At 55.5% G+C, this 57671-nt stretch carries 48 protein-coding genes; 28 read left to right on the top strand and 20 right to left on the bottom strand.

From position 1 onward, the window contains the following. Positions 1–206: 206 nt before the first annotated feature. Entirely contained in the window at positions 207–1211 is a 1005-nt protein-coding gene (locus tag DW180_RS05255) for a GGGtGRT protein (RefSeq protein WP_022094815.1), read from the bottom strand. Positions 1212–1229: 18 nt separating this feature from the next. Next, the gene (locus tag DW180_RS05250) at positions 1230–1964 is read right to left on the bottom strand and encodes an iron-sulfur cluster assembly scaffold protein (RefSeq protein ID WP_006235554.1); all 735 of its coding nucleotides are present in this window, start codon (positions 1962–1964) and stop codon (positions 1230–1232) included. Between the two features lie 403 nt (positions 1965–2367). Here DW180_RS05250 and DW180_RS05245 point away from each other — a divergent pair, with 403 nt between their 5' ends. Further along, a complete protein-coding gene (locus tag DW180_RS05245) occupies positions 2368–3180 on the top strand; it encodes a transposase (protein ID WP_117770217.1) in 813 nt (270 codons plus the stop codon). A 660-nt stretch (positions 3181–3840) separates the two neighbouring features. Here DW180_RS05245 and sufU read toward each other — a convergent pair. Genes sufU through sufC form a run of 5 tightly spaced genes read right to left on the bottom strand, consistent with a single transcriptional unit; the run spans position 3841 to position 9086 of the window. After that, positions 3841–4275 carry a Fe-S cluster assembly sulfur transfer protein SufU gene (sufU, locus tag DW180_RS05240; RefSeq protein ID WP_117770218.1) on the bottom strand — a complete coding sequence of 145 codons (435 nt, stop codon included), beginning with the start codon at positions 4273–4275 and terminating at the stop codon, positions 3841–3843. Beyond that, positions 4268–5593 (bottom strand): aminotransferase class V-fold PLP-dependent enzyme, encoded by a 1326-nt coding sequence (locus DW180_RS05235; protein WP_199569884.1) that lies wholly within the window; start codon positions 5591–5593, stop codon positions 4268–4270. Before DW180_RS05235 ends, sufU begins: the two co-directional genes overlap by 8 nt. Continuing rightward, a complete protein-coding gene (locus DW180_RS05230; protein ID WP_117877090.1) occupies positions 5590–6861 on the bottom strand; it encodes a SufD family Fe-S cluster assembly protein in 1272 nt (423 codons plus the stop codon). Before DW180_RS05230 ends, DW180_RS05235 begins: the two co-directional genes overlap by 4 nt. Further along, positions 6861–8273 carry a Fe-S cluster assembly protein SufB gene (gene sufB / locus DW180_RS05225; protein ID WP_117770220.1) on the bottom strand — a complete coding sequence of 471 codons (1413 nt, stop codon included), beginning with the start codon at positions 8271–8273 and terminating at the stop codon, positions 6861–6863. The genes DW180_RS05230 and sufB overlap by 1 nt, the downstream gene beginning before the upstream one ends. A gap of 12 nt (positions 8274–8285) precedes the next feature. Continuing rightward, a complete protein-coding gene (gene sufC / locus DW180_RS05220; RefSeq protein ID WP_006235561.1) occupies positions 8286–9086 on the bottom strand; it encodes a Fe-S cluster assembly ATPase SufC in 801 nt (266 codons plus the stop codon). 218 nt (positions 9087–9304) lie between these two features. Here sufC and DW180_RS05215 point away from each other — a divergent pair, with 218 nt between their 5' ends. The 3 genes from DW180_RS05215 (at position 9305) to DW180_RS05205 (ending at position 13689) form a co-directional block, all read left to right on the top strand. Further along, positions 9305–9736: an Rrf2 family transcriptional regulator gene (locus DW180_RS05215; protein ID WP_117770222.1), complete on the top strand. Its 432-nt coding sequence runs from the start codon at positions 9305–9307 to the stop codon at positions 9734–9736. Positions 9737–9875: 139 nt separating this feature from the next. Then, entirely contained in the window at positions 9876–11687 is a 1812-nt protein-coding gene (locus DW180_RS05210) for a hypothetical protein (RefSeq protein WP_117770223.1), read from the top strand. Positions 11688–11892: 205 nt separating this feature from the next. Beyond that, positions 11893–13689: an AAA family ATPase gene (locus tag DW180_RS05205; RefSeq protein WP_147332631.1), complete on the top strand. Its 1797-nt coding sequence runs from the start codon at positions 11893–11895 to the stop codon at positions 13687–13689. Between the two features lie 24 nt (positions 13690–13713). On the opposite strand, the gene DW180_RS05200 is transcribed toward DW180_RS05205, so the two are convergent. Further along, a complete protein-coding gene (locus DW180_RS05200) occupies positions 13714–14733 on the bottom strand; it encodes a glycosyltransferase (protein ID WP_117770225.1) in 1020 nt (339 codons plus the stop codon). Between the two features lie 256 nt (positions 14734–14989). Between DW180_RS05200 and DW180_RS05195 the strand changes: the two genes are divergently transcribed. From DW180_RS05195 to DW180_RS05170, 6 genes are all read left to right on the top strand, one after another. After that, a complete protein-coding gene (locus DW180_RS05195; RefSeq protein ID WP_118237775.1) occupies positions 14990–16093 on the top strand; it encodes a glycosyltransferase in 1104 nt (367 codons plus the stop codon). Between the two features lie 6 nt (positions 16094–16099). Next, positions 16100–17140, top strand: coding sequence for a glycosyltransferase (locus tag DW180_RS05190; RefSeq protein WP_117770227.1), 1041 nt, complete (start codon positions 16100–16102; stop codon positions 17138–17140). Positions 17141–17214: 74 nt separating this feature from the next. After that, positions 17215–18333 (top strand): glycosyltransferase, encoded by a 1119-nt coding sequence (locus DW180_RS05185; RefSeq protein WP_158554610.1) that lies wholly within the window; start codon positions 17215–17217, stop codon positions 18331–18333. Between the two features lie 12 nt (positions 18334–18345). Next, positions 18346–19413, top strand: a complete 1068-nt coding sequence (locus DW180_RS05180) for a glycosyltransferase (RefSeq protein ID WP_117746658.1) — start codon at positions 18346–18348, stop codon at positions 19411–19413. Beyond that, on the top strand, positions 19414–21900 hold the full coding sequence (locus DW180_RS05175; RefSeq protein ID WP_118237774.1) for a glycosyltransferase family 2 protein: 2487 nt from the start codon (positions 19414–19416) through the stop codon (positions 21898–21900). A gap of 284 nt (positions 21901–22184) precedes the next feature. Continuing rightward, on the top strand, positions 22185–22658 hold the full coding sequence (locus DW180_RS05170) for a hypothetical protein (protein WP_233545187.1): 474 nt from the start codon (positions 22185–22187) through the stop codon (positions 22656–22658). A 23-nt stretch (positions 22659–22681) separates the two neighbouring features. Here DW180_RS05170 and DW180_RS05165 read toward each other — a convergent pair whose 3' ends face one another. The 3 genes from DW180_RS05165 to rhuM form a co-directional block, all read right to left on the bottom strand. After that, complete coding sequence (locus DW180_RS05165; RefSeq protein ID WP_158570938.1) at positions 22682–23338, bottom strand: nucleotidyl transferase AbiEii/AbiGii toxin family protein; 657 nt, start codon at positions 23336–23338, stop codon at positions 22682–22684. Then, entirely contained in the window at positions 23338–23880 is a 543-nt protein-coding gene (locus DW180_RS10230) for a hypothetical protein (protein ID WP_158570937.1), read from the bottom strand. Before DW180_RS10230 ends, DW180_RS05165 begins: the two co-directional genes overlap by 1 nt. A gap of 184 nt (positions 23881–24064) precedes the next feature. Beyond that, positions 24065–25009 carry a RhuM family protein gene (gene rhuM, locus DW180_RS05160; protein WP_118237770.1) on the bottom strand — a complete coding sequence of 315 codons (945 nt, stop codon included), beginning with the start codon at positions 25007–25009 and terminating at the stop codon, positions 24065–24067. Between the two features lie 433 nt (positions 25010–25442). Here rhuM and DW180_RS05155 point away from each other — a divergent pair, with 433 nt between their 5' ends. Continuing rightward, positions 25443–25739 carry a hypothetical protein gene (locus DW180_RS05155; protein ID WP_055252705.1) on the top strand — a complete coding sequence of 99 codons (297 nt, stop codon included), beginning with the start codon at positions 25443–25445 and terminating at the stop codon, positions 25737–25739. A 418-nt stretch (positions 25740–26157) separates the two neighbouring features. On the opposite strand, the gene DW180_RS05150 is transcribed toward DW180_RS05155, so the two are convergent. The 4 genes from DW180_RS05150 to DW180_RS10650 all read right to left on the bottom strand — a co-directional run bounded on the left by DW180_RS05150 (position 26158) and on the right by DW180_RS10650 (position 30131). Continuing rightward, positions 26158–27990 (bottom strand): ATP-binding protein, encoded by a 1833-nt coding sequence (locus tag DW180_RS05150; RefSeq protein ID WP_055252479.1) that lies wholly within the window; start codon positions 27988–27990, stop codon positions 26158–26160. Then, positions 27983–29257 (bottom strand): SIR2 family protein, encoded by a 1275-nt coding sequence (locus DW180_RS05145; protein WP_158570935.1) that lies wholly within the window; start codon positions 29255–29257, stop codon positions 27983–27985. The genes DW180_RS05150 and DW180_RS05145 overlap by 8 nt, the downstream gene beginning before the upstream one ends. After that, positions 29250–29741, bottom strand: a complete 492-nt coding sequence (locus DW180_RS10475) for a hypothetical protein (protein ID WP_226790515.1) — start codon at positions 29739–29741, stop codon at positions 29250–29252. The genes DW180_RS05145 and DW180_RS10475 overlap by 8 nt, the downstream gene beginning before the upstream one ends. Before the next feature lie 153 nt (positions 29742–29894). Next, entirely contained in the window at positions 29895–30131 is a 237-nt protein-coding gene (locus DW180_RS10650) for a phage holin (protein ID WP_118237764.1), read from the bottom strand. Here DW180_RS10650 and DW180_RS10575 point away from each other — a divergent pair. From DW180_RS10575 to DW180_RS05080, 11 genes are all read left to right on the top strand, one after another. Further along, the gene (locus DW180_RS10575) at positions 30079–30774 is read left to right on the top strand and encodes a DDE-type integrase/transposase/recombinase (RefSeq protein WP_118237762.1); all 696 of its coding nucleotides are present in this window, start codon (positions 30079–30081) and stop codon (positions 30772–30774) included. The two genes, DW180_RS10650 and DW180_RS10575, sit on opposite strands and share 53 nt — an antisense overlap. Positions 30775–30822: 48 nt before the next feature. Further along, positions 30823–30945 (top strand): hypothetical protein, encoded by a 123-nt coding sequence (locus DW180_RS10570; RefSeq protein ID WP_255413388.1) that lies wholly within the window; start codon positions 30823–30825, stop codon positions 30943–30945. A gap of 128 nt (positions 30946–31073) precedes the next feature. Continuing rightward, positions 31074–32189, top strand: a complete 1116-nt coding sequence (locus DW180_RS05125) for an acyltransferase family protein (protein ID WP_118237760.1) — start codon at positions 31074–31076, stop codon at positions 32187–32189. A 208-nt stretch (positions 32190–32397) separates the two neighbouring features. Further along, complete coding sequence (locus tag DW180_RS05120; RefSeq protein WP_118237758.1) at positions 32398–34917, top strand: N-acetylmuramoyl-L-alanine amidase; 2520 nt, start codon at positions 32398–32400, stop codon at positions 34915–34917. Positions 34918–35564: 647 nt separating this feature from the next. After that, the gene (locus tag DW180_RS05110; protein ID WP_070097158.1) at positions 35565–36704 is read left to right on the top strand and encodes a glycosyltransferase family 4 protein; all 1140 of its coding nucleotides are present in this window, start codon (positions 35565–35567) and stop codon (positions 36702–36704) included. Between the two features lie 105 nt (positions 36705–36809). Then, the gene (locus DW180_RS05105) at positions 36810–37997 is read left to right on the top strand and encodes a glycosyltransferase (RefSeq protein WP_118237756.1); all 1188 of its coding nucleotides are present in this window, start codon (positions 36810–36812) and stop codon (positions 37995–37997) included. Positions 37998–38013: 16 nt separating this feature from the next. Then, entirely contained in the window at positions 38014–38820 is an 807-nt protein-coding gene (locus DW180_RS05100) for a glycosyltransferase family 2 protein (protein ID WP_158570933.1), read from the top strand. Positions 38821–38845: 25 nt separating this feature from the next. Next, positions 38846–39985 carry a non-hydrolyzing UDP-N-acetylglucosamine 2-epimerase gene (gene wecB / locus DW180_RS05095; RefSeq protein WP_055252470.1) on the top strand — a complete coding sequence of 380 codons (1140 nt, stop codon included), beginning with the start codon at positions 38846–38848 and terminating at the stop codon, positions 39983–39985. After that, positions 39986–41218 (top strand): lipopolysaccharide biosynthesis protein, encoded by a 1233-nt coding sequence (locus DW180_RS05090; protein ID WP_055252469.1) that lies wholly within the window; start codon positions 39986–39988, stop codon positions 41216–41218. It begins immediately after the preceding gene. Between the two features lie 49 nt (positions 41219–41267). Next, positions 41268–41960, top strand: a complete 693-nt coding sequence (locus tag DW180_RS05085) for a glycosyltransferase family 2 protein (RefSeq protein WP_055252468.1) — start codon at positions 41268–41270, stop codon at positions 41958–41960. 4 nt (positions 41961–41964) lie between these two features. Next, a complete protein-coding gene (locus DW180_RS05080) occupies positions 41965–42285 on the top strand; it encodes a DUF2304 domain-containing protein (RefSeq protein WP_055252467.1) in 321 nt (106 codons plus the stop codon). A gap of 423 nt (positions 42286–42708) precedes the next feature. On the opposite strand, the gene DW180_RS05070 is transcribed toward DW180_RS05080, so the two are convergent. Both DW180_RS05070 and DW180_RS05065 read right to left on the bottom strand, forming a co-directional pair. Beyond that, positions 42709–44289: a hypothetical protein gene (locus DW180_RS05070; protein WP_118237750.1), complete on the bottom strand. Its 1581-nt coding sequence runs from the start codon at positions 44287–44289 to the stop codon at positions 42709–42711. Between the two features lies 1 nt (position 44290). Then, positions 44291–45292: a glycosyltransferase family 2 protein gene (locus DW180_RS05065; RefSeq protein WP_055252547.1), complete on the bottom strand. Its 1002-nt coding sequence runs from the start codon at positions 45290–45292 to the stop codon at positions 44291–44293. A gap of 873 nt (positions 45293–46165) precedes the next feature. On the opposite strand from DW180_RS05065, the gene DW180_RS05060 reads away from it, so the two are divergent. Then, positions 46166–48220 carry a DUF2142 domain-containing protein gene (locus tag DW180_RS05060; RefSeq protein ID WP_118237748.1) on the top strand — a complete coding sequence of 685 codons (2055 nt, stop codon included), beginning with the start codon at positions 46166–46168 and terminating at the stop codon, positions 48218–48220. Between the two features lie 31 nt (positions 48221–48251). On the opposite strand, the gene istA is transcribed toward DW180_RS05060, so the two are convergent. Continuing rightward, positions 48252–49058 carry an IS21 family transposase gene (istA, locus tag DW180_RS05055; protein ID WP_118237746.1) on the bottom strand — a complete coding sequence of 269 codons (807 nt, stop codon included), beginning with the start codon at positions 49056–49058 and terminating at the stop codon, positions 48252–48254. A 273-nt stretch (positions 49059–49331) separates the two neighbouring features. Between istA and DW180_RS05045 the strand changes: the two genes are divergently transcribed. Continuing rightward, complete coding sequence (locus tag DW180_RS05045) at positions 49332–49973, top strand: transposase (protein WP_147357375.1); 642 nt, start codon at positions 49332–49334, stop codon at positions 49971–49973. Positions 49974–50279: 306 nt separating this feature from the next. On the opposite strand, the gene DW180_RS05040 is transcribed toward DW180_RS05045, so the two are convergent. Both DW180_RS05040 and DW180_RS05035 read right to left on the bottom strand, forming a co-directional pair. Beyond that, positions 50280–51047, bottom strand: a complete 768-nt coding sequence (locus tag DW180_RS05040; RefSeq protein WP_055252552.1) for a phospholipase D-like domain-containing protein — start codon at positions 51045–51047, stop codon at positions 50280–50282. Positions 51048–52024: 977 nt separating this feature from the next. Continuing rightward, positions 52025–54496: a glycosyltransferase gene (locus tag DW180_RS05035; protein ID WP_118237742.1), complete on the bottom strand. Its 2472-nt coding sequence runs from the start codon at positions 54494–54496 to the stop codon at positions 52025–52027. A 156-nt stretch (positions 54497–54652) separates the two neighbouring features. Here DW180_RS05035 and rfbA point away from each other — a divergent pair, with 156 nt between their 5' ends. The 4 genes from rfbA to DW180_RS05015 form a co-directional block, all read left to right on the top strand. After that, positions 54653–55552, top strand: a complete 900-nt coding sequence (gene rfbA, locus DW180_RS05030) for a glucose-1-phosphate thymidylyltransferase RfbA (RefSeq protein WP_118237740.1) — start codon at positions 54653–54655, stop codon at positions 55550–55552. A gap of 95 nt (positions 55553–55647) precedes the next feature. Continuing rightward, on the top strand, positions 55648–56085 hold the full coding sequence (locus tag DW180_RS05025) for a DUF4869 domain-containing protein (RefSeq protein WP_055252684.1): 438 nt from the start codon (positions 55648–55650) through the stop codon (positions 56083–56085). A gap of 9 nt (positions 56086–56094) precedes the next feature. Continuing rightward, positions 56095–57069, top strand: coding sequence for a hypothetical protein (locus DW180_RS05020; protein ID WP_118237738.1), 975 nt, complete (start codon positions 56095–56097; stop codon positions 57067–57069). A gap of 75 nt (positions 57070–57144) precedes the next feature. After that, positions 57145–57671, top strand: a 527-nt coding sequence (locus DW180_RS05015; RefSeq protein WP_118237736.1) for a dTDP-glucose 4,6-dehydratase, incomplete at its 3' end; no start/stop codon positions are given.

Here is a 57671-nt window from a genome sequence, read left to right as displayed (position 1 = left end):
GCCGCAAAGACTCGTCAAATCGGTAAAGGGCAAATATGGCAGGTGGGCGTCATGGACGCTCTGACGCTCCATCTCTTCACATCTCGTATTTCGCCCCAGCTGATATATCGGCATTAGATACCCTGCGCCAGCGCAAACAAAAAGAGCCGCTACCCGGGTGGATAGCGGCTCCAAAGCTCAACTATATGAGCATCGCGCAAGCGCGATTAGGCCTTGAGGGCCTCCTCGACGGCGACAGCGCAGGCGACGGTGGCACCGACCATGGGGTTGTTACCCATGCCGATGAGACCCATCATGTCGACGTGCGCAGGCACGGAGGAAGAACCGGCGAACTGGGCGTCGGAGTGCATACGGCCCATGGTGTCGGTCATGCCGTAAGAGGCAGGGCCGGCGCCCATGTTGTCCGGGTGCAGGGTACGGCCAGTGCCGCCACCAGAAGCGACGGAGAAGTACTTCTTGCCAGCCTCGAGGCGCTCCTTCTTGTAGGTGCCAGCGACGGGGTGCTGGAAGCGCGTCGGGTTGGTGGAGTTGCCGGTGATCGAGATGTCGACGTTCTCGTGCCACATGATGGCAACGCCCTCGCGGACGTCGTCGGCGCCGTAGCAGTTGACGGCGGCGCGGGGACCATCGGAGTAGGGGATGGTCTCGACGACCTTGAGCTCGCCCGTGAAGTAGTCGAACTGGGTCTTCACGTAGGTGAAGCCGTTGATGCGGGCGATGATCTGAGCGGCGTCCTTGCCCAGACCGTTGAGGATAACGCGCAGCGGCTTCTTGCGAGCCTTGTTGGCGTTCAGAGCCAGGCCGATAGCGCCCTCAGCGGCAGCGAAGGACTCGTGGCCAGCCAGGAAGGCGAAGCACTCGGTGTCGTCGGAGAGCAGCATAGCGCCCAGGTTGCCGTGGCCCAGACCGACCTTGCGGTCCTCGGCGACGGAGCCGGGAACGGTGAAGGCCTGGATGCCCTCGCCGATGATGGCGGCAGCCTCAGAAGCGGTCTTGGCGCCACGCTTGACAGCGAGAGCGCAGCCGAGGGTGTAGGCCCACTCGGCGTTCTGGAAGGCGATGGACTGGGTGTTGTTGACGATCTCACGCGGGTTGAAGCCCTTGTCGGTGCAGATCTGCAGAGCTTCCTCGAGGGAGGCGATGCCGTTGTCGGCGAGGCACTTGTTGATCTTGTCAGCGCGGCGCTCGTAACCTTCGAACGTAACAGTCATAGTTATTTCCCTCCCTTTCTACTCGTGAACCGGGAACACGCTGGCGACGGAGTGAGTCTCCTCGTCGGTGCGCGGGTCGATGTACTTGGCAGCGTTCTCCCACTGACCATAGTGGCCCATAGCGCCAGCGATGGCCTCCTCGGGGGTCTTGCCGGCCTTGACGGCGTCGGTGAACTTGCCGAGGTTCAGGAACTCGAATGCGATGATCTCGTTCTTGTCGTTGAGAGCCATGCGGGTGACGTAGCCCTGAGCGAGCTCGAGGTAACGAGCGCCCTTGGCCTTGGTGCCGAACATGGTGCCGACCTGAGAGCGAAGGCCCTTGCCGAGGTCGTCGAGGGAGGCGCCCACGGGCAGGCCGCCCTCGGAGAACGCGGTCTGGCTGCGGCCGTAAACGATCTGCAGGAAAATCTCGCGCATAGCAACGTTGATGGCGTCGCAGACGAGGTCGGTGTTGAGGGCCTCGAGGATGGTCTTACCGGGAAGGATCTCGGAAGCCATGGCGGCAGAGTGGGTCATGCCCGAGCAGCCGATGGTCTCAACGAGGGCCTCCTCGATGATGCCGTCCTTGACGTTCAGCGTGAGCTTGCAGGCGCCCTGCTGAGGTGCGCACCAACCCACACCGTGCGTAAGACCGGAGATGTCGGAAATCTCCTTAGCCTGGACCCACTTGCCCTCCTCGGGGATGGGTGCGGGGCCGTGGTATGCACCCTTGGCAACGGGGCACATGTTCTCCACTTCCTGTGAGTACTGCATGCCTCTCCTCTCTATCGTGTTGGCGTCCCGTCTGGGGGTCGTGGCTGGCGATTGCCGGGCGACCCTTCGAAAGGGACATGACATGCAGCCCCTATAATACCGCGAAATGCACGGAATATTCGGCGAACGGCTCAGTTTTCGTAGCGAGAAGTCCTGAAGTTTTAATTGAAACGGTTTAACTCTATGTTCTGTGGTCGTGAACTTCCGTAGAGGGGGTCCGTCTTGGGCAAGCTTTTGGTCCGCTCTTGCAAGCGTTGCAGTGGTTGACCTGTTGCAACGGTGCCGTTCGCCGCCTGTTTGCTGCCTTTGGCTGCGCGAGCGTATTGTTTTGCGTGAATGTTTTGATGGCACGCTTCAATCGTGCTGTATTGGATGGTAAGCAGATCCCGGCGAAGGGAGCGCCATGCAGCGCGTTTGGAGAACGGTTACCGGCTTTTACCATGCCTGTGCTCGCGGTGTGGGCAAACAGCTCATCTTTGAGAGCGATGAAGACCGGTGGGAGTTTTTGGAGCTGATGCGCGAGTGCTGTCGGGAGGAGGGTGTGACGGTTATCGCCTGGTGCCTTATGGGCAATCACGTGCATTTGGTGCTTACAGATTACGAGGACAGGATGAGCGCGGCGATGCACCGGTTGCTTTTGACGTACGCGCGGCGGTTCAATAAACGCACGGGGCGCACAGGGCATCTGTTCCAGAACCGTTTTGACCGGCGCTCGCTCGATACCGATTGGCAGGTGATGGAGGCTATTCGCTCCGTACACGCCGATCCGCAGGAGGTGGGCGTTAGCCTAATCGAGCGTTATCCCTGGAGCAGCTTTGCGGAACATCTGCGCTCTTACGACTGTGATGCGGCCGATGCCGCGAGGGGATTTTCTGATCCTTCTTGCGTGCTTGAACTTTTTGGTTCTGCCGAGGGCTTTATTGCCTATTCGCTTTCGACGCCGGACGGTAGCGAGCCGGCGCTGTGCGATATGAAAGAGACAGAGTGGGAACGCCACGCCTTTGCCGACAAGTTGGCGAAGAGCCTCGGGGTTCCGCTCAATGTGGTTAAAACTGCACCGCCGGCGCAGCGCGATACCGTTATTGTTGGATTGAGCAATGCCGGCTTTACGGTGCGCCAGATTGAGCGGTATACCGGGATTGGCAAAAGTACCGTCTCTCGTATCGTGCGCGCCCGCGCGCGAACGGCGATGCGGGCTGGCGGAAACGTGATGTAAGGTCGCCTGTTCATCGCAGCTGGGGTCGTCCATACGCCGCAACCAGCGTTCAAAAGCTTGGTACGGTAACTGCACTTCTTAATATGCATAGAACAATCGTCATCTTGCATAAAATAACGGCTCGGTCCGGGTTTGCCCGTGCCTACCCCCGTCTGCGCCGTGCAAAAAACGGAGTTTTCAGCATCGTGTTGCTGTCGGCACCGCCGCAATCTTGCAACATACGGGTCCCGAAGCTATTGATTCCCGCCGTTGCGCCCCCGAAGCACGTGCCTGCGTCCCGTCAGACCGCGATGCTTGTTCTAAAACACAATATATATGCGCCTAAAGACGTTGATTAACGCTTTCGATGCGTATACACACAGCTTGGCGTGCTGAATACTCGCAAAAATGCACGCCGCTCCCTATGGGACCCGTCTGCGGCAGGCGCGAAGCGAGTCGGAGCTTCGCAGAACGGGGCTTGGCGCATTGCTTGGCGGGCCCGGGGCCCTGCCGCAGGCCTTTGGTGCTGTGGAAAACGCCCGTGCTCGCGTCTGGCTGTGTGGCAAATGTCAGACGGGGCGCCGGACGCGCGGACTTTGTGCGTTCGCGCTCATTAGGTAAAAACAGAGCCGCCCGTATCGGGCGGCTCGGCAATCAAAAACCTTGGATTCGGGGCATAAACTACTGGTTTGTTTGCCCCTCGAGCATGCCGTCGAGGGTGCGCCAGGCGAGCTCGGCGCACTTGACGCGGGCGGGCATGTGCGAGATGTCCTGGAGCTGGGCGGCTTCGTCCAGGTCTTCCAGGTCCTCCTCGGAGAGCTGCTCGCCGCGGATCATGGCGAGGAAGAGCTCTGCCAGGCGGTGAGCTTCCTCGACGGTCTCGCCGGTGATGAGGTCGGCCATGATGTCGGCACTGGCCTGACTGATGGCGCAGCCGTGGCCGGTAAAGGAGGCCTCCTCGATCACGCCGTTCTCGACGCGCAGCTGCAGGGTGAGCTCGTCGCCGCAGCTGGGGTTGATGCCGTCGTGCTCGTGCGTGGGAGCATCCATCTCGTACTTATAGTCGGGGTGCGAGTTGTGCTCCATAAATGTGGTGGAGGTGTACAGATTACCCATTGAACGTGCTCCAAACGTGATGCAGGCCGGCGATGAACTTGTCGATGTCGGCCTTGTCGTTGTAGAAGGCCACGCTGGCGCGGCAACAAGCAAGGTTTTCGACACCCAGCCAGGTAAGCAGCGGCTGCGCGCAGTGGTGACCGGCGCGGATGCAGACGCCGTCCATGTCCATGATGCTCGCGACGTCGTGCGGGTGGATGCCCTTGACGTTAAAGCTCACAACGCCGTGGTGGTTGTCCCAATAGATGGAGCCGATGATTTGGACAAAGTCGAGCTGCATGAGTTCGCCAATCAGATAGTGGACGAGTGCCTGCTCGCGGGCCTGGATGTTCTCGTAACCCACCGTGTTGACCAGGTAGTCGAGTGCCGCGCCCGTGGCGAAGATGCCGGCGGCGTCCTGTGTGCCGGCCTCGAATTTCTCGGGAACGGGCGCCCAGACGGCGTCCTGCTCGGTAACAGATTCGATCATCTCGCCGCCGGTGAGCATGGGCGGCATGGCGTTGAACAGGTCCATCTTGCCCCACAGCACGCCGATGCCCATGGGGCCCATGGCCTTGTGCGCGCTAAAGGCAAAGAAGTCGGCGCCCAGGTCGGCCACATCGACCGGCATGTGCGGCAGCGACTGCGCGCCGTCGACGACCAGATAGCCGCCGTACTTGTGCACGAGCTTGCCGAGGTTCTTGACCGGGTTCTCGACGCCCAGCACGTTGGAGACCTGACCCACGGCCAGAATCTTGGTCTTGGGACCCACCTTGGCCAGGACCTCCTCGGTGGTGAGCTGGCCGGTCTTGGTGGGATAGAGGTAGACGAGCTTGGCACCGGTCTCGCGGCAGACCTGCTGCCACGGAATCAGGTTGGAGTGGTGCTCCATGATGGTGATGACGACCTCGTCGCCGGGCTCCAGCACCGTGGGCGCAAAGCTCTTAGCGACCAGGTTGAGCGACTCGCTGGTGTTGCGGGTGAAGACGACTTCGTTGGCCTGGGCGGCGCCGATGAGGTCGGCGATCTGCTGGCGGACCTTGGCGATGGCATCGGTGGCCTCGACGGACAGCGAATACAGGCCGCGCAGGGGGTTGGCGTTCATGCGCTGGTAGAAATCGCGCTCGGCGTCGAGCACGCAGGCGGGGCGCTGCGCGGTGGCGGCGCTATCGAGGAAGGCGATCTCGGGGTGTTGCTGGAACAGCGGGAACTGTGCCTTGTATGGATTAGTCTCGATGTCGACGGTGGGCCAGCCGCGCGAGGCCTCGTCGCTGGCGTCGAGCTCCATGGGCTCGGGGGCGGTGCAGGTATCGCATTTAACGTGCTCGGTATCGATCATGCGAGCTCCTCTTCAAAGTTATCGATCAGGTTGTTGCCCAGGCGGACGACGGCAGCGCGGGTGCGCTCATCGGTGGCGGAAAGCGCGGCGTCCTCCAGCTTGGCGCGGATGAACAGATCCTCGGCGGCGTTTTGGTCAAGGCCGCGGCAGGCGAGGTAGAACAGCTGCTCGTCGCGGACGTGGCCGATGGTGGCGCCGTGGTTGCCGGCGACGTCGTCCTCGTCGCACAGGATGACGGGGACGGTCTTGTTGTCGACGCCCTTGTTGGCGAGCAGCACGGTCTCGCGCTCGGTGCCGGTTGCGCCCTTGCAACCGTGCACGAGGTCGATGGTGCCGCGGTAGACCTTCTTGGACGTGCCGGTCAGCACGCCGTTGGCGTCGATCTCGCACTCGGTCTTGCGGCCGCGGTGGCGCAACTCGTAGTTAAAGTCGCGCACCTGCTCGCGGGCGCCCAGGTAATCGGTATCGATGGTCACCTTGGCGGTGTCGCCCAGCAGGTCGCCGGCAAGGCCGGTGGCGCTGGCGCCGGCACCCAGGACGGTGTGCTGCACGTTGACGCGCGCGCCCTCGTCCAGGAACAGGCCGGTGTCGTCGAGCGCGATCCAGCTGTCGTCGAGCGTCTGCGTGCAGGTCGCATTGACGGTGGCGTACTCGTGGGCGCACACGCGCAGCACGGAGCCCACGACGCCCTCGCCGGTAACGGGGGAGTCCAGGGCGATCTGCAAGTCGAGCGTTGCCTGCGGGCGGGCGACGACATCGATGGCGGCAATCGCAGCCGCTGCGTCGACGCCACTCACGCGCACGGTAGCCGTGACGTGCTTGTATGCGGGCACATCGATGACGATGCGCTTGGTAGCGTGGTCGGTCAAGTAGGTGTAGGCAGCCTCGCCCATGCCGGTCTCGAATGCCTCGGCGGGGGAAAGTTCCTCCTCGAGCTTGATGGCGCCGGCCTGGTAGACGGAGGTAGCGGGCACGTCGAGCTCGGTCTCGGGCGTGATGCGGGCGCGATCGGCGGCATCACCGGGGGCAGCGGCACGGCGCTCGGGGAAGCGCTCGGCCATGGCTTCCATGGCGGCGTCGAAGGCGTCGGCCGTGCCGGCAAACTGCTCGTCCAGGCCCTCGACCTCAACGGCCTCGGCGGGAGCGGTGACAAGCTCGTCCGAAAGCTCGAGCTTGGTCTGGTTCATCTTGAGCCAACCCCAAGTTGCTGCCGGCATAGCGTTGACCTGCTCGAGCGTGGTGGCAGCGGTGTTGGTTTCCTGTTTCATTATCCGATCGCTCCTTCCATCTCGAGCTTGATCAGGTTGTTCATCTCGACGGCGTACTCAAGCGGCAGCTCCTTGGAGACCGGGTTGGCAAAGCCGTTGACGATCATGGTGCGGGCCTCTTCCTCCGAGATACCGCGGCTCATCAGGTAGAACACCTTGTCGTCGCCGATGCGGCCGATGGTGGCCTCGTGGCCGATGTCGACGTTCTTGGCGCGGATGTCCATGGCGGGGATGGTATCGGAGCGGCTTTGGTCGTCGAGCATCAGCGACTGGCAGCTCACGGTTGCCTTGGAACCCTCGGCCTTGGGCGTGGCCACGATAGAGCTGCGGAAGGTCTGGATGCCGCCGCTCTTGGAGATGCCCTTGGTCTCGACGGTCGCCGAGGTCTCGGGCGCGTTGAGCACGACCTTGCAGCCGGTATCCAGGTTCTGGCCGGCGCCGGCAAAGGTGATGCCGGTAAAGCTCGACCGGGCGCGGCGGCCGTTGAGCACGCTCATGGGGTAGAGGTAGCCCACATGGCTGCCGAAGGAGCCGCTGATCCACTCGATGTCGCCGTCCTCGTCCACACGCGCACGCTTGGTGTTGAGGTTGTACATGTTCTTGGACCAGTTTTCGATGGTCGAGTAGCGCAGGTGCGCGCGCTTGCCCACAAAGAGCTCGACGGCACCGGCATGGAGGTTGGCCACGTTGTACTTGGGCGCGGAGCAGCCCTCGATAAAGTGCAGGTCGGCGTCATCCTCGACGATGATGAGCGTGTGCTCAAACTGGCCGGCGCCCTTGGCGTTGAGGCGGAAGTAGCTCTGCAGCGGGAAGTCGAGTTTGGTGCCCTTGGGCACGTAGACAAACGAGCCGCCCGACCACACGGCGCCGTGCAGGGCCGCAAACTTGTGGTCGGTGGGCGGGATGAGCGTCATAAACTTCTCGTGGATGAGCGGCTCCCACTGCGGGTCGTGCAGGGCCTCCTCGATGCCGGAGTAGACGATGCCCATCTTGGACGCGGTGTCCTGCATGTTGTGGTAGACCAGCTCGGAGTCGTACTGTGCGCCGACGCCCGCCAGGTAGCTGCGCTCGGCCTCGGGGATGCCCAGGCGCTCAAAGGTGTTCTTGATGTCGTCGGGCACCGACTCCCAGTCGTGCTTTTGGTCGGTGTTTGGCTTAACGTAGGTGACGATGTTGCCCATGTCCAGGCCCTCGATGGAGGGGCCCCACGTCGGGTCCGGGAAGCGGTTGAAGATCTCGAGGGACTTTAAGCGCAGGTCGAGCATCCACTGCGGCTCGTCCTTCTTTGCGCTGATCTCGCGCACGATGTCGGGCGTGATGCCGGCATCGAGGCGCTCGAATCCCTCCTCGCCATAGGTGAAGTCGTAGAGGCTGCGGTCGATGTCCGCGACCTCGGTGCGGTTCTTGGTCATTGCATCGCCCCTTTACGCCTGCTGCTCGGCAGCGGCGGCCTCGGCCTGGGCGCGCTGCTCGGCGGCCTCGCGCTCGAAGGTCTCAAAGCCGTTCTTGTCGATCCAGGGGATGAGCGAGGCGTCGTCCTCGCGCACGATGTGGCCCTTGACCATAACGTGGACGCGGTCGACATCCAGATGCTCCAGGATGCGCGTGTTGTGCGTGATGATGAGCATGGAGCCGTCGCAGCTCTTGCGGTAGGCGTCCATGCCGTGGCTGACGGTGGACAGGGCGTCGACGTCCAGGCCGGAGTCGGTTTCGTCCAGGATGGCGAGCTTGGGCTGCAGCAGCAGGAGCTGGAGCATCTCGACCTTCTTCTTCTCGCCGCCCGAGAAGCCCACGCCCAGCTCGCGGTTGAGGTAGGCGGTGTCCATGTTGAGCTCGGCCGCGAGCTCCTTGACGCGACGGCGGAACTCCTTGCCCTTCATCTCCAGGCCGGGGCGGCCGGCGATGCTGGCGCGCAAAAAGCTCGACAGCGGCACGCCCGGGATCTCGACCGGAGCCTGGAAGCTCAGGAACAGGCCGGCGCGCGAACGCTTGTCGGTGGTGAGCTCGGTGATGTCTTGGCCGTCAAAGACGATGCGGCCGTCGTTGACCGTGTAAACGGGGTCGCCCATGACCAGGTGGCCGAGGGTGGACTTGCCGGCGCCGTTGGGTCCCATCAGCACGTGGGTCTCGCCGGCGGCGACGTTAAGGTTGACGTTGTGGAGGATGGTCTTCTCGTCCACGGAGGCGGTCAGACCTTCGATGGAAAGCAGCGGATTTGCGCTCATGCTGTCCCTCTCTGTATATGGTGTACTCATAGGTGTACTAAACCCTAGGAATCTTCTCGGAATAAAGTTACTATGGGTTCGGCGTTAGTCAAGGGAAAACCCGACTAATCCACTCGACTTTTTAGATGAGGGACATAAAATCAGGTTTGTTTGCCCCGCGTGCATAGGATTTGGGCAAACAAGCCTGGTTTTGTCCCAGTAACGATGGGAGGGTAGGTATGCTCATTTCTTCTAAGGGCCGCTATGCCCTCCGACTGATGATCTATATCGCGGCGCTGGGCGACGCCGAGGGCAAGATTGCCCTGCGCGAGGTTGCCGACCGCGAGCATATCTCGCAAAAGTATCTGGAGCAGCTGGTTCGTCCGCTTATGAAGGCGGGCCTGCTTAAGAGCGTGCGCGGCAAGGGCGGCGGCTACATGATGGCCAAGGACCCGGCCGAGGTGCGTGCCGGCGACATCCTGCGCGCCGTCGAGGGCAGCACGGCTCCGGTGGCGTGCGACGGCATCGACAACAGTTGCGCCCGCAGCGATCTGTGCTCGACCGTCAAGTTCTGGCGCGGTCTGGACGACGTGATCGAAAAGTACGTCGACGGCGTGACGTTGGCCGACTTGGCCGCCGTCCCCGAGATCAACTTTGACATTAAGCTGTAGGTTGAGCGCAATTCCTTAAGATTTCGCGGAGGGTTGTTGCCGTTTACCGAGGGGTTGTTGTGCAACAACGGGCGAGCTGCAATACTTAGTTTTATCTTTGCAAACTGCACTTTAACTACACCAATGCAGGGAGGATCTTATGCAGCCCAAGCATTCTGCTATTGTCGCGGGCCTGACGCTGGCGCTTTCGTTTAGCGCCGTTACCGCGCCCGCGCCCGCCGCTGCCGAGGAACCCACGCCGGGCGTTGCCTCGGATGCCACCGATATCGACAAAGGCCTCTACACCCAGCAGTCCTTCTCGGGCGTGCTGAGGTCGGTCCAGGGCGTTTCGTTTGTAAACGTGACTCCCGAGATGAAGTACTTTACCAAGTACGAGAGCCATGGCAACTACAACCAGGGCTTTTCGTATGGCGACGGTTATAACGCGCTGGGCTATTACCAGTTCGACCGCCGTTGGTCGCTCATTCCGTTTATGAAGCAGGCCTACAACTACAACCCCGAAAAATACAGCATGCTCAAGGATGCGATTGATCGCGGCAGCGAGATTTCCAACGCGAGCAATGCCATGTACGAGAACGGCCAATTTACCGAGCTGGGCCATATCGCGCAGGATGCCTTCCAAGGTGCGTACAACACCGATCCTGTTGAGTTCTCAGCACTTCAAGATGCCTATGCGTACAACTCGTACTATGCGGTGACCGAGGCGTGGCTCAAGAGCGGCCTGGGCATTGATATTTCGGGCCGCGCCGATTGCGTTAAGGGCATGGTGTGGAGCATCACCAACATGTGCGGCACCGGTGGCTGCAGGGACTTTTTCCGCTGGGCGAATCTTTCCAACGATATGTCCGACCGCGAGTTTGTGACGGCGCTCTCCAATAGCGTGGTCAACAATGTCGCCACTAAGTTTTCGAGTCAGCCCCAGTATCATGAGGGCTGGAAGAATCGTTATAAAAATGAGCTGAAGGACTGCTTGGTTTTTATCGCCGAGGATGAGGCTGCCGCTGCGACGCCCGTGCAGCCCGAGCCCACACCGGCGCCCTCGCCGACACCTGATTCGAATGGCGACTCGAGTGACGATGTCAACGATGACAGGATGGATGCGCCCTCGACCGATGCTGACGGTAATGGCTCTGCTGGCGGCACTACCAACGACGGCTCTACCTCGAACGGCTCCGATTTGAACGGCTCTGCTGCGGGCGATTCGTCTTCAAGCTCTGCCGGCAATACGGACAGCGCCGCCTCTGGTTCGACCGACGCTGGTTCCTCTGATTCTTCCACTGGTTCGAGCGATTCGTCCGTTGGCACCGGCTCTAACAACGGCTTCGGCTCTGACGCAACCCCTGATTCCGATGCTTCCAAGGACGACTCGAATAAGGCGCCGGACGCTCCCGTTGCTTCGCCGGACAAGAAGCCTTCTTTCTCCGTGCAGCTTGGTTCTACGTTGGGCTCTTCGCTGATGGCTGGCGTCAATAATGGCTCGACTCAGAACAAGGACAACTCTGATCAGGTTTCCATGGAAAAGACCGAGGCCGCAAAGGGCGACTCAAAGGACAAGGCTTCCGAGAAGGCTGAATCCGATAAGGGTCCTAGCTCTGATGAGAAGGGCGACAAGTCCGCTCAGAAGAAGGACGAGGATAAGAAGTCTGAATCTGAGAAGAAGGACGAGAGCAAGACCGAGGGCGAAAAGAAACAGTCCGAAGACGACGACAAGAGCGGCGCTGATAACCAGGTTCAGGAGCAAAATGACTCCAAGACGGTGACCACTACAACCACGACGACTACAACGACCAAGTCATCTGGCGGCAATATGCCCAAGACGGGCGACTTGATCGTGATGGCGAGCCTTGCCAGTGCGAGCTTGGCTACGCTGGGCGCTACGTCCATCGTGAGCGGTAAGCATAAGCTCGATCAGCAGAAGAAAGCTTCTGGGGAGGACAGCTCGGAGGAGTAGCCTCTCGGTTGCCAGATAACTAAAGAGTCGGAACGGGGTCCGGTGCGAATGCATCGGGCCCCGTTTTTTGTTGTGCAACGATTAGTTGTGCCCCCTCACACCTCTTGTTGCTACCGTTGCCCGATATGTTCGCGCGGCGACATCGGTACGCGCGAGGCGGTCATTACAATTGGCATCGTGCTGCGATTTAGGGGGGAACGTTTTGGTGTCTGAACAGGCAAATAATGGTTGTGCTGCCGGCTTTGGCGTGCGTTTGATCGGCTGTGATGACGATGCGATTTTGCCCATTGGCATGCACGACTATGCGGAAGCTCTTGGTTGCTGCATGCTGGTCGACAAGACCATGTTTATTGCCGATGTGTTGGACTGCGACGCGTCCGTTGTGGTGTGCTGTCGACCCGAGGGTTTTGGCAAGAGCATGAACTTGTCGATGCTCAGGGCTTTTCTGGAGCGTCCAGCGGTCGGTCGCGCTGGTCAGCGTTTGTTTGCCGATGCTCAGATTTGGGATGCAGACGGCGGGCGCTATCGGGATGAGTACGCTTGCTATCCGGTGATATCGCTGGACTTTTCTAGCGCTGCGAGGCGTGGCCCCGCTGTTGCCGGCGCCGTGCGCGATGCCCTTTCGGGCGAGTGCGCTCGATTGTTGGCGCTCTTGGAGGCTCCGGATTTAGCTCGAGACAAGGTGCGTCACATCGAACGCGTTGCGCGTGGCGCGGCGAGCGAGGATGAGGTCGCCTCGGTGCTTGGCGTGCTCATTGGGCTGCTGGAGATGGCCTGCGATGAGCAGGTTGTATTGCTCGTTGATGGGTACGACGCGGCGTGGTTGGGCCGTGCGAGCGCGAGGGGCGCTTCCGGCGCCGATCCGGCAGGGCTATTCGATCGTGTGCTGTTCGACGCCATTGCCACTGCGCGCGATTCGTTGCGGCTGACGTGTCTGATGGGGGAGCGTCCCAGTCCTGCCGAAGCGGCGCTTTCGTCGCGCAGTTGCTCGTATTGTCTGTCGACGCCGCTTTCGACGTGGTGTGACCGTTGGTTCGGCTTTTCGGATGCCGAGGTCCAGGCTCTGTTGAATCGTGCTGGGCGCGAGGAAAACCTTGATGATGCGCGTGAATGGCTCGAGGGATATCGGTTTGGCAGGGTCTATTGCTCGAGTCCGGCGCGCGTGATCGGTTTTCTGGACCGAGGCTGCACGGCGCCTGTGCGCGCCGATCTGTATGGGTATGCGGATTGCCTGAGTAGGGTAGTTGCCGGGTGGAATCTCGACCGCCTTTCGGTCTTGTTTGATTTGCTCGAGGCCCATGGGTGCGCTGAGGTCCCGCTTTGTTTGGGCACTGCAGAGCCAGATGTCTCGCCTGACGATGGCATGTGGACAGCGCTGTATCTGTCCGGTTTTCTCACGACGGATATGACTGAGGAGCCAGAACATGGCGATCGCCTCCGTGCTTTGCGATTGCCCAATAACGAGCTTCGCCAGGCCTTGCGTCTAGTGATTATTGAGTGGTTTGAGTGTGCTGCCGAAGACATTCGAGACGTCGATGCGTTTCGCGACGGGTTGTGCCGTGGGGACGAGGATACGGTGAGGCGGGCGCTAAGCCGCATCCTGGGAGATGCGGGAATCGGTGCGACCGACCCAGATGCGCCGCTGCCATATCATCTGCTCTTGCAGGGGCTCTGCTTTGGCTTGCCGGGCTATGCCAATCCTGCCTCGAGGCGAAAGTGTGGCGCGGGTCGCTGGGACATCCAGGTTTTCCCTACGGGTGCTGTGTTCGACGTAGCAGATACGATTGGCATGCTGGACGAGCGCCCGCTGATAACGATTAACTTGATGTATGACCCCGATGTGGATGCGCTGGGCCTGGAATTGCTGGCCGTGCAGTCGCTACTCGACATAGAGCGCGACGGCATCGACGAAATCCGTGTGCCGCGCCCCGGCGTGGGTCGCATGCGCTGGGGGTTCGGTTTTGATGGGCAGCATGTGGCTACGGTGTGCCAGCGGCTTTAAGCGCTGAGGTGTTTCCGGCTTCCGTTACTCTGCGTCCTTCATGGGCGGCATGGGCTCCCAGTCGGGGTCCTTGATAATCTTGCGGGCGTCTTTCATGCCACGGCGCAGCGCCGGGATGCCGGTCTTAAAGCACTTGTCAACGGCAGCCAGGCGAATGAATTCCTTGCAGAAGGTCGCGGCGTTGCCCAGACGGAACAGCACGGGGTGATAGTCGCCGTAGATCTGCATGTAGCGGGCGAGGAAGCCTCGGTTGCGCATAATGTAGTAGCGGTTGGTGTCGCTCGTGGAGTTGAGCTGGCGCTTGCCGGCGATATCCCAGTTAGAGACGGCGCGGGCGCGCTTGAGAACCACGTCGGCAACAACGGCGGCGGAGAAGTGCTGGCTGGCCACGTAGCCATAGCAGGCATCGTCGCCGTAGATAAAGAAGCGCGCGTCGGGCAGGCCGATCTTGTCGACCACGCGGCGCGAGAACATGCCGCCCTCAAAGCACAGCTGGTTCATGGTGCGGTAGCCCTCGGGACCCAGATCCCACTTGGCGACTGGGTTGGGAATGCCGAGCGAAAGGATGAGTTGGTATTGCCAAAAGAAGGCGCCGCCGTCAAAGTCTAGGCGCGAACCCTGGATGACATCGTAGCGGTCGGTCCACTTGGCAAGACGCTCGATGCCTTCGGGGATGACGAGCACGTCGTCGTCCATCACCCAGAACCACTGGGCGCCCAGGTCGTAGGCGCATTTAGTGCCGGCGGAGAAGCCGCCCGCACCGCCGCCGTTTTCGAGCTGCGGGGCGTAGATGACGCGGTCGGTGCCGCCCTGCGCGTCGGGCTGCTCGGTGTCGATGCCCCACAGGTTGGCCAGGCGCTCGTTAAATGCGGCGCACATGGCCTCGGTCTCGCGCGAATTTTCGTTATCGACAATCACGATGCGCCAGGGCGCGGCAGTGAGCTTGGTCATAGAGTCGAACAGGTTGGCCAGGAGTTCCTGGCGCTTATAGGTGACGACAACGATGGCGAGCTTGTCGATGGGGGCGGGAAGGGTTGAAGGCATGGGGCAATATATCCTTTCACGCGCGGCGGGCGAGCGCTGCACGGAAGCTATCGAATACGTCCTTGGGACTGTCCTATTGTAAAGGCTCGGCGCACCTTGGCGGCAAGCTTTGAATAAAACGCAGGAACCTGCCATGGGCCCGCCGCATGATGTGGGGCTGCTTTGCCCGCAAGAGGCTCCATAGATTATATAAACGCCCGCTGGCGCGCTGACCCTTTGATACCATGAAACGACAGGTATTTCCTAAGGAGCACATTTGTCTACTAACGCCTCTGGCAGCCCTGTTCTGTCGCTACTTATTCCCATTTACAATGTTCAGCGCTACCTGCGCGAGTGTCTCGATTCCGCCATGGCGCAGACGCTCAAGGATATTGAGATCATCTGCATTAACGACGGGTCGACCGACAACTCGCCGGCGATTATCCGCGAGTATATGGAGCGCGATGGGCGCGTCAAGATGATCGACAAGGTCAACAGCGGCTACGGCGACTCAATGAACCACGGTCTGGAGATGGCGCGTGGCAAGTACGTTGGCATCTTGGAGTCCGATGACTTTATGGCGCCCGACGCACTCGAAAAGCTTGTCTCGGCCGCCGATAGCAATAATGCCGACTTTGCGAAGGCTAACTTTGATTTCTACTGGTCTAAGCCCGAGGAGCGCCGTTCGCTGCACGAGATGTTTAAGGCCAAGGACTGCGGCAAGCCGGTGCACCCGAGCGATACGACTCAGTTCTTTAAGCAAAAGCCGTCGATTTGGTCGGCCGTGTACCGTCGCGATTTTCTTGAGCGCAACGGCATTAAGTTCCTGCCGACTCCGGGGGCATCCTTTCAGGACACGTCATTCGCCTTTAAGGTGATCGCGTGCGCCGATAAGGCTGTTTACCTGCATGATGCCGTGTTGTCTTATCGCCAGGACAACGAGAATTCCTCGGTCAATTCTTCGGCTAAGGTCTTTTGCGTCAATTCCGAGTATGCCGAGATTGAGCGTTGGATTCGAGAGGATTATGCCCGCGACCACGCAAGCGGCGATGTCGCGCGCATGCTCAAGTTCAATCAACTCATTAAGTACGATTCGTACATGTGGAACTACGTGCGCCTGGCGCACAAGTTCTATAAGGAGTTCCTGGTTCAGATGGCCAAGGAATTTCAGGCGGCCTTGGACGCCGGGGACTTTTCGCTTGACGACCTCAAGCCGTGGAAGCGCGCAAATCTCGCTGCCATCCTCAAAGATCCTGAGGGCTGGGTTGACGAGCATCCGAGTTTTGCGACGGATGGTGCCTTGGGGCGTGCTAAGTATTACGCCTCGGTTGGAGGCCCAGGCGTGGTCGCCGCCTTCCTCATCGAATCGCTGAGGGGGTAGGTCGGCATGGGAGAGGCCTCGTGTCCTAAAGCTACCATTGTCGTCCCCGTTTACAACTCTGCGCGCTCCATTCAGCGATGCCTCGATTCGCTGTTGGCCCAGTCTGAGCGTTCGATTCAGGTTGTCTGCGTCAACGACGGTTCGACTGATGATTCGTTGAACGTGTTGCGTCGGATCGCGCAGGCCGACGATCGCGTACTGGTGATTGACCAGGAAAACGCGGGCGTCTCGTGTGCTCGAAATGCCGGCATCGATGCCGCCGTGGGCGGGACCGTCTTTTTTGTGGACGCCGACGATTACATCGATGCCCAGACGGTCGAGCGCGTGCTGCATGCCATGGAGTCTGCGGATGCCGAGGCCGCCGTTTTTGGCGGCGTCTGTGAACCTGCCGATGCTGCCCCCAAACGCGTCCAGCAACTCATGAGCCCCAAAGCTGGTACCTTCGGCGCCCGCGATCCTCAACTGCTGTTCCATTCGAATGCGCAGCCCTATGCCTGCCGTGCGGCTTTTTCGCGCGAGCTGCTCAATCGCGAAGGCATTCGCTTCGCCCCCGGTTTGGCTTTGGGCGAGGACGTCGTCTTCCAATTTGCGGCTTATGCGCTTGCCCGCAGGACCGTCGTCATGCCTGACAAGTTCTACCACTACGTGATGGAGAGCGAATCGGCGACGCACGAGTTCAACAGTGCCGAGGCGCGCGCCAAAAAGCTTGACGCCCACATGAAGATGCTCGAGGAGGTCTTGGAAGACTGGGCGGCCTATGGTCTTTTGGACCTGTGTCCCGGCGAGCTGATAACTTGGTTTTTGGACCTAATTGTGTTCGATCTGGCGCGCTTGGATGCCGATGACTTCCATCGCGTGGCGGCTCGCGTCAACATGGACCTCACGACGTTTTTGGGAACGGAGTGGGCGGATATGCCTGCTAAGGGTGCCGTTCGCCGTGTTGCCCACAAGCTCGTTGCGGCGACCTCGGGCGTTTCGATGGCAGACGCCACGCTGTTCTATCTTTCGACTCGCGGTCTCAAAGCCTGCCTGGAGCGCTTTCTATAATTCCAAGCGCTGCCGCCCGCCGCAACTCGGCTGCTAAAATAACCCTGTTACACGCTATTCAACGGGAGGTTCTCTTGCAGAACTCTGATACCCCTAAAGTTTCGCTGCTTGTCCCCATTTGCAATGTCGAGCGCTATCTGCGCGTGTGCCTCGATTCCGCCGTGGCGCAGACGCTCAATGACATCGAGATCATCTGCATCAACGACGGCTCCACCGATAGCTCGCCGGATATCATCCGCGAGTACATGGAGCACGACCCCCGTGTAAAGATGATCGACAAGGCCAACAGCGGCTACGGCGACTCGATGAACCGTGGCCTGGAGATGGCGCGCGGTGAGTACGTGGGCATCCTTGAGTCCGACGACTTTATGTTTGAGGATTCGCTTCAAAAGCTGGTCGCCAAGGCCGATGCTGAGCATGCCGATGCGGTAAAGGGCGACTTTTATCTGTATTGGTCCACGCCCAGCGAGCGACGTGAGCTGTTTGGGATTATCGACGAGCATATGACGGGCGCCGCGTATCGCCCCGTCGATCGCCCGGGCATCTTCTACCGCAAACCTTCCATTTGGTCGGCTATCTATCGGCGCGCGTTCCTCAACGACAATCAGATTCGCTTCCTTCCCACGCCGGGTGCCTCGTATCAGGATGCGGGTTTTAACTTTAAGGTCTGGGCATGCGCCGAGCGTGCTGCGTTTATCGCGGACCCCATTTTGTGCTATCGCCAAGACAACGAGAAGAGCTCCGTTAATTCGCCCAACAAGGTATTTTGCGTGTGCGACGAATACGCCGAGATGCAGCGCTTTTTGGATGAACGCCCCGAGCTTAAGGCTCAGCTTCAGGGTATTTTAATGCGCATGAAGGTCGATACGTACCGTTGGAACGATGAGCGCCTGGTCGATGAACTGCGCGAGCAGTTTTGGAAGAAAGCCTCGTCCGAGCTCAAGGCCGACTGGGATGCCGGTCGCTTTGATCTGTCGCTGTTTGATCCGCGTGGCGAGACCGACTTGCGCCTGATGGTCAAGTCGCCCCGCGCCTATATCGATTCGCGCTTTGACTTTAAGAAGCCGGGCAAGCTCAATACGTTTAAGCATTACTTTAAGATTGGCGGCCTGCCGCTGGTCTGGCGTGTGCTGACATATCAGTGCACCTACGGCGACAACCCGCACCCCGATGACGTTCCGGCCGCACAGTAGGAGCGAGTGACTATGGCTACCCCCAAGATTTCCGTTGTCGTTCCCATCTATAAAGTGGAGGAGTGCCTGGCCTGGTGCCTGGACTCCCTGCTTGCGCAGGACATGCCCGATTGGGAAGGCGTGCTGGTCAACGATGGCTCGCCGGACGGCTCGCGCGATATTGCGGCTGCCTATTGCGAAAAGGACGCGCGCTTTACGCTGGTCGATAAGGAGAACGGCGGCCTGTCGAGTGCGCGTAATGCAGGCATCGCCGCGTCCACGGCGCCTATCGTTGCGTTTTTGGATTCCGACGACCGATTTACGCCCGATGCATGCCGCGTGATCGTCGATGCCTTTGAGCGCGAGGACTGCGACGTTTTGACCTTTGGCGCGAATCCGTATCCGCTTGAGGCGGGGTATCCGTGGCTTAACTATGTGCTGAGCCCGCGCGATGTGTCGTTTGAAGGCTATAGCTCCGACCTACTGTTTAAGGAAGCATCTCGCCCGTTTGCATGGCGCACCGCCTGCAAGCGTGAGTTTTTGCTGGGCAACGGGATCGTGTTCGACGAAACCGTTAAGTATGGCGAGGACCAGGTCTTCGATTTTGCCGTGTACGGTCGTTCGCACAAGACCGCGCTTATCTCGAACAAGCTGTATGATTACCGCGTGGCGCGCAAGGGTTCGCTCATGGACACCATGCGCTACGACGACGAGACGCGTCTGCTGGAGCACGTGAAGATTTACTCTGCGGTGCTGGCTGACTGGCAGCGCGACGGTCTCGATGCTCAGCATGCCGATGACCTGGCGTACTTCCTCTGCGATCTGGTGCTGTACGATGCGCTCAGGCTGTTGAGTACGGATTGCGGCAAGGTGTTTGCTGCCGTTGCCACGGCGCTTGCCGGTTCTGCCGTGGGCAGCGATGCTGCGCTCGCACAATGCGCTCCTTCTGTTGCTGCTATGGTGCGTGCGGCGCTTACCAGCAAGGCCCCCAATGTCCGTGCGTGCAAAAAGCTCATGTTCGATTACGATGTCTTGAGGTTTGGGCGCCTGGGTGCCTGCAAGCGCGTGGCAGCGAACGCCCTGGGAAAGCGAGAAGTGTAGATGAGTATCAAGCGTTTGGCACTTTGCCGCAGCCAGGGCCGTCTTTTTGTGCTGCTTCGTTTTGCCGGTCAGGATGTCGCCGCGCTTATTGAGCGGGAGGCCTCTCAGGCGTTTGCCCATGCGACTACGAGCGGTTCTTGTTTGCCGTCACTGGTGCTCCCGGTCGATCATGGCCGTGTGCTGGCGCTATGCCCTTCTGTTTCCGATTACGAGCGCGAGCTCGCCGTTTTGGTGCTTCCGTTTTTGGATGGCTCGTCGATGGATGCCGTTTTTGCATCCGGTGGCCAAAGGTTGGGCTCTATTCGTCTCGATAGCCGCGTGGCCAAATTGGAATCCAAGATTAACTACAAAGCAAAGCCTGCGCTGTGCGCGCTTATCCGCGATGCGCAGCGTGGCGAACACTGCGGCCGCTACGAGATCGATGCCATTCGCTATTTGCCGGCAGACGTCGGCGCGGTGTGGCGCTATGAGGTTACCTGGGCGGGAGACCCCCAGTGCGCGCCTGAGCTCCAGATCTTCGATACGCATATGAATGCCATCGATGTTACCGTGCATGTGTTTGAATCGCAGGTCGATGTTCCGCAGCAGAACGGATGCCGCATCAATAAATCGTATCTGAGTGTTGAGATGCCTCAGGATATACGAGATTTTGTCGCGATCGTGAGCGATCCCACAGAGCGGATCCAAAGCGGGTTTTGCGCCATGGATGGTCGCCTGTACAACGGCATGGTCGACGACAGCTGGAACCGTATGAAGGACGCGCGTGCAGACGACGCAGCTTATCGACGTTGGTTTGAGCAGCATCGCGCAAAGCCGGGCGATTTGGCGTGCCAGCGTGTCGCTTCGGCGGCCTTTGCCTATAGACCGCTCGTGAGCATTGTGGTGCCGTGCTACAAGACTGATCGGGTCTACCTGCGCGAGCTGCTGGAATCGGTGCAAGCCCAGAGCTATGACAACTGGGAATTGCTGCTTATGGACGCCTCGCCCGAATGGGACGCGGTGGCCACCCTTGCGGCAGGTGCCAACGACGAGCGCATCCGTCGCATCGAGCTTCCCGGCAACGGCGGCATTGTGGTCAACACCAACGCAGGTATCGAGCAAGCGACAGGCGACTACATCGCTTTCTTGGACCACGATGACATTCTGGAACCGGACGCGTTATTCCAGTATGTTTCCGCGCTGAACAAGGCGGCCGAGGGCGAGCGTCCCCAGGTCCTGTTCTGTGATGAGGACATGTTCCAGAAAACGGGGGAGTGGGGCCAGCCGGTCTTTAAGACCGTACTCAACGTCGACCTGCTCTATAGCCATAACTGCGTGACGCATTTCCTGATGGTGGAGAAGGCGCTCATCGATCACATTGGTATGTCCCCAGAAGACGTTGCGGGCGCCCAGGACTACGACTTGACGCTTCGCTGCCTTGCAGCCGGCGCGCGCTTTGAGCACGTTGCGCATGTGCTGTATCACTGGCGCGTGCATCCGGGATCGACCGCCGATGGCTCTGCCGATAGCAAGCCGTATGCCATTGAAGCGGGTCGTCTTGCGCTGCAGCGCCACTTTAACGCGCTGGGCGTTCACGGAACGGTCGAGGAGACCGAGACGCCGTTTGTCTACCGCATGCGCCATGCGCTGCCGGAGCCTGCGCCGCTGGTGAGCATTGTGATCCCCACCAAGGATCACATTGAGACGCTCGATGCCTGTGTGATGTCGATCGCCCAGAAGGCCACGTATACCAATTACGAGATCGTCTTGGTGGAGAACAACAGTGAAGCCCCGGAGACGTTTGCGTATTACGAAACCCTGCCAGAGCGCGTGGCTGCAGCATCCGAAGGCAAGGGCATCGCGCGCGTTGTGTACTGGCCGGGCGAGTTCAATTACTCTCAGATCATCAATTTTGGTGTGAAGCACGCCAAGGGTGACTACCTGCTGCTGCTGAACAACGATACCGAGGTCATAAGCCCGGACTTTATCGAAGAGATGATGGGCTATCTGCAGCGTCCCGATGCGGGCGTGGTGGGCGCCAAACTCTACTTTGCCGATCATCTGGTGCAGCATGCCGGCATTTTGATTGGCGTGCGTGGCGCACTTGCCCATGCCAACCAGGACTTCTCGGCAAAGCGCGAGGGCTATCTTGCCCGCGCTGTGCGCCCGGGCAACTTTAGCGCCGTAACGGGTGCCTGTCAGATGGTCCGACGCGACGTATTTGAGCGGGTCGGAGGCTACGACGAGGAATTCGCCGTCGGCTTTAACGACGCGGACTTTTGTCTGCGCGTGTGGGAGGCGGGCTATCGAACCATCTATACGCCCTATGCCGAGCTGTATCACTACGAGTTCACCTCGCGCGGCAGGGAAGAGGCCAACGAGAAAAAGCTGCGCCGCTGGAAGCGCGAGCAAGCGCTGTTCATGCAGCGCTGGCCAGAGTTCTTCCTCGATGGCGATCCGTGGTTGGGGCCAAACCTATCTGCCGAGAGTGAGTATTTCTCGGTCTAAGGCAATGGGTTTAGGAAGTCCTGAACTTTCTTTCGCTATGAGCTTGGAAGAAAGCAATGGTGGACTACTAACTAAGTCATATTACGAAAGCTCGATACTTCCGCGATAAGTTTATACAAGCTTATACAGCTCGATATTATTCGATATAAGTAGATATCGCACTTGCCTTTGCCGGCTTACCCGCCGGCGTTATGGATCTTATTAACGGCAAGGCGCTTACGTTCTTGCGTCGTGCCCTCTCCGAAGATCTGGCGCCTATCAACCAGGTGGAGGTAGCGCTCTCTATGGGCGATAGCTTTGTCGCGACTGGTTTGACCATAGAGGACGATCTTCTGTCGAGAGCCGCTAAGGCCACTAAGGGCTATGCCTATCTGGTGCAACTGGTCGGTTACTCCATTTGGCAACGCGCCAACTTGCATCGTGCCAAAAGTGCCATTGTGAGCGAGGGCGACGTCACCGAAGGCATTGCGCTGGCAGAGGCTCGTTTTCACGATGTTGTTCACGAGCCCGCGATTTCTGGACTTGGACTCAACGATATCAAATACCTTTTGGCCATGTGCGAGGATAAGCAGCAGTCCAAATCATCTGAGATTGCTAAACGCATGGGTAAAAAGACCAATGAGGTCAGCTCTATTAGGGCTAAGCTGCTTCAAAGAGAGGTTATTCAAGCTCCGCAGAGGGGCTACGTGCAGTTTGCCGTGCCGGACCTAGATATCTATCTGCGAGAGAACGCCGCGGAGATTCTCGAGCGGTTCTAAATCGAGGCATGAATAGCCGCCGGTTAACTGCCCTTGTCGACTTGGCTCGCGTCCCCCCAATCTAGTAGACTCTGAACCGTTGCTAGATTGGGGGGGGGGGGATTTTCCATGAAACGCTCCATGAAACGAGTTTCCGGGGCCGTTCGGATGCCGTGGCGCAGCAGGGACTTGAGCTTCTCGGCGAACACCTGCTCTTTCGAGTTCGCAAGCAGGCAGACGCCCTCCTGCCGGTGTGCCACGTCGAACCACAGCTCGTCCTGCTCCATCGCAGCGCTCGCGTGGACCCCCAGGTCGAGCTTCGTGTCGAACGTGCTGCGCCCGTCGCTGACCTTGAGGTTGACGCGCCTGCCCTTGTAGTCCTGCTGCGACAGCTCCTCTATCTCGCCGGCGATGCGGACGGTTACGCCGTCGCCGAGGTTCGAGAGGGCGGACACAAAGGAGCGAATGGAGGCGTCGTTCATCGGGTACCGCACGAAGTCGAGGTCTATGTCCTGGGTTGCGCGGCGCCCGCTCCCCGACAGCGCGCACATCAGGACCCCTCCCTTGACCGTCACTCGGTCGCGCATGCTGGATGCCGCCAGCTTTGAGAGGATCACGTCCTGGCAGACGCGCGCGGTCGCGTTGAGGCAGGAGTAGCCCTCCTCGCGCTCGTAGCGCGCCCTCATCTCGTTCAGGTCCATCAGAATACCTCCTCCATGGCGCGCTCGAGGTGTGCCTCGCCGTGCGGGATTGCCTCCGCGTAGTCCTGCAGCCTGTATATGTCCAGCCGCTCCGACCGCCTGCGGAACGAGGCGACGGCCTCCCGGTAGAGGTCGTAGGGCAGCTTGTTGCGCGAGCGCATGAGCTCGAGGAGCATGCGCTCGGGGTCGTAAGCGGCAAGCTCGGTCCCGTCCACCGAGACGGTCGACCTCCCGACGCCCAGCCATCCCTCCGGGATGAAGTGCTGGCGCACGGCGGCGTCGCGTATCTTGGTCCCACCGCGCTTCGTGGCCAGGTCGATCTGGTCGGGGGGCGCGGTCACGAGCCCGTGGGCGTAGAGCGCGGTCTGCCCGGTCAGGATGCCCCCGGGGTAGCGCTTCGCGATCACGGCGAGGGCGTCCTCGTCCCGGTTGGTCGAGTACATCCCTCGGCCGACGGGGTGGAGCGTTCCTTCCGACACCGCCTTGCGAACGCGGTACCTGCTCCCGAGTTCAGCCAGCGCCTCCCGGTAGGTGATCACCATGCCGACCTCCCCTCGAAAGCCATATAAGCCTACATCTGATGACAATTGTAGGCTTATATGGCTTTTCATGGAACGACTCATTGCGGCACCTCCCTCGCCATGACGGTGCCTTACTTTGATGGCCCTTTCCTCGTTTGCATCTGCTATATGAAGGAACGTCGATTCTGGTGCTCGGGCGAAGGCGCTACGCGATGAAATTCTCCACCAGCGTAACCATGGAGTCCTTCTCGCTTGGGTCAGAGAGGGCAATCATGAGCGTCATGGCCGCGAGCGCGTTGCCCTCCACGCGGAGTCTTTCGCCGTTGCGCAGCATCCCGTTCTTGTCGAGGAAGTGAATGAAGAGCGCCGCTGCAGAGCGCTTGTTGCCATCCAAGAATGGATGGTCCTTCACTACGAGGTAGAGAAGGTTGGCGGCCTTTGCTTGAACGGAGGGATATAGGTCTTGGTCGCCAAAGCCCTGATAGAGGGCGCTGATGATTCCGGCGAACTGGTTGTCCCGCTCTCGTCCGAACAGGGTGGACGACGAGTAGAACGGTAGGCTGCGGACGACTTCGAGGGCTTCGGTGTAACCGAGCTCCCAGTTGGGCTCGTTGCCCTGGGGCGCCTTCATCCTTCCCGTGTCGTATTCATCGAGCAGAGTCAGGCTCGGAAGGTACTTCTGTAGAATTTCTGCCGCACCGGAGAGTTCCGGAGTACTCGACCTCTCGAGGACCTTGAAGACCGTTCCGAGCGCCTCGAGTCTCTTTTGGTTGATGGAGTATCCCTGGAGTAGATGCTGCTTGAGCACGCCATTTGCCCACCGGCGGAAGTACACGCCCTGCTGAGACTTCACGCGGTAGCCAACCGAGATGATCATGTCGAGGTTGTAGTGCTCGACCTGACGTTTGACCGTTCTTGTTCCCTCTAAGCGAACTATTTCAAAAAATGAAATAGTTCGAATTCCGGCAAGCTCTTCCTTTGCTGCGGAATGAATGTGCTTGGAGATAGTCGGCACTCCGCGCCCGAACAACGTCGCCATCTGCTGCTGGGTTAGCCAGACCGTATCGCCGTCGACGCGCACGTCAAGGTGGACTGCGTGGTCGGGGTCCTCGTACAAAGCGATCTGCTGGCTTGCGTTGGAATTGTCCATGATGTATGCCCCTTCGGTTTAGTCGACATGCTATGATCCGCACGCCGGAGGACGAGTGGTTTCAACATGCCGGTATTGCGTAGCTTCAACCGGCATCCCGCCGGTCAGTCGGCGTCGCGTGCGCCGGCTAAGCCAGGGTCGGGGCAGCAGGGATCCGCGGCGCCGGCGCTTCGTACCATTGGGGGCCTCCGAAGCGACTTTCACTCTGTCTTATTCTGGTAGATACAGTGTACCACGAAACGCGAACATGCGTACGTATTTCTGTTTAAATTTTAGCTGGACGCGGCGGTGTGTCGTCCTCTGCCTTGTTCTCCGAAGCCAGCTGTATTCCGGGCCGCGGTTCTACAAGGCAGGGGGTAGTCAGATGGATAGGATTATCCTTCTCCTACTTCTCTTGACCTTCCTGGTCATCCTGAGCAAGTAATGGGCTTTAGTGGGTGCCAAGCTCTACTTTGCTGGCCATTTGGTTCAGCTAGCTGGCATTGTGGTCGGCGTGCGCGGCGCCCTTGCCCATGCCAACTGGGACTTTTCGGCAAAGCGCGAGGGATATCTTGCCCGTGCCGTGCACCCGGGCAACTTTAGCGCCGTTACGGGCGCCTGCCAGATGGTCCGTCGCGACGTTTATGAACGGGTTGAAGGCTGCGACGAGAAGTTTGCCGTCGGTTTTAACGATGCGGATTTTTGCCTGCGCGTATGGGGGCTACCGCACCATCTTTACACCTTATGCTGAGCTGCACCACTACGAGTTCACTTCGCGCAGCAGGGAAGAGGCCAGCGAGGAAAAGCTGCGCCGTTGGAAGCGCGAGCAGGCACTGCTTATGCAGCACTGGCTGGAGTTCTTCTTGACGGGTGATCCGTGGCTGGGGCCGAACCTTAGCAGCGAGTGCGTGTATGGTGCGCTGAAAAATACTGTGCTTGTTCTGGCTTGTTGCTAGGCGTAGCGCGCGTCCCGCCGGTTGAGAAGCTCGCAGTAGTTCGACACCGCCTCTACCTGCGGCGCCTGCTCCTGCGGCTCCTCCGGCTGCCCTTGCTGCCCTGCGGCTTACCATCCTACTCACCCACGTATGACTCCCGTGCCCCGAGCGGGCAAAAGGAAATGCCCACAACGTCTCCGTTGCGGGCATTCTCCGGGCCGGCCACAAATAGCTTTATCGAATCCGATTGCTCTTCATCATCCGGATCGTTGGCGTCTCGTCGGCAAAGTCATCGTCTATCTGTAGTTCAAGGGGCACCGTAATGGAGCTTCCCAGCGCGGTCGCGGTTCCCGGGGCGAATGCGGGAAGGCGCATGACCTGGCCATTTGATATGGAAGGGATATTGCGGCGAACGTAATCGAGGTCGTAAGAGTTCTGAATGCGGTGGATTATGAAGGTTCCCGTCTGAGAGAGCACGACGCGGGAAAGCTCACTGGGGATTTGGCTGATGGCGGTAAGGTAAATGCCAAACTTACGGCCCTCCCGTGCAATTCGATTGAACACTGAGTCGTCTGTCAGGTCTGCATCCCTGATATAGCGATGCGCCTCGTCAAAAATGAGATAGATGGGTGTCGAGGAGCCTCTTCCTGCATCTAGGCTAGCCTGAAAGAGGGTGCGCGCAACGTAGTGGGAAAACAACTTCAATCCTGACTCGTCGATTATCTGAGATACGTCTAGCACAAGAATGCCATGCCCCTTGTTTAAGAGGGCAGCAATTGACTCGCCCCGCTCAAGTGAGAAGAGGTCTTGCGAATACCTTTCCCTAAGGTTTCTAAGCTGAGTAACCAGCCCCTCTGAATACGACCTTATCTGACGGTTGCCCCGCACTTCTTCTTCGTCGAACACGAAGTCAAGCGCATCAACGACGTCAGAGATTGAGACCTCGCTTTTAGGTTTTTCGTACTCACATAAGATGCGTTCGATATTGGGAAGTCCATCGGACATGTATTCGTCCTCGATGAACTCCTTCAAAAGGGACTCAAGCCCTTCGACGACATCTTTCGATATGTTTCCGTATTCCAGGTTGAAAGACACTAACAGGTTATGAGCGGTCTGAGGGCGAGAGAAAGGTCCGGACTCGCGTTCGAGAATCTTGTTAAGTTCTCCCTCAATCGGCTGGTAATACTTTGAGACCTGAAACTTCCTCGCTGCGTGGCTATCGATGCTCGTGTCCCGAATTGCGGTATATGCAAAGGCAGCAAATAGCTTTTTCTTGCCCTCCTCGTTGAGGTGGGAGTATCTCACGGCCCTCTCAAGCAGAGGTTTCTGGATGCGTCGCGAGGGGTCGAGAATAGCTGACCAGTCATCCATCGACAACTCTCCGGGCGCGAGGTGGTACTCATCAGCGCCGATTCGTCTCGTGCAGCCGTAACCGCCGCGCGTGAGAAAGTCATAATCGCCGTGCAGATCGAAGACGAAGAATCGGGGCTCTGCATCGAGCGCGTCCTCGGCATCTAAGAGCGATGCCGCCCTATCAAGCAGGAGCCGCGCGGTTGAGGACTTTCCCGAGCCGGTATTACCGAGAATAGCGAGATGACCAGAGAACAGGGAATCGATATCAAAAGTGGGTCTTACTGAATCGTACCCAGCGAGGGACCCAATCTCGACTCCTTCCCGCACGCAAAAGACCCTCTTGAGGATTGATTCATCGCAGGCATAGACATTGGAGCCGACCATGGGGAGGTCTACTACGCCGGGCACGTAGGAAGATCCTTCAATCTCTCCAATGGGGACGGCGGTGAAGATATAGCTCGTGCTAAACCTCGACGAAGGCTGGTCGGAATACGGCCTCTCGGCCTCTTCTACGGAAGTCACGCGAAAAATGATCTTTGTCGAGATAGAGAGATAGGAAAAGAGATATTGATTGAGCCCGTTTAGATGCCTTGGCTCGCCATCGAGCATCCGGTCTGAAAAGTCGGAACGTGATGCGCGTAGTCTTATCTTCTCCTGATCCATATAGCAGATGGTGCCGATGAGCCAACCCGGATTGGGAACCTCATTAGTCATTCTTGTCACCAAGCCCCAAAGATCCAGATGCCACATCGTCTCCGAAGGTGATCTCGGGCCCGATAAAGTCAGCAAATTCCGAGAAGTATAGCGGGCGCTTGCGGTCTAGTTCCCTTTCACTTGGATATACGAAATAGGTGTTCGCGCCACCTGCCTTATCGTAGAACACACGTGTAGGGGAACCGACATCTGCTTCTGCCGGGTTGCCGATAAAGGCGAGGAGCGTGAAATCGGGCCTCGCAAGAGCCTGGCTGATAAGGTTTGATATGTGAGAGTCCGCGAAGCTGAATCCACAAGTCAGAAGGACTGTGTTGGGGACGGCGAGGGCATTTACGAACTCGCGGAACATATCGCTATAGGGGGAGCCCTGGGTCAAGGCGTATTTGGAAGTCATCGGGGCGATAAGTTGTCTGTCGCCTTGGTACTCGTCGGTGATGTCGGGAAACCTGGGGATCCTTACGACGTTTCCGTCATAAATCCTCCAGTTGATGGACCCGTGCATCTTGTAAAGGCGAAAGAAGGGGTTCACCGGTTCGTAGTGATCCCTGAATCTCTCGTCGAGGTCAATCGGCCTGCGATGGTATTCCCGCGGGTTGAATGTGGGTATCAGCCCGTTCGAGAACCCGTCCACATAGGCGTAGCCGCTCGATTCAAGGGCCATCTCATGAAATAGGTCGTAGTTTGTTGTGAAGAGATTAACGACGTCGAAGGCAGCTTGACCACCGCGCGCAAGGATCTGTCGCGATACGCCAAGTCCCTGAACAAACTTACGATAGCTATCAAGGACGTCGGAGTGCTCCGCGCTGTATTTGATGTCGACGGACTCGAGAAAGGCCTTGCGAACTGCATCGGAAACCCTCTTGTCGTCATCGGCGCTATCTAGAGAGCCCTCGATGCGCTGACTCAGCCACGAGAGGAGGTTCTCTATGTTCGAGTACTTCGCAGGGTCTTCGTTATCTCGACAGGCAATTTTAGTTATCCGACTTTCCAGAAGGATAGATAGATCGGGATCGTTGAGCTTGAGGTCCGCTCGCAAGTTCCTGAAGGTTTCACCCATCAGGGGAATGGCCGGAGTAGATGCGCCAGAGCCGATAAGCGTGGCTAGGTTAATCGACCTGGAAAGAATGCCTTGAACAAAATGTCTGGCTTCTACCGCGTTTACCTCACGCCTTGTTGCACCCCTCTGCAAGGTAAAAAGGGGTTTGGAGGATTCTTTCTGCATATCGGAGGACACGTTGCCCGGTATGTTTATTGCGTTGTCAGACATGCATGCTCCCAATAAACTCAAGAACTCCTGCTCGAACGCGCCCGGGAACTGAAACATCCGCTCCTTGCCCCCGATGCTCACGTAGATCGAGCCGCCGTCTATCCTCGTCACGGTGCCGGCGCCCCATGCCTTGTGGCGCACCTTGCACCCGGCTCCCAGTGCGTTCAACTGGGCCTTGTTCGACGCCGGCCGCGCCGCTGTCGGCCGCGGTTTTCGGCTTCTCTGCGCCAGCCTTTCTCGCCGCGACGGCACCGTGTATGCAGTCGGTCGCGCTCTTGCGGTAGCGCGAGGCCACCACGGAAAGCTTGCGTCGCAGCACCTCAGCGAGGAAGTTGCCGTTGTCGTACGGCGGCTCCAGGAACCGGGAGTCGATGCGCTCCGTCTCGGATTTCACCATGTCAAGCATGGCGTTCACCTCGCACTCGTTGGTGAAGACCTCGCCAACGTCCTGAACGCGCTCCTTTGATTTACCCTGTACAGCCAAAAAACACCCCTTAGCCCATGCCGGCGGATCAGAAAACCGCAGCATAAAACACTAGTGAACAATTCTAACAGAAGGTGCGGACGCAATATTGCATCTGTTCCCAAGCGGAGCCTTTGCAGCAACCGCCACGGGACGCAGGCCAACCGTTCATTATTATGCCCCCCCCAGCGGAGCAACCACTGCCACGTGCTCACCCGTCGGGGGCCGCCCGCGCCGAACTTGCGTTCGCTCCGGGTGCCGAGCTGGGTCGGTCGCGCCGCGGGCCGCCCATGCGCGTGGAATGGCCTCGTAGCCGAGTCCCAGGTACGCGAGCACCGGTGTCGCCGCCGCGCCCGCGATGCCCAGCCAGAACGCCAGCGGCTTCGTGCGGACCCTCCAGTTGATGCCCATAGGTCTTCTCCTTCCATGGGCAATTCAAAGGGGCTGGTCGCCTGCGCGCCGCGGAGGAGGCGCAGGTACAGCCCGTACGTGGGCGAGGTCTACGTGGCGCCTGGGAACACCTGCCTGGACGAGAGGGGCAGACACCGCTTCGCGGCCAGCCAAACGGGCTGTGGGTCACAGGCATCACGGAATTCCGCATCCCCGCCGGCAAGTGCACCTCTCGCCGGCGATCAATTGCTTCAACGGAATGCCCGTCGGCTGGTCCATCGGCACGCCCCCGAACGCGGTGCTTGCCAACTCATCGCTCCTGCGGGCCTGCTCGCAGCTTGCGTATGGTGAGCACCACTGGGTGCACTCCGACCGCGGCAGCCATTACCGGTGGCCCGGTTGGATCGCCATCTGCGATGGGCACGGCATCGTGCGCTCGATGGCGAGGAAGGGGTGCTCACCCGACAATTCAAGGGCGGAGGGCTTCTTCGGCAGGCTGAAGGTGGAGTCCTTCCACGGAAGGGGCTGGGACGATGCTGGCATGGGGGAGTTCATGGAGATGCCGGACGCCTATCTGTTCTGGTACCGCGACAAGCGCCGCAAGAGCGACCTGGGCTATATGAGCCCGATGCAGTTCCGAAGAAGCCTAGGTCCTGTAGCGTAGGAACACAGTCCGGGGTTTCCGCTGCAGTCCCCGGTGTTCAGTTTAGCCTTGACAGAAGCAGTCCACCTGGAGCGCAACGTCGCGGAGTGGTGCCGCCACAAGCGCGTCGGGGGCGCCACCGTTGCCGCGCTGAAGGCCGCCTTCATGGACAAGCTCGGTAAGGTCGCGTAGGATAACGGCCGACGACGGCCCTGGAGGGAATTACGCCTCTTTTCGTGACACAACTTGCCCTCCAGGTGTAATTGGCTAAATTGTTGGTATGCAGGACACGTTGGCGACTCATAAAAGTTGCACGGTTGATGGGGGAGAGTTTGGGACGATCAAAAGAGCGCAATTCAAAGGTTGAGCTTCTGCGCATCATCTCGATGTGGTTCATAGTAGCTCATCATTTCGTGATTCATAATGCTGAGCCTATTTCCGTTTTCCCCGGGACCGTTGCACGCATGGTGCTGCATGGCGTGTTGTACCCTTCGGGGCGTATTGCCGTTGCCGTGTTTTTTATCATTACGGTGTGGTACCTGGCCGACGCGCAACTGACACTTAAGGGTCAGCTGCGAAGGGCTTGGACCCTGCTGGGGCAAATGCTCTTTTATAGTGTGCCACTCGTCCTGTACTTCGGCGTGTTTAAGGCGGGGGATGGTCTGCAAGCTGAAGAGCTAATGGCTGCCGTCTTTGCTCCGCTCGCCTCTCTGTGGTGGTTTCCTACGGTGTATATTTTGCTGATTCTTGTGGCGCCCTATCTGTTCGACGGGTTGCGTACCTTGACGAGCCGGCGACTGGGTGAGCTCTGTATGCTGCTGGTCGTGTTATATGGGGTCTTGCCCGTTGTGCCGTATTCGACAATTGGTGGCTTTGTTTCCTCCCTGACGGGTCAGACGGTCGTGATCGCGTGCGTGACGTGTTGGTTTAAGTGGCATTATCGCGGTGGGGCGGGTGCGAGGGTTTTGGTGCTGCCCGTTCTTTCGTACGTTGCTGTGTATGTTTGCTACTTTGTGGCTCAAAAGGATGTGCTCCTTTTGAGCGCTTTCGCTTCCAACGTGTACGAATCGGTGGTGACTAATCCCGCAAGCCTCTTGTCGCTTACGATCGCACTTCCGGTGTGCTTGTTTGTCTTTAACGCTCAACCTGCGCATTGGCCTGTTGTCAATTACTTGGCCACGTTGTCGTTTGGCGTGTACCTTGCCACGGACAGCGCGTACATGCAGGAGCTGCTGTGGAAGAACTTGCTTGTGTTCTCCCACTGCCACCCAGCGTGGGGACTGCTGTCGGTGGTGCTCGTGGTGACCGGCGTGTATGTTGCCGCTTCCTGCGTCGAGGCGGTTCGACAGGTTCTGTATCGGGCGTTTTTCAAGCATCCGGGTAGGGTGTTTGATGTTTTGTGGGACAAGATTGAAGGGGTTTCTTTGCCGAAGTAGGCCATTGTTGGGTCAAGTCCTAAGCGGTGCGTAAATTCGTAATCGCGATTCTCCTACGCTGCCTTCCTCAGCTCGGTTCCGATAATGGGGTAAGGGTGAAAATGGGTTAACGGCAGGTCAAGTAATTCAGTTAGAATTATTCGAGTTCTATTTTGTTTTAGTTAAAGTCTACAATTTAGATTTACGTTAATTTATTGGGAGTGCATATATGAAAAAGGTTCGTTGCGCAGTTGCTAATTTGGTTACCGCTGTTCTGGTTTCCTCTTCTTTCCTTGCTCCCGTTTCGTCGGCCTATGCACTTGAGTTTTCCTCGCTCTCTAATAATGAAGCCGAGACCTCTAGCTCCTCTTCATTTTCGGATTTCGTTTCCGAGGATACTGAGAAGACCGCCGAAGCCGACTCTTGTGAGGATACTGAGAAGACCGCCGAAGCCGACTCTTGTGAGGATACTGAGAAGACCGCCGAAGCAGGCTCTTGTAATTCGGATGTCGAATCGGCCGCTCAATCGGCTCAATCTTCCGATTCCTCTTGTGTCGATGCCTCTTTCCAATACTTGTACATTTCGCAACCCTCTCTTTCTTTGGGTGCTATGCAAGAGGCGGCGTTCGCAACTGCATCTGATTCTGATGTTTTGACCTCTGCGTCCCTATCATTCGTCAGCAATTCTGGCGAAGAGCGCTCCGTTGAAGCTTCGGCTTTCTCTGGGAATGCTGCGGGCTTTACATTTGGACAAGATTTGTTGGTAGCGCGGTATTTTTTAACCGGTATTACGTATCAGGTGAAGGATTCGAACGCGATCTATTCAGTGGACCTCTCCTCTGAGGATTACAGCTTTGACGTAGTCAATTCGTCTTCTTCATCTGATAGCGTTGACAATATCGATGATTTGTCGGTCTACTATGCTGATGAGAACGGCAATCCTGTCGAGGCTTTCTCTATTGAAGAGGCGCTTTCCGGTTCTGAAGGTGATGGTGACATTGCGGCTTATAGCGTCGATTCCCGTTCGGCTCGTAAAAACGTTCGCGTGGTTGCACTTGATGCCGGTCACGGTGGATCCGATCCCGGCGCTCAGGGCAATGGGAAGAGTGAAGCCGACCTAACATGGAAGATTGTTAGCGCGTGTAAGACCAAGCTTGAGAATTACGGATTTAAGGTAATTCTCGCTCGTGAGCAGTCGGGCAGCTACGGTAGCAGCGACTTCCTTTACCGCGTTCAGCGTTGCGTCAATCAGGGCGCCCAGGCCTATATCAGTTTCCATATCAATTCAGGTTCGTCCGCAGCTCATGGCGCCGAGGTATATTCGCCTACCGTGAACGGGGCTGACTATACCCAGGTTTCGTACGAGCTGGCCCAGAAGGTTCAGAACAATCTTGTTGCTCTCGGACTTACAAACCGTGGTGTCTTTCAGATGCAGGTAGGCGACGAATTCGCTGTTATTCGTTGCGCTCGTGAAGCTGGAATCCCCGGTATTTTGATTGAGCACGGATTTATCTCTAATTGGGGCGATGCGAACAAGTACTTTAGTGATGCCGGGTGCAAACGCCTTGGAGAAGCTGATGCGGATGCCATCATCGCGCAGTTCCCCAAATCCTCTTGGCTTGATTATTCGTCTGTTTTCGATGCCGACTACTATCTCAATAAGTATCCAGATGTTAACGAATGGGCAAACGGAAGCAAAGATAAGGCCCTGGATCACTTCATCAACTACGGCATGTCGGAGGGCCGCCGCGGCTCCGAGGCGTTCGACGTGCAGAGCTACTACAATGAGTACCCCGATCTCCGCGCCGCCTTCGGCACCGACCTCGCCAGCTACTACTCGCACTACCTTATGTACGGCAAGAAGGAGGGGCGCCACGCCACCGGCTGCTCGAAGCTCAAGGGCGCCGCAACCAAGGCGGGCGGCGTGGACTACGCTCCCGTCTACGACCCCGAGTACTACCTCTCCCGCAACGGCGACGTCGAGAAGGCCTTCACCAAGTCGACCTACGGCGGCGTGACTATGGTCGACGACTCGGCCGTCCTGCGGCACTTCATCAACTACGGAATGTCGGAGGGCCGCCGCGGCTCCGAGGCGTTCGACGTTTATAGTTATAGAACGAGGTACCTCGATCTTAGGAAGGCTTACGGAAGTAATTTAAAAGAGTATTATCTCCACTATCTCGAATATGGGATGAAAGAGCACCGTAATGGTTCGAGCATGACTGGATTTGAGGGCTATATAATGTCCTCGTCTTTCACTTCTTACGAGGATGCTGCCGTTCATTACGGCAGGACTGTTGGGAAGCATACTTATCCAACAAGCGTGTATAAAAGCAAAGGCAGCGCCTCTATTGATGAGTTTTGTAAGATCCTTTACGAAGAAGCCTCATTTGAGGGAGTATGTCCTGAAGTTTTATATGCTCAAGTCATGAAAGAGACGGGCTATTTAAGATTCGGAAATTTGGTCCAGGCAAATCAGTGCAATTTTGGAGGTGTTGGAGCCACCGGTCCTGGAAATCCCGGATATACTTTTTCTTCCGTTAGAGAAGGGCTTAGGGTTCAGGCGCAGCATTTAAAAGCGTACGCAACAACTGAACCTTTGAATAATCCGTGTATTGACCCACGCTTTAATCTTGTTTCCCGTGGGTGTGCTCCCAAGACGACGGACCTAAATGGACGTTGGGCCGTTCCCGGTAAAGGTTACGGCGAAGGCTTAAATGCAATTGTCCTTGATGTTTTGTGCATGTAATGGGTCTACATGAGTAATCGTCCTTCTCTGTACCACCTGTAGCGCGCTTTAGTGCCGCTCACATCCGCGCCCGCGACCCACCGGCTCGCCGCCTATACGCTCGAGACGCCATACCGGTAGTCGAGAGAAAGGAACTGATCTTGGCGAGAAGGATACCGGCGAGGGTGGTGCTCAGGCTGACGTCGTCGAACCTGTCGCTCAACGTGATCGCCTCTGCACTGCACGCGTCGAAGGTCGGCATCACGCTCAGTTTCCTGCACGGCGAGTACCGCGAGGATGCGCCGCGCGGGGCGAGGCGGCGATGTCCTACGACCGCTTCTGCAAGCGGTACAGGCAGTTCACGGTCAGCAGGAACGTCGTGAGCTGGGTCGGCCGCAAGGCGGGCAGGAACATGGAGGTCGACTGGTCCGGTCCGACCATGTCCCTCGTCGACCAAGCGAGTATCTGGGTAACGGTTTTACGACTAATCCCGTGACCGTCAAGTAGCAAAGGGACGGAGCGTGAGCTCCGTCCCTTTGTTTGTAGGGCGGTCTGCTACCATAAACTATATCTTTTGCTAAGAGATTGGGAGCTCTTATGCCAAGATTCAAGCTCGTTCTGGCTTTTCTAGAGCGAGATAGAGATGACGAGAGAGTAAGAAAGAATCAATGGCTGAAGCGCTGAGAATAGCAATCTTTTCCGCTCAATATCTGCCTCACATTGGCGGTGTTGAGTCCTATACCAGAAACCTCGCAGTTACGCTCATTGGCATGGGCCATAAGCCGGTCGTGGTCACGTGTAATTGCGATTCGCTGCCGTCTCGAGAGGTAACAGACGATGGTATTGAGGTTGTAAGACTGCCGTGTTTTCCATTGCTTGGTGGCAGGTTCCCTGTCTCGCGTTTTGGAAGAGCTTATCGGAGCATGCTGAGGGCTCTTGATGGCGAGTGCTTCGATGGCGTCCTAGTTAATACGAGGTTTTATCCCCATTCAATCTGTGGGCTTCGGTTCGCCAGGCGCCATCATCTTACCCCCATCGTTCTTGACCATGGATCGCAGTATCTTACATTCGGAAACGCAGTATTGGATGTGTTCGTTCGCGCCTATGAACACATAATTACTTCGATTGCCAAGCGGTTTCATCCAGTGTTTTGCGGTGTTTCTAAGAAAAGCCTGGATTGGCTTCGACAATTTGGTATTTCTGGCATTGATATCCTGCCTAACGCGATTGACGTTGATGCTTATTGCTCCAATGCCTCAAATCGAGATTTTCGTGCCGAATTGGGCGTCGGGACGGATTCTGTTCTTGCCTGTTTTGTTGGAAGGTTGATTCCCGAGAAGGGTATCGACTCCCTTCTTGCGGCTATGAAGCAACTGAATGAAACGCCCGTAAAGTTGGTGGTTGCGGGTGATGGTCCCCTGCGTGAGTTGATGGATTCTACTCCTGAGAATGTCTCCTATGTTGGTCCTTTGCGTCCGGCGGATGTGTCGTCCTTGCTTCAGGCCGCAGACGTGCTGTGTCTTCCTACGAGATCAGAGGGTTTTTGTACGACCCTTCTCGAGTCTTCGGCGTGCGGCACCCCGGCAATCATTCCCTTGGTGGGCGGAGTTGACGAAGTATTTGGTGAGGAAGATTGCGGTTTTTTGTTGGATGGCTGTGCTCCCGACCAAATTGCCGAAGCAATACGAGTGGCGTGCGCATCGAAAGCGGAGACGCGGCGAAAGGGACGGCTGGTCCAGAGTAGAGTTCGAGAGTATTGTACGTGGGGCAATACTGCAGAGAGGCTCGTTGAACTTCTTGGTGCGTAGCAATTACGTTGGTGTTGCTTTTCCGTTGACTGGGGTTTGCCGCGGTTTTGTTTCCTCGTTCGGATATTGTTTTCTTCAGAAGTAGGAGAATGAGAAGGTATAGTGATGCACGATATTCTTATTGTGACCTCAAGGAATGTTGCCACCTCGGGCGGCGAGTTTAGCCTGATTAAAAATAGAGCAGATGCTCTAAAGAATGGGTGGGGCATTGAGTCTGATGTTGCGGCTCTTTGCAATGTTCGCTTGGGTGTTTCTGAGGGTGGTGAAGCTTTTGGACCCGGCGTTTATGTTCGGCGGGATTTTATGAATCCCATGCAGCTGCTGTCGGGATATGAAGAGCTAATTACCACTGCGGAAAAAAAGGTTTTGAGTGGCTCCTACAAGGCGATCATCCTTTCTGGCGTGGGGCTGTTTCGTTATGTCGACCGGATGAAGCGCGCCGCCGAGGCGTCGGGAGCTTTTGTATGTGCTGATGTTCATGGTTATTACGGCGACGGCTCCCTTCTTGCACGCGACGAGCCCCTCTTCCTTGGCTCATTCCACCGTGCCGCCGCTTTTGTTGAGAGATACGAGCAGCGCAAATATTTGCGTAAGTTCGACCGTATCTTTTGTGTTTCTCGAGCGTATCGCAGTTTCCTTTGTCGAGAGTGCGGCTGCAAAGAGGGTCAGTTCTACATTGTTCCGTGTGCGACGGGGGCGAAGCCAAGCTTTGGTCGTGCGGAGGAGCTTAAGTATCGAGAGGATTATAGGAGGAAGTACGGTGTAGAAGATAACGAGTGGCTGCTCGTTTACTCAGGCGGAGCTTCGTCGTGGCAATGCCTTCCGCAAACTGCAGAGTTGTATCGCGAAATACTGAAGAGGCGTGGGGCAAAGCTACTTGTTTTGTCTGGTGACGTTACTTCTGCACGCGCCGCAATCGGTGATTGTGACGACGTTGAATTCGATAGCTTCAAGCCATCTGACCTCCCTAGCGTGTTCTGTGCTGCGGACTTCTTCGTGATGTTGAGAGAGGACGTTCCAACGAACCACTTTGCTTACCCTAACAAGTTCTTGGAATACGTCGCGGCGCACAGGCCGGTAATCACTACTCCTTACGTTTACGACATTGCCGAAGAGATTGATAGACATGGTGTTGGACTTCTGTATAACGGGGATGTGGATGATCTCGTTTTGAAAATGGACAATGCGGTATGCGACAGGGATTCATGTGATCGCCTGGTGCAAAAGGTTTCTTTTGCAAATTCCCTCATCCCGTTTGCCAGGGATTTGGGAAGCGTTGGGTCCAGTTGCTAAAGTGAGCGGGTCGTCTATGCTTATAACGGTTTTTACCCCGACTTATAATCGCGCATATATCCTTCCCAAGCTATTCGAAAGTCTGAAAAGACAATCTTTTCGAGATTTCGAATGGATAATTGTTGATGATGGAAGCACGGATGATACGCGAAAGCTCGTCGAGGCGATGCAGCAAGATTGTCAGGTGAAATTTCCTATCCGCTATTTTTTCCAGGTCAATAGCGGAAAGCACGTTGCATGGAATAAGGGTCTTGATGAGGCGAAGGGAGCCTTGTTTTTCCCGGTAGACAGCGACGATTATCTAACCGATGATGCCTTGGAGCGTATTGGGGAGAACTGTGAAACCGTTATGTCTAACGAGCGCCTGATTGCCTTGTCGGGAGTTCGTATTTTTCCGGGCAACAAGCTTACGGGAGGAATTCTGCAAGACAATGTGGGTTCGTACATCGATTATTCGTCAATTGATCGCCGATCGAAGGGGATTACGGGTGACCTTGCCGAGGCCTTTGTGACGGAACGGTTGAGGAAGTACCGATTCCCGGTTTTTGAAGATGAGAGGTTTGTTCCTGAAGCAGTTGTCTTTAATAGATTCAGCAACGATGGATATCTAATTCGTGGGTACGCCTTTCCTCTCTACGTGTGCGAATACCTTGCCGATGGCTACACGAAGAATACTGATCGGCTGCTCATTACGAACTGGAAGGGATATCGCCTGTACGTTTCAGAGTTGATGCATAGCACAGTCGGAATAAGGGCAAAAGCCATTCCGTTTTGTGGATTTATGTACCGTTCGTTATTGAAAATGTTTGGTTTGTGCAAATAGGCTTGAGTGAAGTATGGAGTGCAGCATGAGCTCTTTGTCGAAGAAGACGGTCCTGTTGGTATTTGGAACAAGGCCCGAAGCAATCAAGATGTGTCCTCTCGTAAAGGAGCTGAAGAACCGATCTGGCCTTAACGCGAAGGTTTGCGTTACCGGCCAGCATCGCCAGATGCTCGACGTGGTCCTTGAGGAGTTTGGGGTTGTGCCCGATTTTGATTTGCACGTCATGAAACAAAGACAGACTTTGTTCGATGTTACCACGGCTGTTCTTAATGGCTTGGACGGCGTGCTGGATCAGCTCAAGCCCGACGTTGTTCTTGTTCACGGTGATACGACGACGTCCTTTGCCGCCGCACTTGCATGCTTCTACAAGGGCATTCCCGTGGGCCATGTCGAGGCGGGTCTGCGTACATACAACATCCACTCACCGTATCCCGAGGAATTTAATAGGCAGGCAACCGGCATACTTGCCGCTTGGCACTTTGCTCCAACTGAAGCAGCTCGCAACAACCTGCTTTCTGAGCATCGGGATTCCAGTCGAATTTTCGTGACGGGAAATACTGGCATTGACGCGCTTCGTACGACGGTGCGCGATCATTATTCGCATCCCGAGCTTGATTGGGTTGGAGATAGGCGCCTGATCTTGATTACGGCTCATCGTCGAGAGAATCTTGGCGAGCCCATGCACCACATGTTCAGGGCTATTCGCAGAATTGTTGAAAAGCATGATGACGTGCGCGCTGTTTATCCTGTACATTTGAATCCTGTCGTTCGCAAGGCGGCTCATGAAGAGTTGGACGGCTGCGACCGCATTCATCTAATTGATCCTCTAGACGTGGTTGATTTTCATAATTTCATGGCCCGCTCCTACTTGATTCTTACCGATTCAGGCGGCATTCAGGAAGAGGCCCCGGGCTTGGGTAAGCCGGTTTTGGTGATGCGTGATACGACCGAGCGCCCTGAGGGCGTTGCGGCGGGCACGCTTAAGCTTGTTGGCACAAGTGAAGATGCTATTTTCTCAACATGTTGCGACCTCTTAGAGAATGAAGAAGCATATTCCCGCATGGCTCATGCCAGCAACCCGTATGGTGACGGTCATGCGAGTGAGCGAATTGCTGATGTTCTGGAGAAGGGGCTGCAAAGTCTCGGGGAAGCATTGGTTCGGTAGATGAGTGAGGTTAAGCAGCTCTCTCTTAAAGAGAATATGCTGTGGAACTCGTTCGGTTCCATCGTTAACCTTGCTTGCCAATGGCTGATTACGATTCTGATCGTTCGCCTTGGTTCAGGTTACGAGGCATCCGGCGTTTTCTCTTTGGCAATGTCCATCTACAACATCTTTGCCCCTATCGCTCAGTATCGCATGTATACGTACCAGGTCTCAGATGTTGAGAATGAGAATACCACGGGTGAATACCTGGCGTTTCGGTTTTTCACTTGCGGAGTCGCGCTCGCTCTGTGCACCGGCTATTCGCTGTTTACATGCGAATCGGGAGCGATTGCAGCTATTCTGCTCTATGCCGTCTACAAGTCTATTTCCTTGGTTGTAGACGTCTTTCACGCGTGCGATCAGCGCCATCATCGAATGGATTACATCGGTAAGTCTCTGTCTTTTCAGGGGATTCTATCTCTTGTTGCCTTTACCGTAGTGTTTGGCTTATGCGAATCGCTCGAGGCGGCGATAGTTGCAATGACCGTTGTCGTGATCCTCGTTGGTGCTGTCTACGATTTGCCAAGGACCCTTCAATTCGGCCCATTGGCCCCAAGCATCTCGTTCAAAAAGTGCCTTCGACTGGCCTTGAGATGTCTCCCCATCGTTCTTGCGTCCATTGCCGCGGCGTCAGCATCTTCGATTCCAAGGCAATACCTTGTTGGTGTTCAAGGGGAGGCTGCTCTTGGCATTTATGCTGCCGCAGCTGCTCCTGTTGCGCTTATTCAGACGGGCGCCTCCTATATCTACAATCCTCTTCTAGGCTATTTTTCGGAGAGTTTTGCTGCTAGGGACAGGAAAGGCTTCAATGCGCTTTTGACAAAGGCGACGGTCGGGATCGTTGTTCTGGGGCTGGTGTGCGCTATTGGAGTAATGGTTTTAGGTGAGCCGGTTCTTGTTCTTGTGTATGGGAAAAAGATGTCTGGCTTTTCATATCTACTTCCTCCGCTTGTGGCGCTTGCGATGCTTACGGGGTATATGTGGTTTGTAAACGATTTGCTAATGGCTATCAGAAACTTCCGGGGTGCCTTTGTTGGGAATGTTGCTGCTCTAATTTCCTCTCTCTGCGCCTTACCTTTAATTGCTCTGTATTCGATGGATGGTGTTACATATGTCTGTCTCATTTCTGCTCTTTGTGGAATAGGCTTCATGGCAACCGTGTTAGTTATTCAGCTAAAAGGCTACTGGAAATAGTATGTGATGCCTGGATTACGTTTCGGAAGATAAAAGGTAAGGTGGATGTATGGATAAGCATCATCGATTGCTGGTTATTATTCCAGCGTATAATGAGGAAGAATCGCTCGAGGCCACGGTTGACGAGCTGGTAGGTGTCGCTCCAAGTGTTGACTATCTCGTAGTAAACGACGGCTCCAAGGATTTAACTGAGCGGATTTGTCGCGATCGTGGGTACAACTACGTAACACTGCCAGTCAATTCTGGCCTCACCGTTGGATTTCAGACGGGCATGAAGTACGCGCTCCGCAACGGCTACGATTATGCCCTTCAGTTTGATGCGGACGGTCAGCATATGCCTGAGTATATCGATGAAATGCTCGAGACCGCTATTAATGAAAACGCTGATATCGTAATTGGCTCACGCTTCCTCCACGTGAAAAAGGAAATCTCCGCTCGAATGATTGGCTCACGCCTTATTACAGTCATGATCAAGCTGACTACGGGAAAGCGCGTAGCTGACCCTACCTCGGGAATGAGAATGTTTAGCAAGGAAATGATTAAGCGCTTCGCGCAGGACGACTCGCTTAACCCTGAGCCCGAGAGCATTTCGCTTCTTATAAAAAAGGGGGCGAAGGTGAGCGAGGTTCAAGTTGAGATGCGTGAACGCCAGGCGGGGGAGAGCTATCTTAATATCTCCAAGTCGATTGCTTACATGGCGCGAGCTTGCATCTCCATTCTTTTCGTTCAGTGGTTCAGGTGATTATATGTCTAGCGTTTTAAGGGTCGTACTCATTCTGGGTGCATTTGCCATCTTGTTCGTGATAGTGAAGAAGCTCCGTAAGGCTCAGATACAGGTTCTCGACTCCGTGTTCTGGTTGTTCTTTGCTTTGAGCTTTGTCGTGTTTGCAGCCGTTCCCCAGATTGCCTTCTGGCTCGCAGGGGCCCTTGGCTTCGAAAGCCCGTCGAACTTCGTATTCCTCTATGCAATTGCGCTGCTTCTTTATCGAGAGTTCTCCAACACGGTAAAGATTGCAGAGCTCAGACGTCGCGTGAACGCACTTGTTGAAGAGCTCGCTCTCAAGTAGCATGACACCAGTCTTTATGCCCTTCGAACCCACCAACATCATCGTCATCGGTGGCTGCGGCTTCATCGGGTCCAGCTTCGTGCACTACGTAGTGAAGAACTACCCCGGGGTGCACGTGACCGTGCTCGACAAGCTCACCCACAGCTTAACCCTCGCTTCATGCACGACATGTTCACGGCATTCAATGCGCTACGGATGCCGGCAGGTCCCTCCTCGATAGCTACCATCTAAATGCGGCCTTCATTTAAATATCCAAGAGTGACAATTCAACCCCTTGCACTACCAGGTCTGGTCATCAATGAGATTTGCATGTGGATTAGAACCTACTTGGCGAACCTGGACTACAGAATAGTTAAAGATTGCCGCCATAGCCGTTGTTATGATGTAGAACTACTGGTCTAGAAAGAGGTTTCTCGCCGCAAGTTAAACCCCGCGGAGTCTTTCTCGGCCAGACAGTCTGTTTTCCGAGAATCGCTTCGCAAACACATCAATCAGGTTTCTCCATCCAAGCACCGCGAGCGCAATAAAAAATGGAGAATAGAGAAACATATACCTGGCCCTGCACTCAAACAGCATCAAAAACACGCTGAGCAAGAACACCGAACATAAAACCACATACTCCGTCTTTGATCTAGGGAACTTCAGCCAGTTCAGACACATACCGACCAGGACAAACATCCAGCAAAGCTGGGCAAAAACCTGGAACAGCGTGAAAGAGCCGTCTTCTCCAAAGAACTTTGACAGCGTGTTGTCAGAATGAGGAGTACTCAAAAAAAAGTTTCCTTCAGCAGCCCACGCAAAAGTACCGTCCGAATAGTTCGAAATAGTCTTCTGGACCATCAACTTCAAAACACCCTGGGGACCCAGAGACTCTAACCTCTCAGCCCACTTTTCGAAATTTGCATGTGATCTATCCTGTTGGCTACCAAATGAGGCGGAATAGATAACGTCGTCTTCATAGTAGCACCCATAAGTCTCGTCATTAAATCCCATCATCAAGAAATGAGCCATCGAAAAGGATTTATCGGCGTCAATCACCGGACCCGCCTCCCTTGCGAGTGAGTTGGCGCCAAACGAGAGAACAAGAGCACATGTGATCGCAGCGAATTGGAAAAAGAGCGATTTGATTTGAGAGCAATCCAACTGCCCGTCAACGACAAACCTTCGACGACTTATCGCGCATGCAGCCTCTATAAGCACAATTGAGACAACAACGAAGATGGCCGTAGGCTTAATAAAGTATCCGACCACGCCGAAAAAGAGCATGCCGAATGTGCGTAACGGGCTTCGGCCAGTATTGTTGTACAGAAACAAGACCAGCGCGGGGCAGATAGTTCCATACGTATCTGAATAAGGAACCGCAATCCAAGGAGAGAAGCTCAAGTACAAACAACCGAACGCAAGCGTATAGTACCCAGGACCAAAACCCGCCAGCCTCGCCACAACAAAGGAGGTCAGAACAACAGCCAAAGTAACACACGCTGCTCCCACCACGTCAAGCATGAGGTATACGTTTTGGAATCCAATAAGTTGGCAAAAGTGGCCCACAGTCTTGAAGATAAAAAGCAAAAACAGCTGGTTGGGATAGCGCGAGAAATAATCCAGCGTGGCTCCCTCATCGGACAACCCCGACATCAGCACACCGACATCCCAGCCTGTCTCAAAATATATGCTATTGATTAGGCAGATTTGAAGCACGAAAACTACCACGGCCAATGAAATGCTAACGCGTCTAAACATTTGAAGACCAAGGAAGTCCACGTTCGCCTTTGGCCGTCTCTTAGCCAATGCCACAGAGACAACGAGCCCCACTATCACAACCACAGCCAGACTAGGTAAAGAAAGGGATGCCTCCTCCCCTTTGCAGGCATAAGGCAGGCGCGGGGCAAGGAAAGCAACGGCAAGCAGGGCAAGCGAGAAATACGCCAAAGCGACACATCTGCCAAAACGCAAAAACCACGGAATCTTAACGACTCCACGTGTCGCAGGACAAGATTCGACCACGTTAGCCCCTTAGGTTTCGTCGGTTGCTTTCATACGTTCTCTTTTCGATTAGATAGCGCGGGCGACTCTTTGTCTCAAGATACGCCTTGCCCACATACTCGCCGATAACACCGAGGCTCAGGAGTTGCGTGCCACCCAAAAACAAGATGACACAGATGGTACTCGTCCAGCCCGAAACCGTCGCCCCAGAGAAATAAGAGAGGATCGCCCAAAAGGTCCCCAATAGGCCAACGAGGCCAATTACAGCGCCCGCCGCGCTAATTAGGTGGATAGGCTTAATCGAAAGGCTCGTTATCCCGTCAACAGCGAGAGCGATCATCTTTCGTAGGGGATAGTGACTGTCACCCGCAACGCGAGCTGCGCGCGAGTACTCAACGGTTGAACTGGGAAGCCCAATCAACGGAACCATTCCGCGCAAGAACAGATTTGATTCTCCATATTCCGACAACCCATCCAGAGCGGCAAGGCTCAAGAGCCTATAATCTGCATGATTGAAGACGGTATCTACCCCCATCTCTTTCATCATGCCGTAGAAAGCCTCCGCAGTCATCCTTTTAAAGAACGTATCGGTAGACCTGTCGTTTCTAACGCCATATACGACGTCACTACCGTCCAGGTACTTTTCAATCATTTTAGATACGGCCGAGATATCGTCTTGCCCGTCGCAATCCAAAGAAATGGAGACGTCACAGTACTTACGCGCTTCCATAAGCCCCGCAAGAAGGGCATTCTGATGACCTCGATTTCTTGACAGTGATATTCCCCTGAAATGAGCATCGTCGTTTGAGAGTCTTTCAATGATGGTCCATGTGCTATCACTCGACCCATCGTCTACAAACAGAATGCTACTTTTATCACTTACGATTTCGGCCGAAATCAATCCGCTGAGCTCAGACAAAAACGTCCCAGATGTTTCCGGCAAGACAGCTTCCTCATTGTAACAAGGAATGACCATCCACAGAATCGGCTTCGGGGACGGAGTCTGAGTATCATCGCTTTGCATGCACTTGCCTTTCACGGACAAAACGTTCAACGAAAAGTGATTATACTCCACCTCGCGGCGCAGCCCCGGTGCTAGACTCGTCATCTCCTGACGAATCAACCATGGTAAAAATCCCCAAACTGAAACGCCGCGAGAATTCTCGCGTTGAATAGCTTGCGCTTATGAAGTGATTGGACGATCAAGAAGATACGTAGCGCTGCAGGCGAGTTGGGGAGTGTGTTAGGGATATTAAATATAAAAATCCCGGATATGCTTTCGCATAAACGATGTCACGGCGATTCTGGGATTTTGGGCTGTGCGGAGTATGAGCTCAAAATGAGTAACAACGATAAGAAAGTTTCCGGGAGGCGTTTGGTTAGAATTTCTTTTTGTTCAAGCTGCACATCCGAGGCTCCTCAAAAGATGGAGCTTGGTTTGGCGCAGTAAGTAAGAATCCTGCTTGCACTGCTTGATGCCGCAAATGGGGACGGCGAGATCGTTTCGCTTATGTCAGTGGCATGGGTTTTCCGGGAGCTACTATCGGCTGGGCCTTCTCAGAATGGTACAAGGGAGGCAATGGTGAGATTTCTGCGGATAGCACCATTGCCTCTCTGATTATTTGGTTTTCCGCTTCATGTGTAATTCTCATCTTATTTATTGCGTCTAGGGCATGCTTTGCAAGGCGCCGTTCAAAATTGCGCGGGATGTTGCTAATCTTGGAACAAGAACTTGAGAATGAGCAAATAGCCAAGAGGGCTCACTGTATCATCAGATGATGAGAAATCGATTGAGCCCAGGCATGCTGTATCGATACTAACCAGTGCAGAATAGCAAGTGAGGGGAAAACTCTGAAACTGCCCTTAGCCCCGCTTGAGGTTTGGAGGATAAAGAAAGATGACTATTGGGAAGGCCGATCTGAGTAAGGCGGATATTGGGGTAATTGCCGCGTTGCTCGTCGGCGTTTTATCTGCTGCGTCGCTGGCCTTTATCAAGCTACGTCCTTCCGCGGCTTTTGTCTATGCCCTGGCTGCGTTTGTCGGAGCTGTACTCATTGCTTATTCGTATCATTTCTTTCTTAGGACTCCGAAACAGACCAAATATGGCGTTTCTTCTCCCAAGATGCTCGCTTGTATCATTGGGTTAAGCGCTATAGGTGCCATTCTTCTTGAGGTGTTTACGCTTTGGGGAGCGCCGTTGTCTACCCCGTTAGAGTTATCAGATTGGAGCAAGCGACGTATTCTAATCTTTTTCGTCGCTATTTCGGGCTGCATAATCGTACATGTCTCCAATTCGTACGCCGCGGTTCCCAAGATCGGGCCTTCAGGGCATTCGTATCAAAGGTCTATTGGCAAACTGTTTGTCTACTCTATTCCGGGTGTCACGCTGATGACCCTCTTTGTCGCAATAATTTGCTTGGTGCCTAGTTACTTTGTCTCTAAGATAATCGGTGTAGTTGCGGGTCGTTTAACTTATCTGTTGATTTGCTTGTTCCTTGTCGGCGTTGGTGCGTTCTTTTATTTCTGGAAGAAGGGAAGGGTCGAGCTTTTTTTTCTCAGCTCTTGCCTACTATTGGGATCTTTCTTAGTTTTCATAGCACCTCCGGTAACCGCGATTTCTTGGGATGACGAGATTCATTACGACAGGGCTCTCGGTTTGTCATACCTAGGACATTCGGAGTATTCATACGCGGATCAACTGCTCGTCACCAAGCCCTGGGCTGCGGTGAATTTAGACCATGAATTGCTCCGCGAGTCGGTGGATGAGGTCGCTGAAGCGGGTGCTTCTGCTGAACAGTCGGGCGAATATATGGAGCAGGCAAGTTTTGCATCGCCCATATCGAAAAGCAGCCTCACTACGGTCTCCACATTCGGGTATGTTCCATCGGCAATCGGTCTGTGGGTAGCTCGCGTATTCCATGTTCCAATTTTGGTGAGCTTCATGTTTGGTAAGATGGGCAACCTTATTTCATATGCAGTAGTTGTTGCTTTCGCCATCCGTATTATCCCTACTAAAAAGTTGTCCATGATGCTCATTGGTCTTCTTCCGACGAGTATTTTTCTCGCTTCAAATTATTCGTATGATCCTGTTGTGACGTCATTTCTCATGCTTGCAGCTGCTTTGGTAGTGAGAGAAATTAGCCGTCCGCTCGAGCGACTTACAATCAAAAGCCTGCTAAAAATCGTCACTGCGTTATTCCTAGGGCTTGCTCCAAAGGCAATTTACTTTCCAGTCATTGGTCTGCTACTTCTTATGCCCCGAGCCAAGTTTTCCTCGCGCACCGCTTACAAACGCTATATCGGTTTCGTAGTCGCCTTCGGGCTCGTAATGGTTTTATCATTTGTGTTGCCAATGCTATTTAGCGCTGATGCGCAAGCAGGGGATGCCCGCGGGGGATCTGATGTTAGTGCGTCAGGTCAAATCGCGTATATTCTCTCTCATCCGTTGGATTACGCATACACGCTCATCAACTTCATATTGGGCTATATTTCCCCTGTTAATTCCGATATGTACTCGCTTTCATTCTCTTATATGGGCGTCTCTCTTCCGGTTGTGTTGCAATGGAGCTCAGCCTTGCCCTTTACGGTTCTCGTCGTTGGATCTTTAATTGATAGTCCAAAAACGAAGACTTTTGGATTGAGCCTGTGTGGTAGGTTGTGGGTTCTTACTATAGTCGCATCATCGATTGCTCTTGTTTGCACGGCTTTATATGTGAGCTTTACATCAGTTGGATCGGATGCCATTGCAGGTTGTCAAGCACGATACCTTACTCCGCTGTTGCTATACGCTGCCTTGCTTGCCCCTTCTTTTTCTACAGGGGGCATACAGATCAGTAATTCAGGCAAATTGATAAAGGAAGAAAGCACGACAAGAATAACTATGCTGCTTCTTACGTCAATTATGGTCTTTTTCTCCGCAGCATGTTCGTATTATTTCATAGTAATCTGGTAGTTTGGTGGCCAGCCACGCGGCGAGCTGCTGGTTATAGACTAGTGGCTGACCGAGGAGGTCGACGACGCCGGGTCGCCTTGTCGCGGGGCCTGCGGACCCTCGCCGGCATGACCGCCGACCCGTAGTGGGCGGCGAGGTCCTCGTACGCGGCGTTGAGCACGACCTCGCCCTCCCTCGGGTGGGCGGTGACGCCGGTCTTGAGGTTGTCGGGCGCGATGCACGGGGTGGCGCCTCCGAGGAACTCGAACGCGTGGACGTGGCAGCGCAGCCAGGTGTCCTGCTTCATGTCGAGGGCCGGCTCGACGTAGCTGTACCTGCTGAAGGGCAGGCAGGCGACGAACAGGTAGACCTTCGAGACGACGCCGGTCGCCGGGTCGACGAGGGACATGGTCGGACCGGACCAGTCGACCTCCATGTTCCTGCCCGCCTTGCGGCCGACCCAGCTCACGACGTTCCTGCTGACCGTGAACTGCCTGTACCGCTTGCAGAAGCGGTCGTAGGACGTGGCCGCCTCGCCCCGCGCGGCGCACTCCTCGCGGTACTCGCCGTGCAGGAGCCTGAGCGTGACGCCGACCTTCGCGAGCTCGGCGTGGACCGCGTCCCAATCCGGGTCCGGGTACACCGGCCCCGGCTGCTCGCGCTCCGGGAACAGGCGGGCGTACACTTCCCCGGCGCTCATCCGTTCCGCTTCCTCCCAGGCGACGTCGTGCTCGGCCGCGGCCCTGAGCACGACGGAGACGCTGGCTTTCGACGCGTGCAGCGCGGCGGCGATCGCGTTGAGCGATAGGTTCGACGACCTCAGCCTGGGCACCTCCCTCGCCGGTATCCTTCTCGCCATGATCCATTCCTTTCTCTCGACTACCGGTATGGCGTCTCGATCGTATAGGCGGCGGACCGGTGGGGCGCGGGCGCGTATGCGAGCGGTACTGAAGCGCGCCGCGGGCGGTGAGTATTGCTCGCTCTGAGTAGCACCTGTTTCGCGCTTTCCGTATCGCTTCCCATCCAGACGTTTCGCTCCTTCCGTATCGCCCGTTCCGCCATTTCCGTATCGCCCCTCCTCCGCCCGTAGAATCGGCTTGCCATGCAACCGATCCACGGAAGGAGAAACCACATGGCAAGGAAGATAAGGGCGAAGCTCATAATGGAGCTCCGCGACCAGGGCATGTCGAGGAGGTCGATCGCCAAGACCAGGCACATGTCCATGGGCAGCGTCTGCGAGGTGTTCGACATTGCGGACGATCGCGGCATCACCTGGGACCAGGTGAAGGGTATGGGGGACGAGCGGGTCTACGAGCTGTTCTACCCCGACCGCAACGCGCGCGAGAGCGTCTTCGAGGAGCCCGACTGGTCCTACGTGCACGCCGAGATGGCGAAGGTCGGCGTCAACCTGCGCCTGCTGCACGACGAGTACAAGTCGAAGTGCTCGCGCGAGCACATGGTCGCCATGGGCTACACCAGGTTCTGCGAGCGCTACGGGGACTACACCGTGGCGAACAACCTGACCAAGCGCATCGAGCACAAGGCCGGCGTGTCCTGCGAGGTCGACTGGTCCGGCCCGACGGTCGGCAGGGGGCTGGTGAACCCGGTCACCGGGGAGGTTTCGAAGATCTACCTGTTCGTCGGCGTGCTCCCGTTCAGCCAGAAGGCCTACTTCGAGCCGACGCTGGACATGAGGGAGCGCACCTGGCTGCGCTGCCACGTGCACATGTACGAGTTCTGGGGCGGCGTGCCACAGTGTTCAGTTGACCGTTGACACAAACACGCGTGCGCGGATGCGAGCGGTACTCAAGCGTGCCGCGGGCGGTACCGAAGGGCAATATTCACATTTTTGGATGATACTACCGAAGCGCGTTGCAGGTGGAACGGAGAAAGTCTATTACTCAAGAATAAACGACGCGCAACCGATCGGATGAATCGAGATATTGCACACCTCTCGTTACGTCTCAACATTTCCATAGAGAACAGCAGAAATCTCAAAACTCGACAAGGCGCTCAGATCCGGCATCTCTATTGCCATGAGCAACAAATGATTATTTACCTTTGCATTATCAAGTAACGGTTAGGCCATATCCAACTTTCTCCCTTTACGGTAAAGGTGAACAAATTCATCAGAGAATTTCTTTACGTAATCTCTATCGATGGCGGTCGCTAGCGTTTCATCATTATGTTCTGCTGTCTTTGTCCAGTTGTATGAGCCATGCATTACGTACTCAAAATCAATGATACAAAACTTATCGTGCATACGGTTCCATTCACGCCAACCAGAACGCGAGATGAGAACGGTATCAAAACCACTAAGCTGGCCATAGTAAGGACGATTGGCATCCTCGTCTGAGACAATCAATCTCACGGAAACGCCTTGCTGCCTTTTTGCTCTGAGCTCATTTATAAAGGCCCGATTGGTCAGCCATGCCACTGCAGCCCAGATGGAATACCGCGCATCCCGGATACCTTGGATAATTTCTTCTTGAATATTGGTAAACACGACATCATGTTCCGTGTATTCAACATCTTCGGATTGAATAATCTTTGGGCGAAGGGTCAATTCTCCTAAAGCATACTCATCGCTTTCTTCGTACACGTAATTGATTATGTCGTACAAATCGTCATATTGATTATTGGCTTCATTCAGAAGGGGTACGGGTATGCGCAGCTCAATATCTTCGTATCGCTGATTAGGGCGCCCATGCCGCACAAACCCCCATTGGGGTTTTCTATTCAGCGTGACTCTTCTGAGTATGGGCAATAAGTCGTCTTTTTTCCCTGAATACTTTTTATCGAATTTCAAGACCTCAATCATAGTCCTTACGAATAATTCGTCATCCATTACATCCTCCAACATAAGAAACTAGGCATTTAGCTGCATGGAGCAAGGATGTTTTTGAGTGCCTCAACCATCCAGCTTTCGAGCGCACCACTCAATAAGCCTCCGATAATTCCGAATGCAGCAATTTTGTAATCATGAAGCTTCTGCTACCTTTTCTCCTCTTTGTTCAGGGCAACAACGGTGGCGTAATCATCTACGAAATCAAATCCTCTTTGAGTGACTCCCCCAAAGAGGAATCCACCATCGCTACCATGGCCTTTTATCAAGCCCGCTTCGTGTAGGCCGTTGTAGAGCTCAATATACTTTTCGATGAAACAGTACTTCTCGCCCGTGAGATGAAGGTGATTCTCGGCAACAAAACCGCTACCCTCACTTCCCCCTCAGCCGCAACTAGCAGATTCAACCCCTCAAGCTCACTGCTCTGCAAGTCGACACCATTTACTGAGTACATCGGCACCGCCTGAAATTATCCTTAAAGCTCAACACTAGAGACATCGAATTCACCTGACATAAGTTTAGACAGCAGAGTGTCACGAAGCTCGATGAGAGCGACAATTTCTTTTCTGTTTGAGAGAAGCATATCGTATAGAGGGGCAACTTTTCCAGAGAAAGCTTGCAGGTCATCAACGTCGGAAATCACCTTCTTGCCATAATCTGTTCCTTTCTCTCGACTAATGGTATGGCGTTTCGAGTGTATAGGCGGCGGACCGCTGGGGCGCGGTACTCAAGCGCGCCGCTGGCGGTACTGAAGGGCAATTTTCACGTTTTTGAATGGCGGTACTGAAGCGCGTTATAAGTGGTACGGAGAAAGACGATTACTCAGTCAATGAGATTCCTTTCTCTAAATACAGAAAAAGGAATCAGTAACTCACAATTATGTCGCCGCAATAAGGGGGGGGCGGGGGAATGGAGGCCCCGTCCCCCTTATCTATATGCAATGATATTGCTTGCACCTATTGTGAGGCTGCATTTAGATCTCACAAGTGGTAATAGCGATTTCCAGGTTCTCCCACGGTGAAATTCGGGTTTATATATGGATCGCCTTCGACATAGTAGTTTGCCCAGCGATAATTCATGTACGCAACCTCTTTGTGGAAGCGAATCTGCTTGTTTGTGTTGTTTTCAACGCCTCTAGAAATTGACTCGTAATGATACAGCTCGACTTCGGGCGTGTATACAATCAGATCGTTAATCTCGCGAAGCTTTAGGCAAAAGTCAACATCATTAAATGCGACTTGAAGCTCTTCGGTGAAACCTCCGACTTTTTCGTATTCGCTTCGTTTGGTCATGATGCAAGCCGCCGTGACGGCGCTGAAATCTTGCTGCGCATCGTTGAGTGCAAAATAGCCCCAGTTGTCTTTTGGCATGCTTTGGCAGAGATGTCCTGCCACGCCGCCCGTGACGCATAGGCCAGCGTGTTGAATGGTGTTGTCGGGATAGTAGAGTTTTGCACCAACTGCGCCAACATCCTCGCGTGCGCAGATGCCAAGCATAGTTTCAATCCAATTGGGCGTAATCACTTCGGTGTCGTTATTCAGCAGCAAGAGATAATTTCCCTTGGCGCGGGCCACTCCAAAGTTCATGAGCTTGGAAAAGTTAAATTCGTGCTCCCAGGTAACAAGGCGAACGATATCAGGGTATTTGGCTTGTAACTTATCGTAATACTCGAACGTCGCATTTTCCGTGCTGTTATTTTCGATTATCACAAGCTCGTAATTGTCGTATGTGGATTTCTCGATAATTGACGTAATGCAGTTATCGAGGATATTAGCGTGATCTTTGGTCGGAATGATGATCGAAACGAGCGGATGGGAATCTGGTACGGCGTAGGTTACTTTATATGTAAAGGGACGACGCGCTTGTTCAACTTTTGCATTGAGCCCAAGTCTGTCGAGGTGATTCTGAACCGCCTTAATACCCGCAATGGTGGCATAAGGTTTGCTGTCGGCATTTGCCGCGGTTGACGTTTCGCTTAGGCGCCAGTGATATAGAACTTTTGCAACATGGTGGACGTTCCTAGCCTTTTCCACGGCCCGGAGAGTCAAATTGTGATCCTGGGCCCCATCGAACTCTTTCGTATTCGGTTGCAGCGTGTCAAGAAGGGACTTACGGATGGTAAGCATGTGGCATATATAGTTATTATTTCTGAGTAAATCGATATTGAAATCCGGTTTAAAGAACGGCTGTGCCAGCTTTCCATCGGGCATGAGTTTGTCTTCATCGCAATAAAGAAGATCAACGTTATCATTGTTTTCAATTGCCTCGGCATACGAGAACAACAAATCCGGTTCAAGGATGTCGTCATGGTCAAAGAAGCTAACGAAATCGCCCGAAGCTACGGCAACGCCTGCGTTTGTATTTTCGGAAATACCCTTATTTTCGGTAAGAATAATTGACTTAATTCTGTTGTCGCGGGCTGTCTCCTGCTCAACGCGAGCCTTTAGTTCCTGATTGTCAGGGCTTGCATTAACTAGGAGGAGCTCCCAGTTTGCATAAGACTGGTTTTTTACGGATTCGACCATATCGTTAAAAAACGAAATGGGCGTGTTGTAAAGAGGGACAATGATGCTGAATTTCGGAGCGCTATTGAAGACGATTTTTCTCTGCTTCTCCAGTGCACCAATGGTTGCCTTATGCTCTGTAAACCATTCGGGGTATTCAGGGTCAAACTGCGCATGGGTAAAGAGGAAGTTGGTCTCCTCAAGAAGCAAGCCTAATTTATCAGGCGTTAAGCAGTCAAATGCACTGAATGATGGGTGATTTTGATCGTCAATAATAAAATAGTAACGATCAAACGCCTTTGGCATGCGGATCGAGAGCTGCGTTTCAAGTTGCTTTTTCTCGGATGTAAATCCAACGCTCGTTACATTTGAACCGAAATTGACTATGCTCAGCCCAACCTCATTGAGGAACCGGTCGAGGCAGCGAAGTTTGATTTGGGAGTCGCTACGATACGGCGTTCTCACCGTGCACCTAAGGATGTAGTCGCTTGAATCTTCGATGCACTGCCAGAAATCAATCGTTGCCATGTCAAACTCTGAAACGTCATCATAGTTTCGGAGTTTACTGCACATGTCAGGTTTAATTTTGTAGTTAAGGCGAGACTCCCATTTGATGTTCTTGCAATTGAGTGAAAGGGAGTCGCTGCTCAGGGTACGACCGTCTTGGCCGATTTCGCAAAACTCAATTTTGATGGTGCGGGCATCGGGATCGGGGAGTACAAGGACGTATGAGTTCGAGTCACAACCATTGTCCCGGAATTTTAGGAGGGATAAAGGTAAGCAGCGGTTGTCGTTTGTAGCCGCTTGGGCTGTTACGCTGGAGCCTTTATGGATGCCTTCAATCTTAAGCTGCTGGTAGATTTTCCAGTTTCCTCTGCATACTCCGGTTGTTTCGACTCGCATTGTCTGCCTTTCGTTTGTTGGACACTGCCCATTGTACTTTTTCATTTGTTGCCTCGCTAGAAATGCAGAAAGAGTTGCGTGTTTCTGCTGTCCGAATTAAATAAGAAGACGGGGAGGTTGCTGCCGGTGCGTATAATTTAATTAACTATGCATCTGTAATCAGCGGCTTTTGCTCAACGATTGTCAATCGAGAGGATTTTTATGAAAGGCATCATCCTCGCCGGCGGGTCCGGCACCCGCCTGTACCCGCTCACGCTCGTGACCTCCAAGCAGCTGCTGCCGGTCTACGACAAGCCCATGATCTACTACCCGCTGTCCACCCTCATGCTGGCGGGCATCCGCGACATCCTGGTCATCTCCACGCCGACCGACCTGCCCAACTTCGAGCGCCTGCTCGGGGACGGCTCACGCTACGGCGTGAACCTTTCCTACGCCGAGCAGCCCTCGCCGGACGGCCTGGCCCAGGCCTTCACGATCGGCGAGGACTTCATCGCCGGCGAGCCGTGCGCACTGGTGCTCGGCGACAACATCTTCTACGGCAACGGCCTGTCGCGCCACCTGACGCGCGCCGTCCAGAACGCCGAGTCGGGCAGGGCCACGGTCTTCGGCTACCACGTGGACGACCCCGAGCGCTTCGGCGTCGTGGAGTTCGACGGCGAGGGGAGGGCCGTCTCCATCGAGGAGAAGCCCGCCCAGCCCAAGAGCTCCTACGCCGTTACCGGCCTGTACTTCTACCCGGGCGATGTCGCCGCCAAGGCACATAGGGTGGAGCCGTCCGCGCGCGGCGAGCTGGAGATCACCACGCTCAACCAGATGTACCTGGAGGAGGGGACGCTGTCCGTGGTGACCCTCGGCCGCGGCTACGCGTGGCTGGACACCGGCACCATGGAGAGCCTGCACGAGGCCGCGGAGTTCGTCCGCGCCGTGGAGCACTCCCAGGACCTGCCCGTGTCCGTCCCCGAGGAGATCGCCTGGGAGAACGGCTGGATCTCCACCGCCGAGCTTGAGGAGGCCGCCAAGGCCTACGGCAAGTCGGTCTACGGGCGGCACCTGAAGAAGGTCGCCGCCGGCGAGATCGTCAACAGCCCGCGCGAGTACTAGCGCAAGCTTGTTTTCTTTTAGGGGTCACCGTTTATCTGGTGGCCCCTTTCGTTATGATTACGTTGACCATAAAGACAATATGATTGGGAGTGGATGTGTTAAGCGTCTACTTTGGCGATATGCCAGAAGCGATTTACAACACAGCGACATATTTCAAAAACTCTTACCGGTCTTCTTGGATTACGGATCCCTATGCAGTCTCGATAATTAAAGATGTTGATCGATCGGATGTTGTCTCCGAAAACGTCATCGAAAGCCCTGTGCTTGGATTCATCTCCCCACTCCAGCTTTCTGGTGGCGTGAAAACGCTGCTGCTTATGAGATTTGATCGTAAGCAAATTTTTAACGCTTCTACCTGTGGTGACAACTGTGCCAAGTGGATTCTCGACATGGCGAAAGACCGCAAGCTTGTTGTGAATCTCTATCATGTGATGGACTTTGGTCGCGAGGATTTTAAAATTAAAGTCGTGAATAGCGGCCGAATCGTTCACAACATGGCCGAATTGATTCACGAGTCGATTCCGTATCTGTAGGTACTGCTTATGAACGGTTCGCATCTCGTTAAGATTTCCCGCCGCAGGGGAACTAAGTACACATTTACCATCAAGCGGAACATCACTATTGTGCGTGGCGATAGTGGCACGGGTAAGACGACACTGTTTGACATGGTCGCAGACTACATGCGAACGGGCGAGCAGTCGGGCGTTTCCTTGCAATGCGATTGTCCCTGTGTCGCCCTGACCGATTATGATTGGCGAAACCAGCTTTCGTCCGTTCATGACTCGATTGTATTTGTCGATGAGGGCTTAAAAGAGATCCATTCTGATGAGTTTGCCCATCATGTGCTGTATTCCTCGAATTATTTCGTGCTGATCTCAAGGGCTGATTTCCCCAATCTTCCGTATAGCGTGGATGAGATTTACAAGATTAAGACGAGCGGAAAATACCATTCTTTCGTCCCTGTTTATCAAGATCGCGGGAATCATCGTTATGCTATTTCCCGGTCGGCGCCAAAACAGGACTTTTCTATCCTTCTATGCGAGGACAGTAAGTCTGGTTTCCAGTTCTTTGAACGGCATTTCGCTGACAGTGAGCTTACCTGTACTTCGGCCATGACGAACAGCGCGATTTTGGGCTGGTTGGATCAGCATCTCGACGATCGCGTGTTTGTTGTCGCGGACGGGGCGGCATTTGGGTGCTATGCGGACCGCGTCCTTAAGCTGCAAGACATTCACCGCGATACTGTTACGGTTTGTCTTCCCGAATCATTCGAGTGGCTTCTGCTGAGCTCCGGCGTAATTTCAGAGCTAGATGTTAAGACGGTTTTGGAAACCCCAGAAGCCTTTGTAAACAGTGAGAAGTTTAAAAGCTGGGAGGATTTCTTCTATAAGTACTTACGCGATAAAACTGGGAATTCGGTCTTCCGGTACGACAAAGACTGCATTCCGGAGGCGTTTTGTAGGGGAAGTAATTCTGCGAAGGTCATGGCTCTTATCGCATGCCGAAATGTCCGATAGTTTTGTTGAATAGTGCCGCGGCGTCACTTCCTGCGGCATACTAAAGAAGCTGTACTTGCTTCAGATTGGATTTTCATGTCTGAGATTTTTGAACCTAAGAACATCATCGTCACGGGCGGCTGCGGCTTCATCGGCAGCAACTTCGTGCACTACGTCGTGAACAACCACCCGGGCGTCCACGTCACCGTCCTGGACAAGCTGACCTACGCCGGCAACCCCGAGAACATCGCGGGGCTGCCCGAGGACAGGGTCGAGCTCGTCGTCGGTGACATCTGCGACGCGGAGCTGCTCGATAGGATCGTCCCCGGCCACGACGCGATCGTGCACTACGCCGCCGAGAGCCACAACGACAACTCCATCGCCGACCCGGAGCCCTTCCTGCGCACCAACGTCGAGGGCACCTTCCGCCTCCTGGAGGCCGTCCGCAAGCACGGCATCCGCTACCACCACGTCTCCACCGACGAGGTCTACGGCGACCTGGCGCTCGACGACCCCGCCAAGTTCACCGAGGAGACGCCGTACCACCCGTCCTCGCCGTACTCGAGCACCAAGGCGAGCTCCGACATGCTCGTGCGCGCCTGGACCCGCACCTATGGCCTGCG

Source organism: Collinsella sp. AM16-21 (assembly GCF_003471905.1).
Lineage (GTDB): Bacteria > Actinomycetota > Coriobacteriia > Coriobacteriales > Coriobacteriaceae > Collinsella.
Note: the sequence above shows the minus strand (reverse complement) of the source record. Positions and strands in the feature narration are given on the sequence as shown.

Excerpts from the sequence above, each read along its gene's own strand:
- DW180_RS10575 (WP_118237762.1), top strand. The coding sequence starts at position 30,079 with ATGCCCAGCCAGAACGCCAGCGGCTTCGTGCGGACCCTCCAGTTGATG.
- DW180_RS05145 (WP_158570935.1), bottom strand. The coding sequence starts at position 29,257 with ATGTCTGACAACGCAATAAACATACCGGGCAACGTGTCCTCCGATATG.
- DW180_RS05035 (WP_118237742.1), bottom strand. The coding sequence starts at position 54,496 with ATGAAAAAGTACAATGGGCAGTGTCCAACAAACGAAAGGCAGACAATG.
- DW180_RS05060 (WP_118237748.1), top strand. The coding sequence starts at position 46,166 with ATGACTATTGGGAAGGCCGATCTGAGTAAGGCGGATATTGGGGTAATT.
- rfbA (WP_118237740.1), top strand. The coding sequence starts at position 54,653 with ATGAAAGGCATCATCCTCGCCGGCGGGTCCGGCACCCGCCTGTACCCG.
- DW180_RS05120 (WP_118237758.1), top strand. The coding sequence starts at position 32,398 with ATGAAAAAGGTTCGTTGCGCAGTTGCTAATTTGGTTACCGCTGTTCTG.
- DW180_RS05215 (WP_117770222.1), top strand. The coding sequence starts at position 9,305 with ATGCTCATTTCTTCTAAGGGCCGCTATGCCCTCCGACTGATGATCTAT.
- DW180_RS05190 (WP_117770227.1), top strand. The coding sequence starts at position 16,100 with ATGGGAGAGGCCTCGTGTCCTAAAGCTACCATTGTCGTCCCCGTTTAC.
- DW180_RS05175 (WP_118237774.1), top strand. The coding sequence starts at position 19,414 with ATGAGTATCAAGCGTTTGGCACTTTGCCGCAGCCAGGGCCGTCTTTTT.
- sufC (WP_006235561.1), bottom strand. The coding sequence starts at position 9,086 with ATGAGCGCAAATCCGCTGCTTTCCATCGAAGGTCTGACCGCCTCCGTG.
- DW180_RS05125 (WP_118237760.1), top strand. The coding sequence starts at position 31,074 with ATGGGGGAGAGTTTGGGACGATCAAAAGAGCGCAATTCAAAGGTTGAG.
- DW180_RS05255 (WP_022094815.1), bottom strand. The coding sequence starts at position 1,211 with ATGACTGTTACGTTCGAAGGTTACGAGCGCCGCGCTGACAAGATCAAC.
- DW180_RS05090 (WP_055252469.1), top strand. The coding sequence starts at position 39,986 with ATGAGTGAGGTTAAGCAGCTCTCTCTTAAAGAGAATATGCTGTGGAAC.
- DW180_RS05200 (WP_117770225.1), bottom strand. The coding sequence starts at position 14,733 with ATGCCTTCAACCCTTCCCGCCCCCATCGACAAGCTCGCCATCGTTGTC.
- DW180_RS05105 (WP_118237756.1), top strand. The coding sequence starts at position 36,810 with ATGCACGATATTCTTATTGTGACCTCAAGGAATGTTGCCACCTCGGGC.
- DW180_RS05080 (WP_055252467.1), top strand. The coding sequence starts at position 41,965 with ATGTCTAGCGTTTTAAGGGTCGTACTCATTCTGGGTGCATTTGCCATC.
- DW180_RS10230 (WP_158570937.1), bottom strand. The coding sequence starts at position 23,880 with ATGGTGATCACCTACCGGGAGGCGCTGGCTGAACTCGGGAGCAGGTAC.
- DW180_RS05250 (WP_006235554.1), bottom strand. The coding sequence starts at position 1,964 with ATGCAGTACTCACAGGAAGTGGAGAACATGTGCCCCGTTGCCAAGGGT.
- DW180_RS05085 (WP_055252468.1), top strand. The coding sequence starts at position 41,268 with ATGGATAAGCATCATCGATTGCTGGTTATTATTCCAGCGTATAATGAG.
- DW180_RS05235 (WP_199569884.1), bottom strand. The coding sequence starts at position 5,593 with ATGATCGATACCGAGCACGTTAAATGCGATACCTGCACCGCCCCCGAG.
- DW180_RS05020 (WP_118237738.1), top strand. The coding sequence starts at position 56,095 with ATGAACGGTTCGCATCTCGTTAAGATTTCCCGCCGCAGGGGAACTAAG.
- DW180_RS05065 (WP_055252547.1), bottom strand. The coding sequence starts at position 45,292 with ATGCAAAGCGATGATACTCAGACTCCGTCCCCGAAGCCGATTCTGTGG.
- DW180_RS05040 (WP_055252552.1), bottom strand. The coding sequence starts at position 51,047 with ATGGATGACGAATTATTCGTAAGGACTATGATTGAGGTCTTGAAATTC.
- DW180_RS05045 (WP_147357375.1), top strand. The coding sequence starts at position 49,332 with ATGGCAAGGAAGATAAGGGCGAAGCTCATAATGGAGCTCCGCGACCAG.
- DW180_RS05230 (WP_117877090.1), bottom strand. The coding sequence starts at position 6,861 with ATGAAACAGGAAACCAACACCGCTGCCACCACGCTCGAGCAGGTCAAC.
- rhuM (WP_118237770.1), bottom strand. The coding sequence starts at position 25,009 with ATGGACAATTCCAACGCAAGCCAGCAGATCGCTTTGTACGAGGACCCC.
- DW180_RS05210 (WP_117770223.1), top strand. The coding sequence starts at position 9,876 with ATGCAGCCCAAGCATTCTGCTATTGTCGCGGGCCTGACGCTGGCGCTT.
- DW180_RS05170 (WP_233545187.1), top strand. The coding sequence starts at position 22,185 with ATGGGCGATAGCTTTGTCGCGACTGGTTTGACCATAGAGGACGATCTT.
- DW180_RS05150 (WP_055252479.1), bottom strand. The coding sequence starts at position 27,990 with ATGACTAATGAGGTTCCCAATCCGGGTTGGCTCATCGGCACCATCTGC.
- sufU (WP_117770218.1), bottom strand. The coding sequence starts at position 4,275 with ATGGGTAATCTGTACACCTCCACCACATTTATGGAGCACAACTCGCAC.
- DW180_RS05245 (WP_117770217.1), top strand. The coding sequence starts at position 2,368 with ATGCAGCGCGTTTGGAGAACGGTTACCGGCTTTTACCATGCCTGTGCT.
- DW180_RS05165 (WP_158570938.1), bottom strand. The coding sequence starts at position 23,338 with ATGGACCTGAACGAGATGAGGGCGCGCTACGAGCGCGAGGAGGGCTAC.
- sufB (WP_117770220.1), bottom strand. The coding sequence starts at position 8,273 with ATGACCAAGAACCGCACCGAGGTCGCGGACATCGACCGCAGCCTCTAC.
- istA (WP_118237746.1), bottom strand. The coding sequence starts at position 49,058 with ATGGCGAGAAGGATACCGGCGAGGGAGGTGCCCAGGCTGAGGTCGTCG.
- wecB (WP_055252470.1), top strand. The coding sequence starts at position 38,846 with ATGAGCTCTTTGTCGAAGAAGACGGTCCTGTTGGTATTTGGAACAAGG.
- DW180_RS05100 (WP_158570933.1), top strand. The coding sequence starts at position 38,014 with ATGCTTATAACGGTTTTTACCCCGACTTATAATCGCGCATATATCCTT.
- DW180_RS05180 (WP_117746658.1), top strand. The coding sequence starts at position 18,346 with ATGGCTACCCCCAAGATTTCCGTTGTCGTTCCCATCTATAAAGTGGAG.
- DW180_RS05110 (WP_070097158.1), top strand. The coding sequence starts at position 35,565 with ATGGCTGAAGCGCTGAGAATAGCAATCTTTTCCGCTCAATATCTGCCT.
- DW180_RS10650 (WP_118237764.1), bottom strand. The coding sequence starts at position 30,131 with ATGGGCATCAACTGGAGGGTCCGCACGAAGCCGCTGGCGTTCTGGCTG.